Origin of the sequence: Lysinibacillus sp. NPDC059133 (assembly GCF_042755925.1) — a bacterium.
Lineage (GTDB): Bacteria > Bacillota > Bacilli > Bacillales_A > Planococcaceae > Lysinibacillus.
Window position 1 is genome coordinate 1 of sequence record NZ_JBHZDH010000035.1, and the last position, 53,848, is coordinate 53,848.

Annotated in this window: 48 protein-coding genes; 1 reads left to right on the top strand and 47 read right to left on the bottom strand. The window is 37.9% G+C overall.

What is annotated here, in order from left to right:
* Window positions 1-238: 238 nt before the first annotated feature.
* From ACFXN8_RS17165 to ACFXN8_RS17315, 31 genes are all read right to left on the bottom strand, one after another.
* Window positions 239-1,036 carry a TIGR00282 family metallophosphoesterase gene (locus ACFXN8_RS17165; protein ID WP_376069349.1) on the bottom strand — a complete coding sequence of 266 codons (798 nt, stop codon included), beginning with the start codon at window positions 1,034-1,036 and terminating at the stop codon, window positions 239-241.
* 176 nt (window positions 1,037-1,212) lie between these two features.
* Window positions 1,213-2,232 carry a glycosyltransferase family 2 protein gene (locus ACFXN8_RS17170; RefSeq protein WP_386846766.1) on the bottom strand — a complete coding sequence of 340 codons (1,020 nt, stop codon included), beginning with the start codon at window positions 2,230-2,232 and terminating at the stop codon, window positions 1,213-1,215.
* A gap of 18 nt (window positions 2,233-2,250) precedes the next feature.
* Window positions 2,251-3,789: a lipopolysaccharide biosynthesis protein gene (locus ACFXN8_RS17175; RefSeq protein WP_386846768.1), complete on the bottom strand. Its 1,539-nt coding sequence runs from the start codon at window positions 3,787-3,789 to the stop codon at window positions 2,251-2,253.
* 228 nt (window positions 3,790-4,017) lie between these two features.
* Window positions 4,018-4,938 (bottom strand): glycosyltransferase family protein, encoded by a 921-nt coding sequence (locus ACFXN8_RS17180; RefSeq protein ID WP_376069340.1) that lies wholly within the window; start codon window positions 4,936-4,938, stop codon window positions 4,018-4,020.
* Between the two features lie 121 nt (window positions 4,939-5,059).
* On the bottom strand, window positions 5,060-5,974 hold the full coding sequence (locus ACFXN8_RS17185; protein ID WP_386846771.1) for a glycosyltransferase family 2 protein: 915 nt from the start codon (window positions 5,972-5,974) through the stop codon (window positions 5,060-5,062).
* A 35-nt stretch (window positions 5,975-6,009) separates the two neighbouring features.
* Window positions 6,010-7,101, bottom strand: coding sequence for an EpsG family protein (locus ACFXN8_RS17190; protein WP_376069335.1), 1,092 nt, complete (start codon window positions 7,099-7,101; stop codon window positions 6,010-6,012).
* A 133-nt stretch (window positions 7,102-7,234) separates the two neighbouring features.
* On the bottom strand, window positions 7,235-7,918 hold the full coding sequence (locus ACFXN8_RS17195; RefSeq protein ID WP_376069332.1) for a CpsD/CapB family tyrosine-protein kinase: 684 nt from the start codon (window positions 7,916-7,918) through the stop codon (window positions 7,235-7,237).
* Window positions 7,918-8,631, bottom strand: a complete 714-nt coding sequence (locus ACFXN8_RS17200; protein WP_376069329.1) for a YveK family protein — start codon at window positions 8,629-8,631, stop codon at window positions 7,918-7,920. Before ACFXN8_RS17200 ends, ACFXN8_RS17195 begins: the two co-directional genes overlap by 1 nt.
* 289 nt (window positions 8,632-8,920) lie before the next feature.
* On the bottom strand, window positions 8,921-9,718 hold the full coding sequence (locus ACFXN8_RS17205; protein ID WP_376069326.1) for a tyrosine-protein phosphatase: 798 nt from the start codon (window positions 9,716-9,718) through the stop codon (window positions 8,921-8,923).
* Between the two features lie 106 nt (window positions 9,719-9,824).
* Window positions 9,825-11,384 (bottom strand): ribonuclease Y, encoded by a 1,560-nt coding sequence (gene rny / locus ACFXN8_RS17210; protein ID WP_376069323.1) that lies wholly within the window; start codon window positions 11,382-11,384, stop codon window positions 9,825-9,827.
* Between the two features lie 693 nt (window positions 11,385-12,077).
* Window positions 12,078-13,142, bottom strand: coding sequence for a recombinase RecA (gene recA / locus ACFXN8_RS17215; protein ID WP_386846775.1), 1,065 nt, complete (start codon window positions 13,140-13,142; stop codon window positions 12,078-12,080).
* A 406-nt stretch (window positions 13,143-13,548) separates the two neighbouring features.
* Window positions 13,549-14,805 (bottom strand): competence/damage-inducible protein A, encoded by a 1,257-nt coding sequence (locus tag ACFXN8_RS17220; protein ID WP_386846777.1) that lies wholly within the window; start codon window positions 14,803-14,805, stop codon window positions 13,549-13,551.
* A gap of 17 nt (window positions 14,806-14,822) precedes the next feature.
* On the bottom strand, window positions 14,823-15,401 hold the full coding sequence (gene pgsA / locus ACFXN8_RS17225; RefSeq protein ID WP_376069311.1) for a CDP-diacylglycerol--glycerol-3-phosphate 3-phosphatidyltransferase: 579 nt from the start codon (window positions 15,399-15,401) through the stop codon (window positions 14,823-14,825).
* Window positions 15,402-15,451: 50 nt separating this feature from the next.
* The gene (locus ACFXN8_RS17230; protein WP_386846780.1) at window positions 15,452-16,363 is read right to left on the bottom strand and encodes a helix-turn-helix domain-containing protein; all 912 of its coding nucleotides are present in this window, start codon (window positions 16,361-16,363) and stop codon (window positions 15,452-15,454) included.
* Window positions 16,364-16,402: 39 nt separating this feature from the next.
* Complete coding sequence (locus tag ACFXN8_RS17235) at window positions 16,403-17,185, bottom strand: DUF3388 domain-containing protein (protein ID WP_197141989.1); 783 nt, start codon at window positions 17,183-17,185, stop codon at window positions 16,403-16,405.
* A gap of 214 nt (window positions 17,186-17,399) precedes the next feature.
* Window positions 17,400-17,657 carry a DUF3243 domain-containing protein gene (locus ACFXN8_RS17240; RefSeq protein ID WP_376069306.1) on the bottom strand — a complete coding sequence of 86 codons (258 nt, stop codon included), beginning with the start codon at window positions 17,655-17,657 and terminating at the stop codon, window positions 17,400-17,402.
* 44 nt (window positions 17,658-17,701) lie between these two features.
* Complete coding sequence (gene ymfI / locus ACFXN8_RS17245) at window positions 17,702-18,430, bottom strand: elongation factor P 5-aminopentanone reductase (RefSeq protein ID WP_386846782.1); 729 nt, start codon at window positions 18,428-18,430, stop codon at window positions 17,702-17,704.
* A complete protein-coding gene (gene yfmH, locus ACFXN8_RS17250) occupies window positions 18,427-19,728 on the bottom strand; it encodes an EF-P 5-aminopentanol modification-associated protein YfmH (protein WP_386846784.1) in 1,302 nt (433 codons plus the stop codon). Before yfmH ends, ymfI begins: the two co-directional genes overlap by 4 nt.
* Complete coding sequence (yfmF, locus tag ACFXN8_RS17255; protein WP_386846786.1) at window positions 19,725-20,996, bottom strand: EF-P 5-aminopentanol modification-associated protein YfmF; 1,272 nt, start codon at window positions 20,994-20,996, stop codon at window positions 19,725-19,727. Before yfmF ends, yfmH begins: the two co-directional genes overlap by 4 nt.
* A gap of 257 nt (window positions 20,997-21,253) precedes the next feature.
* Entirely contained in the window at window positions 21,254-22,213 is a 960-nt protein-coding gene (locus ACFXN8_RS17260; protein ID WP_376069294.1) for an ABC transporter permease, read from the bottom strand.
* Between the two features lies 1 nt (window position 22,214).
* Complete coding sequence (locus ACFXN8_RS17265) at window positions 22,215-23,261, bottom strand: ABC transporter permease (RefSeq protein WP_376069292.1); 1,047 nt, start codon at window positions 23,259-23,261, stop codon at window positions 22,215-22,217.
* Window positions 23,261-24,808, bottom strand: coding sequence for an ABC transporter ATP-binding protein (locus ACFXN8_RS17270; RefSeq protein WP_376069289.1), 1,548 nt, complete (start codon window positions 24,806-24,808; stop codon window positions 23,261-23,263). Before ACFXN8_RS17270 ends, ACFXN8_RS17265 begins: the two co-directional genes overlap by 1 nt.
* A gap of 602 nt (window positions 24,809-25,410) precedes the next feature.
* Window positions 25,411-26,502, bottom strand: coding sequence for a BMP family lipoprotein (locus ACFXN8_RS17275; protein WP_386846790.1), 1,092 nt, complete (start codon window positions 26,500-26,502; stop codon window positions 25,411-25,413).
* A gap of 53 nt (window positions 26,503-26,555) precedes the next feature.
* Entirely contained in the window at window positions 26,556-27,284 is a 729-nt protein-coding gene (locus ACFXN8_RS17280) for a GntR family transcriptional regulator (protein ID WP_376069285.1), read from the bottom strand.
* A 186-nt stretch (window positions 27,285-27,470) separates the two neighbouring features.
* Entirely contained in the window at window positions 27,471-29,756 is a 2,286-nt protein-coding gene (locus ACFXN8_RS17285; RefSeq protein WP_386846792.1) for an FtsK/SpoIIIE family DNA translocase, read from the bottom strand.
* Window positions 29,757-30,091: 335 nt separating this feature from the next.
* On the bottom strand, window positions 30,092-31,759 hold the full coding sequence (locus tag ACFXN8_RS17290; protein WP_386846794.1) for a ribonuclease J: 1,668 nt from the start codon (window positions 31,757-31,759) through the stop codon (window positions 30,092-30,094).
* A 462-nt stretch (window positions 31,760-32,221) separates the two neighbouring features.
* Window positions 32,222-33,139 (bottom strand): 4-hydroxy-tetrahydrodipicolinate synthase, encoded by a 918-nt coding sequence (gene dapA, locus ACFXN8_RS17295; protein WP_386846796.1) that lies wholly within the window; start codon window positions 33,137-33,139, stop codon window positions 32,222-32,224.
* Window positions 33,140-33,152: 13 nt separating this feature from the next.
* Entirely contained in the window at window positions 33,153-34,190 is a 1,038-nt protein-coding gene (locus ACFXN8_RS17300; protein ID WP_376069274.1) for an aspartate-semialdehyde dehydrogenase, read from the bottom strand.
* A gap of 82 nt (window positions 34,191-34,272) precedes the next feature.
* Window positions 34,273-34,863 carry a dipicolinate synthase subunit B gene (locus ACFXN8_RS17305; RefSeq protein ID WP_376069271.1) on the bottom strand — a complete coding sequence of 197 codons (591 nt, stop codon included), beginning with the start codon at window positions 34,861-34,863 and terminating at the stop codon, window positions 34,273-34,275.
* Window positions 34,857-35,636, bottom strand: a complete 780-nt coding sequence (locus ACFXN8_RS17310; protein ID WP_386846799.1) for a dipicolinate synthase — start codon at window positions 35,634-35,636, stop codon at window positions 34,857-34,859. Before ACFXN8_RS17310 ends, ACFXN8_RS17305 begins: the two co-directional genes overlap by 7 nt.
* A 9-nt stretch (window positions 35,637-35,645) precedes the next feature.
* Entirely contained in the window at window positions 35,646-35,909 is a 264-nt protein-coding gene (locus tag ACFXN8_RS17315) for a YlmC/YmxH family sporulation protein (RefSeq protein ID WP_376069266.1), read from the bottom strand.
* A gap of 602 nt (window positions 35,910-36,511) precedes the next feature.
* Here ACFXN8_RS17315 and ACFXN8_RS17320 point away from each other — a divergent pair.
* The gene (locus ACFXN8_RS17320; protein ID WP_386846801.1) at window positions 36,512-36,652 is read left to right on the top strand and encodes a hypothetical protein; all 141 of its coding nucleotides are present in this window, start codon (window positions 36,512-36,514) and stop codon (window positions 36,650-36,652) included.
* 678 nt (window positions 36,653-37,330) lie between these two features.
* Here ACFXN8_RS17320 and ACFXN8_RS17325 read toward each other — a convergent pair.
* The 16 genes from ACFXN8_RS17325 to rimP form a co-directional block, all read right to left on the bottom strand.
* Window positions 37,331-37,825, bottom strand: coding sequence for a HugZ family pyridoxamine 5'-phosphate oxidase (locus ACFXN8_RS17325; protein WP_386846803.1), 495 nt, complete (start codon window positions 37,823-37,825; stop codon window positions 37,331-37,333).
* 11 nt (window positions 37,826-37,836) lie between these two features.
* Window positions 37,837-38,619: an ABC transporter ATP-binding protein gene (locus ACFXN8_RS17330; RefSeq protein ID WP_386846805.1), complete on the bottom strand. Its 783-nt coding sequence runs from the start codon at window positions 38,617-38,619 to the stop codon at window positions 37,837-37,839.
* A complete protein-coding gene (locus ACFXN8_RS17335; RefSeq protein ID WP_386846807.1) occupies window positions 38,619-39,611 on the bottom strand; it encodes a FecCD family ABC transporter permease in 993 nt (330 codons plus the stop codon). Before ACFXN8_RS17335 ends, ACFXN8_RS17330 begins: the two co-directional genes overlap by 1 nt.
* Before the next feature lie 15 nt (window positions 39,612-39,626).
* Window positions 39,627-40,622, bottom strand: coding sequence for an ABC transporter substrate-binding protein (locus ACFXN8_RS17340; RefSeq protein WP_386846809.1), 996 nt, complete (start codon window positions 40,620-40,622; stop codon window positions 39,627-39,629).
* Between the two features lie 233 nt (window positions 40,623-40,855).
* The gene (locus tag ACFXN8_RS17345; RefSeq protein WP_386846811.1) at window positions 40,856-42,079 is read right to left on the bottom strand and encodes a M16 family metallopeptidase; all 1,224 of its coding nucleotides are present in this window, start codon (window positions 42,077-42,079) and stop codon (window positions 40,856-40,858) included.
* 479 nt (window positions 42,080-42,558) lie between these two features.
* Window positions 42,559-44,673, bottom strand: a complete 2,115-nt coding sequence (pnp, locus tag ACFXN8_RS17350) for a polyribonucleotide nucleotidyltransferase (protein WP_386846813.1) — start codon at window positions 44,671-44,673, stop codon at window positions 42,559-42,561.
* 278 nt (window positions 44,674-44,951) lie between these two features.
* Window positions 44,952-45,221, bottom strand: coding sequence for a 30S ribosomal protein S15 (gene rpsO / locus ACFXN8_RS17355; protein ID WP_376069241.1), 270 nt, complete (start codon window positions 45,219-45,221; stop codon window positions 44,952-44,954).
* A gap of 368 nt (window positions 45,222-45,589) precedes the next feature.
* Window positions 45,590-46,546, bottom strand: a complete 957-nt coding sequence (gene ribF / locus ACFXN8_RS17360; RefSeq protein WP_376069236.1) for a riboflavin biosynthesis protein RibF — start codon at window positions 46,544-46,546, stop codon at window positions 45,590-45,592.
* A 13-nt stretch (window positions 46,547-46,559) separates the two neighbouring features.
* Window positions 46,560-47,471 (bottom strand): tRNA pseudouridine(55) synthase TruB, encoded by a 912-nt coding sequence (truB, locus tag ACFXN8_RS17365; RefSeq protein ID WP_386846816.1) that lies wholly within the window; start codon window positions 47,469-47,471, stop codon window positions 46,560-46,562.
* Between the two features lie 137 nt (window positions 47,472-47,608).
* On the bottom strand, window positions 47,609-47,950 hold the full coding sequence (gene rbfA, locus ACFXN8_RS17370) for a 30S ribosome-binding factor RbfA (RefSeq protein WP_376069230.1): 342 nt from the start codon (window positions 47,948-47,950) through the stop codon (window positions 47,609-47,611).
* A gap of 102 nt (window positions 47,951-48,052) precedes the next feature.
* Window positions 48,053-48,331, bottom strand: coding sequence for a DUF503 domain-containing protein (locus tag ACFXN8_RS17375; RefSeq protein ID WP_004225006.1), 279 nt, complete (start codon window positions 48,329-48,331; stop codon window positions 48,053-48,055).
* On the bottom strand, window positions 48,331-50,583 hold the full coding sequence (gene infB, locus ACFXN8_RS17380; RefSeq protein ID WP_386846819.1) for a translation initiation factor IF-2: 2,253 nt from the start codon (window positions 50,581-50,583) through the stop codon (window positions 48,331-48,333). The genes ACFXN8_RS17375 and infB overlap by 1 nt, the downstream gene beginning before the upstream one ends.
* A gap of 14 nt (window positions 50,584-50,597) precedes the next feature.
* Window positions 50,598-50,906 (bottom strand): YlxQ family RNA-binding protein, encoded by a 309-nt coding sequence (locus tag ACFXN8_RS17385; RefSeq protein WP_053483263.1) that lies wholly within the window; start codon window positions 50,904-50,906, stop codon window positions 50,598-50,600.
* Window positions 50,903-51,181, bottom strand: coding sequence for an RNase P modulator RnpM (gene rnpM / locus ACFXN8_RS17390; RefSeq protein WP_376069225.1), 279 nt, complete (start codon window positions 51,179-51,181; stop codon window positions 50,903-50,905). The genes ACFXN8_RS17385 and rnpM overlap by 4 nt, the downstream gene beginning before the upstream one ends.
* 186 nt (window positions 51,182-51,367) lie before the next feature.
* On the bottom strand, window positions 51,368-52,507 hold the full coding sequence (gene nusA / locus ACFXN8_RS17395; protein ID WP_376069222.1) for a transcription termination factor NusA: 1,140 nt from the start codon (window positions 52,505-52,507) through the stop codon (window positions 51,368-51,370).
* Between the two features lie 31 nt (window positions 52,508-52,538).
* Window positions 52,539-53,009 carry a ribosome maturation factor RimP gene (gene rimP, locus ACFXN8_RS17400; RefSeq protein WP_376069220.1) on the bottom strand — a complete coding sequence of 157 codons (471 nt, stop codon included), beginning with the start codon at window positions 53,007-53,009 and terminating at the stop codon, window positions 52,539-52,541.
* Window positions 53,010-53,848 lie beyond the last annotated feature (839 nt).

Genomic DNA, 53,848 nt, shown 5'->3' on the forward strand with positions numbered 1-53,848 from the left:
GTTGGCCCGAGACCCTGGAGCGAGCAACGCGAGTGAAGCGGCTCATCGGACGCCCCCAGGAAGCTTTGCTCTGTGCGAAAGCGAAGCGTCAGCAACAAAGCGCCCAGTCGGAGCGGAAATCAACCCCTCGTTTTGCCGAAGAGTCATATTTTATTATGATGCTTTAATTTCATTGAATTAACAAATTTTCAAAACAAAAAACTATTGTGCATTTTTTTATACACAATAGTTTCTCTTCTTATGCTTGGAACGGATAATCTTCGTTTATATAAATTCGCTCGCAATGTCGAGCCTTTCCTGTTTTATCATCAATGTCTACAAAGAAACCACTTAACACATCGCGTCCTTTTTTAGGCACTTCAAAACGAGATGGCATGTTTGTTTGGAATCTATAAATGACACTTTCCTTCGTCATCCCTAAAATTTCATCGTATGGACCTGTCATACCAACGTCCGTAATATAGGCTGTTCCATTTGGATAAATACGTGCATCGGCTGTTTGTACATGTGTATGTGTACCAACGACTGCCGAGGCCTTTCCATCTAAGTGCCACCCAAGGGCAATTTTTTCACTTGTCGCTTCTGCATGAAAATCCACGAATACAAGCGGTGACGTTTTATGTGCTTCTTCGATTAATTTCTCTGCCATCGCAAATGGATCCTCATGAGGAGGTAAAAACACTCGACCGTGTAAATTAATAACGGATAGTGTTACACCGTTTTTTGAAATTTGCACCATACCTTTACCTGGGGCATCACTTGAAAAGTTTGCAGGGCGTATTAAATAATCTGCATCATCTATAAAATCAAAAATATCTTTATTATCCCAAGTGTGATTGCCCATTGTAATAACATCTACACCCATTTGCAATAGGTCATTATAAATATTACGTGTAATTCCACGTCCTGCTGCTGCATTTTCACCGTTGGCAATAATAACGTCTGCGTTATATTTTTTCTTTAAGCGTGGTAAATATTTTTCCACTGCATCGCGACCAATGGAACCGACAATATCCCCTATAAATAGTACTTTCATTTTGCAAAACCACTCTTTCTTTAATTAGCACACTTTAGTTTACCACCTTCTCACAGGGATTCGCAATGAGCAGTAAAAGGTATTTGGCAACCACATCCAGCAATTAGAGTTTACAGCAGCACGTTTCACTATAGGCGGAAAGTACAATCAAGTACATATTTTGGTAATCATTAACTTTAAATCACTTTATTTCTTTTCAAGTTGAAATAAATAAGCACGGTGGAGCAATGCAAAGCTTTCACTCTTAATAAGAAAAGCAATAATTGCTTCTTTTTACTTTTTCCTAGAGGCTTTACCTTTATTACATTTGGATATTTTTGTAGAAAATCCTGTATCTCCATTTTAAGTACACTTGTTATGTGATGATAATTACTTGTAAGGCCATGTTTATTGTGCGTTACATTCATTAAACCTTCTAATTGGTAATTTAAAAAACTATTTTCTACTTGCTTAAATACATTCTCTTTTATTAGTATTTCTTGAAGTCGATTATAGAGTACTTCATATTTCTCCTGTAAATTTTGCACGCCTCCTCTAGTTAAAGAATGTTCATTTGCTATATTATAATAGTAAAGTTGCTGAGGAACATAACAAATATGGCCGTTTTGAACAACTGCTTTTGCAATGAACAACGTGTCCTCTGCAAAATTCATGTCTTCTTCAAATAGTAGCCCATTCTTCTGAATAAACGAGGTTTCATACAATTTACCGCAGGCATAACCAAAATGATTCTCATAAACCTCAGTAAATAACGCGTCAAAAAATGCCAAAGTGTCGTACAATTGATACTTCTGTGATGCATAGTTCAACTTAGATATCTCTTCCTGAGTTACAAAGGAAACATCACATTTTGAAATCGCACAGCCCGTGTCTAAACAAGCCTTGTAAAGCTTTTCTAGCATCGTAGGCTCAATCCAATCATCCGCATCAACAAAAGTTAGATAGTCTCCGGTTGCTTTATCAATCCCTAAATTTCTTGCGCAGCTTACCCCTCTGTTTGGCGTATTAAAAATAATAATTCGTTCATCTAACGCTCTATATTTATTTAAAATGGATAGGGTCTGATCCTGACTTCCATCATTTATCGCGATAATTTCGATTTCTCGGAGCTTCTGCTGACTGAGACTTTCCAAGCACTTTCCAATATATTTTTCTGCATTATATACTGGTAAAATGACACTAACTTTTACACCCACTCCTTTGCCCTCCTCAAACTATTCCTGCTCTATTCTCTTATTCAATATATTGCTATATAATTTTTTGACCATAAGTATACCTATTTTCCTTTGATTACCACTTAGACCAAACTGCACAATACTTATTCCTAAAAAAAGCCCATATAACAAAATAAAGCCTACTAATGAAACCCACGATATTTTTGGATTAAAAATATTTACGATTAATTTCATAGTAGCTGTTGCTAAAGAAACCCCAACTAATAACCTAATAATTCTTGCCCAAAATCCTTTAATATCTAGCTGCAATTTTTTATAATAGTAAACATTCATGATAATAACATTGCCAATTAATAAGGAGAAAGCTGTAATAATCGCAGCTCCCATTAACCCAAAAAACTGAATCGCTGGAATGGAAAGAACTAAATTAACGAGAGCAATACTAATTAAAAGTAATGTCCGAAACTTAAATAAATTTTTCGCCTTTAACACACTTAAACCTAAATTTTGAATAAGGTCGATTGTAAAAGGAAGCATGATAATTAGCACAATTTTATACACATCTAAAAACTCTTGCCCAACCCACATGGCAATAAATTCTCTTCCAAAAAGGAAAAAACCCCCAAGCACATAGCTAATAATCAAAAACTGAATTGAACCTACTTTTATAAACAATTGATTAATTTGGCTCACACTATCTTCTTCTGTGACCAAAATAGACATTCTAGGTAAAAAGAGGTTACTAATCGCTAAAGCAAGGGACATAAATATCATCACAATTTGCATAGCAATTGCATAAACCGCAACATCTGTCGTTCCTTTTATAATTCCTAATAGCATTTGATCCGTTTGCCAGTAAATCTTATCCACAATGACTGTGACAAAAATAAAAAAGGCAAAAACAAAAATTTCCTTCTTTAAAATCCCACTATTTCGTCTAAAGGTAAATGAAATATCAAGGATTTTCATACAAATAAAAGCTTCTATCATTAAAAACAAAACGTTGTAAAAAGCGACAATGCCGATCATTGCCACTGAATCTGCTCCATTTAATAAAAAGAACAACATCGTAAGCGGCTGCAGAATAGCTTGTGAAAGCGAGATGAATTTGATAAAGACAAATTTTTCATATGCTTGTAAAATCGATGTAAAAACACTTAATGGAAACTGCAGTGCCATGCTGATTGTCATGAAAATCAGCATCATTTTTGTCTTATTCAGTTGTTCAATTGTTAAACTACTGCCAAAAATCATATCCATTTGCGTATATAAAATGAACCCAATTCCAAGTGCTATGAAGCCAATGGCAATAAATAATTTCAAAAAGAATCCATTTAATGCGGCTTCCATTACTTTGTCACCAGTTGCACGATTTCTCGAAATATATCGAACAATCGCATTTCCAAAACCCAGATCCAAAATTGAAAAATACCCAACAAGTACCATCATTAATGCATAAAGTCCATATTCCTCTTGACCAAGCATTTGTATCATAATAGGCGTATACACAATAGAGACAAAAAAAGTCAGAAAAATTGATAGATATGAAAGAATAGCTCCGTTCCTTATTTCCTTCATATTTATCAACCTCCAACTTTTCTAATCATATGTCATTTACCTAATGAGTTGGCCTATATATTGAACTAAAGATTCGAGCGAGTAAGCAATATTGTGGACATTCGCGCCTAGCATGCAGCATGAACTAGAAGAATGAGACCGCACACATTTTGTGGGCTCATGCGGAACCTACGTCCAGTGCGAATGTGTACGCAACAGTATGGAGAATTCTTAAGTCAACTTATATATCTAAAAAGCTGTATGCCGCACCACACGATTCAAAAATCCTAAAAGATCGATTTTATGAAAAAGTTGATTCCATTCAAGATCCTGCACATCTGGCGTCTTAAATTGAAAACGGTCTAATTCGTTTGATGTAAAATTATCTAGATTCGCATTTAATTTATAAAAACAACCATCTCTTTGTTTTTCAAATTCACGTAGCCATAGATATTCACTCGTCACAATTTTCAAGCCAAGTGCACAGTATTCTAGTAACTTTGTAGAAGCCTGTACATTGAATGGATATATATCTGGCATATAGTTAAATCCAAATACTGCTTTGGATGCAATACTTGGAATTTCGGCATAAGGTATTACTCCAGTAAAAATGATATTTGCATTATTTTTATATTGTGCATATAAATCATTATCTGGCCTGCCTATTAATAGAATACTTTTATGCTTTAATGTTGAAGTAAAGGGCTGTAGAGCAAATGACAACCCCCTATTCCTCCCCATAGCTCCTACATAAACAAAGTCAAATTCTTTTTTTGAATTTTGTGTAAAAAATTGTTTGGCTATGCCCATATCTCGTATTAATACTGGCATTTTATCTGCTGTGTTCATATCACGTTTCACTTTTTCATTTAAAAATACTTTACCATCTGGCGTCATATTGTACTTTCGTTTCAAATAATTTTTGATTAATGGGAAATTGCCAGTAGATAATGAATTATATTCGTGAATGACTTTGACATTTTTAAAATTTCGCCTTACATCAATTCCAGGGAATTTCCATAGTACATCGAAGTCATTATCATTTATATCTACTAGTTCCTCATTTGTGATGATTTCAGCTACTATTTTTTCTTGGTTATTACAGTAAGCCTCATAGGCATGTATTTCAGGTAAATAGGATTTTTCACTATGCACAAACCCAATTTTCAAAGTATACAACTCCTCTAAATTATTCACAGTACTTCTTTTTGCATTCAACAAAATATACTCTTTAAAAGAAGCTACTATTCCGCAAATGTTTGCATAAATGGAAAACCGAGCCCTTGCCTTACTAAATGAACTTACTGTAAAAATATAACTTTAAGCTCCTTAAACCATTATTTAGTTGGATTGGTTTAATCAAATTTTCGACCTCTTGGCGCACCTGATCATACTTTCTTTTACTGATTATTTTTTTATTCAACCATAAACCATAAATGAGTAATGCAGGTAATCGATACCCATCAATGGCAGACAAAACAGCCTGTTTACGTGAAAGGGGAAGATCTACCTTTTCTAAAAAGACCTTATATTCACTTAACCAATCAATATCTTTATATAATTTATCTATATCAACAGTACTCAACGATTGTTTTACCCCAACACGGTAAAACGTTAGGTAGTCTTTTACACATTGAACTGCTGTATTGAAGGTTAAAACTTGTGCATAAAAGAGCATATCCTCTCCCCAGTCTAGATTTTCATTAAATTGTATATGGTGCTGTAAAATAAAATCCCTTTTAAACATCCAGCTATTCGTATTAGGGGTGCATTTATTATAGAAATACGCTTCTAAAATATCGCCCTTTAGAAACTTCATTGGCCCTTTTTTGTGCTTACCATTGTCATAGACTAAATTTTGCCCACAATAACAAACCTCATTATCCCTAATACTTGCAATCATTTTTTGTAAAAAGTGTGGATGATACAAGTCATCAGCATCTAAAAAACATATATATTTTCCAGTTGCCTGCTCTATGCCCTTATTTCGACTTTTAGAAACACCTTGGTTTGATTGGTGTAGATAACGAATTCGAGAGTCCTGGCGCTGTAGTTGTAGCATGAATTCCTCACCATTATCAGTAGAGCCATCATTAATAAGTAAAATTTCAAAATACGGATACGTTTGCTGTAGCACACTTTGAACAGACTCTATCACATATTTCCCTTTGTTATAGACCGGAATAACTACGGAAACCGTATCCATTAATTCCATCCTTTCATTCCTAATTCAATAAAAATTTATTCACTGAAAATCCAGTTTGTATGGCCCTCTGAGAAGATATTTTTATAAATAAAATTCCCTTCTTCAGCACTATAAATAACTACTTTATACATAACGACGAATAATATTGCATAGAAAAAAAAGTGTGCTATAAATCGCAATCGTGGTTCCTGAATATTTTTTAATAGTACAGCACTACAAATAATATTAAAAATTTGAAAATACATACCCAATCGATTGTACATATATGTAGAAATAGCCAATATTTGAATGATCATTCCGATCATATAAAAATTTATGGCTACATTGTACTTTGAAGGTAAACCTTCTCTAAAAGAGAGGAGTACTACGGATGTCACGACCGATACTAATATGCCAGGACTAAATAAACTACTACTTGTAGCTGTTAAATCTTCATCCCCCATTAAGATGGATTCGTACTTTGCGTTATAAAAGCTTGCATTCAACAATATTTCGAACAATTGCCCTGCAATCCCAGTTGCTACAATTATATATGCTAAGCAAATGGCGCCAATGTAAACACTATTTTTGATTTTTAAATGAGGTAACCAATACAACGGTAGTACTATAAGGATGGAAATATGAAAACCCGCAGCAATTATTAGCCAAAATAGGTATTTCCAAAACTTACGTTCTACAATGAAATAGGAGGCAAATAAAAATACTGCAACTGCTGCACCTTGCCTCATCCCGTTCATAAAGTAAAACATATAGGAGCTGCAAAAAATAACAAAACCTAGTACTAGTTGTTCATTTTTCAAACCCCATTTTCGAATACCTGCTAACACAAAACTATGAGTCCAAACAGCCATAAAAAATGTTACATAGTAAAATTGCCCACCACTAGTTTTTACCCAATAATTTAGCATTGCATAAATCCACTCGATAGATGGCTCGTCATACCATAAGTGAAACCATGTCTCATATGTTGCGTAATCAGTACCGACTTGATAACGGAAACCAACCAGACAAATAGAAAAGACAAATAAAATAATGATGGTGAAACGAATGAAATGTTCATATTTTCCACGTAGAAGCTCACTAGTTATCACAGCATATATTAAGAGGAATATAAGAATATAATACAAAAATAATCACCATCCGCTGCAAATAAAATCTCTATCATATGAGCCCAATAAAAGAATGCCCTTAGCTCCTAAACCTATTAATCGATCGGGTTGAAGAATATCTCATTGATTTAAACATTACTTATCATTTTTATTAATAATAGTATTCGGACTGCATTTCACAATTATTAAGCACAGCCCCTAAAAGCTTTGCCTGCGACGCTTTTAAAATACTGTGAGCCTTTTGGAGCTGCATCTTCTCAACAACACCAGAATTTACAATGAGTAAAGTTCCCTCGCACTTATTGGATAATATTTGTGCGTCTGTTACAGGTAATAGTGGCGGGGCATCAAAGAAAATTAAATCAAAATCTCTACTTACTTCTAGGATTAACGCTTTTAGCTGATTAGACGCCAATAACTCAGAAGGATTTGGTGGGGTTGGACCACTCGTCATTATATTAAGACCATCAATAGGTGTCTCCTGAATAACATCATAAATTGGCGACTGTCTAGTAAGTACGTTCGAAAGTCCGGTTACGTTTTCAGCATGAAACGTATGATGCAAAGTTGGTTTTCTCATATCTGCATCGATAATAAGTACTTTTTTTCCTTCTTGCGCAAATACAATTCCTATATTTGCTACAGTTGTCGATTTGCCTTCTGCTGGAATCGATGAAGTCACTAAAATAGTCTTTAAATCTGTATCCGACATTGAAAATGTAATATTTGTGCGGATTGTTCGAAATTGCTCGGAAATAATAGATTTAGAATCTGAGATTGTGACAAGCTTTCTTGCCATCGTGGAGAGCTTTTTCTTTTTTTTCGTAAAAAACATTAATGGCCCCTCCTTATTTTACGATTTCGAAAAGATAAATCGCCCTCTCTATTTAATGAAAATGAACTGACAATCCCAATAATAGGCACATTCAAAATCGATTCAATATCTTCTTCTGTTTTTACAGTCGAATCTAACAAATCCAATAAAAAAGAAAGCGCGAAACCTATTAATAAACTAATTCCCGCAGCCACTACGATAATGAACAATTTCTTTGGCTTTACCGGCTTCGGATGTTCAGGTAATTTAGCAGTGGATAAAATATTTACATTATCCACTTGCATTAAAACAGGAACCTGCTCGTTAAAGACATTTGCCACCTCATTTGCAATATCGACTGCCTTCTTAGCATCCTTGTCTAAAACCTGAATAGTCACTACTTGTGAATTCCGCTCACTCGAAACAATAATCCTCTTCATTAATTGTTCTGGAGTAGTTGATAATGACTGACGATCAATAACTTTTGTAAGAATGGCTGGGCTAGTAATAATTACGTTATACGTATTTATAAGCTGTAAGTCTGTAGCTACTTGTTGCGCTTTTGATTCCTTTTGATTGATTAAAATTTGTGTCTTTGCTTCGTAAATCGGTGTGATCATAAAACTACTCACTGTTGCGGCAATGCCCGCCCCAAAAATGGCTAGTAAAATAATAAGTAATCCTCTTTTTTTTATTATCTTCCATGAATTTTGCAGTGTTATAACTTCATTCACAACAATATCCCTCCAGCATAGACTTTTCACTTTATTTATTAGTCTATTCACAAATTAAAAAACATATAACTTTAAAAACAAAAAACCGCACTGACGTCCTATTACATCTAGCACAGCTCTACTGAAATGGTCTTATTTTTCAGCCTCTATTTGACCAAATTCTTCTACATTTCGGGTTCGTCACCAAAAGTTGTGATGGCTATTTCATCGTGACCCACTCCATTACGAGAGGACATGTTTGAACAGTCAACCACAAACTAGTATGAGCCATTGATTTGCTATTTCTACACTATCTTTTTAGAGAGAAAATACTTCGTTGTTTTAATTCCACAGGCTCCAGTAAAATTAAAGGTTGATTATTAATGATTCTTTTATTATTTTCCAATAAAATATCAACTGCATCTAATTCTTTTTTCTTTTCTAAATATCGAAGTCCTTTCTCAAAATGAAAGGGTCTTGTAGTCAAATTATGAACATCCGAGCCATATGTATGTACATAATTTGCTCGAACAAGCTCTAATGAAAATTTTTGAATTTTTTTTCCGAAATGTCCACTAAGACTTCCAGCTGTAATTTGAGCAAATGCACCATTACGTATAAGGACCTCTAGCCGACTCGGATTCTTAGCAATAGCACGATTCCGTTCTGGATGGGCAATAATAGGTGTATACCCTGCTATTAATAATTTTGTCATCAAGTCATTTGTATAAATAGGAATTATATTTGACGGTAATTCAATCAGCACATACTTTGAGTTTGCCAACACATGTAGCTGATTATCATTAAGTAGGTTGCCAATATGATTATTTAATCGAACTTCTTGTCCGGTATGTAATGTTAGCGGTATATCGTGGTGTTTGATTAATTCACGTAAGCTGTCTAGTTGTTTTACTACGGTTGCATAGTCTACATGAAACTGCGGTTTAAGGGCATGAGAAGTTGATATTATTTCCGTAATTCCCTCTTTTACAGCACGCTTTAACATTTGTAATGATTCTTCTTCAGTTCTCGGACCATCATCTACTCCATGTAAAATATGTGTATGCATATCAATCATTACGATCACAACTTTCTTTGAAATTATCATTAACCCCTTTCTTTTCTTTATGATAGAAAGCTTTCAATCATGACAATTTCACCTATAAAAAAGGCTTCTCTAGATTTTCATCTAGAGAAGCCTCTAACATTTACCATTATTTTGCGTATTCTACGGCACGTGTTTCACGAATAACCGTTACTTTAATATGGCCTGGATAATCAAGTTCTTCTTCAATTCGCTTACGGATATCTCTCGCTAAGCGATGTGAAGCTAAGTCATCAATTTTTTCAGGTTGTACAATTATACGGATTTCACGACCAGCCTGAATCGCAAAGGATTTTTCTACACCATCATAGCTTTCGGAAATTTCCTCTAACTTTTCAAGTCTACGGATATAGTTTTCAAGCGTCTCGCTTCGAGCACCTGGACGAGCTGCTGATAACGCATCAGCTGCAGCTACTAATACGGCAATAACAGATGTTGCTTCTGTATCACCATGGTGAGAAGCAATACTGTTTATAACGACCGGATGTTCTTTGTATTTTGTTGCTAATTCCACACCGATTTCGACGTGGCTACCTTCAACTTCATGGTCAATTGCCTTACCAATATCATGTAATAAGCCTGCACGGCGAGCTAATGCTACATCTTCACCAAGTTCTGCAGCAAGCAAGCCTGCTAAATATGCGACTTCAATTGAATGTTTTAGGACGTTTTGTCCATAGCTTGTACGATATTTCATGCGGCCTAAAATCTTCATTAAATCTGGATGTAAGTTATGAATGCCTATTTCAAATGTTGTTTGCTCACCTGTTTCGCGGATTTGTTCATCCACCTCACGACGAGCTTTTTCCACCATTTCCTCAATTCGAGCAGGGTGAATGCGGCCATCCTGTACAAGTTTTTCAAGTGCAAGTCGAGCCGTTTCACGACGAATCGGATCAAAGCCTGATAAAATAACTGCCTCTGGAGTATCATCAATAATTAAATCTATACCTGTTAACGTTTCCAAAGTTCGAATATTACGACCTTCACGACCTATAATACGACCTTTCATTTCATCATTTGGCAAGTTCACGACAGATACTGTTGTTTCTGCAACGTGGTCTGCTGCAAAACGCTGCAGTGCCAGTGATAAAATTTCACGTGCTTTTTTATCTGACTCTTCCTTCGCACGTGTCTCAGCTTCCTTCGTCATCACAGCAATATCAGTTGCTAGTTCTTTTTCTACTTCTCCTAAGATAATAGCTTTTGCTTCATCTCTAGTTAAAGCAGAAACTCTTTCTAGCTCTGTTTTTTGCGAGGCAACGAGCTCGTCCACTTTGCTTTCCATCTGTTCAATATGCTGTTGTCTTTCGCTTAGAGCTTGTTCTTTACGCTCTAAACTTGCTTCTCTCTTATTTAGAGCATCATCCTTGCGATCAAGATTCTCTTCTCTTTGCAATAAACGGTTCTCTTGTTTCTGAAGTTCTGAACGACGTTCACGAATGTCATTTTCTGCTTCAGTACGAAATTTGTGAGTTTCATCTTTGGCTTCAAGTAGTGCTTCTTTCTTCAATGCCTCCGCTTCTCGTTTTCCTTCTTCAACGATTGTTTCAGCGACATGTTTAGCACCAGTGATTTTTGAGTCATTCACTTTTTTCATGTAGATATAGCTAACAGCGGCACCAACGATGAGTCCAAGCAAAGCGGAGATGATAGTAATTCCATCCATATGAACACCTCCTCTTGCTATTTGGGTAATACAGTTTCAGTCGGCGCTTACATCCATTTCGCCTTGGCATAATAATTGGTCCCGGATTTTGAATGATGTTCAGGTCTGCACAGGGAGTCGACACAATGTCTGGCTCTCGGTAAAGTCACAGGAAGTGGCGTTTTTACCGTTGCAGATACGTTAGCCGTTTTCGCATGATCCGGAGTTCTAAGGCTAACATCTTATTATTCATTTCTTTCAAAATCCTTGACTGCCAGGGTTCTTCATCTTCATTTAATAGGTCTTCAAAGGCCTTATAAATGAAGTCAGAATGTACTGCCTATTTAAAGTCATAATTCAGAAATTATACATATTTAATTGTATAGCTAGCCTCAAGCTCTGTCAAGGATAGTCGGGCATCTGTTCGCCCTCCTAAGAAAAAAAGTCAGTCATATCCATTAGGAGAATTAATTACCTATTACTTTTTACACTAACGCTTATTTTAACTTTTTACATTTATGCTAGAAGCAGTACTTAGGAATTATTTTTACAAAACTATTGAAGCTTCCCCATTTCTCTTTATGGCCCACAACTTTTGGTGATGAGCTAAGTGAATGAATATCCTAATTAATATTATAAAACCACATTCCCCAGTATGTGTAAATAAAAAAATGCATTGTTCTCACTATAAAGAGTGGGAACAATGCATTTATATTATTTATCTTCAAGAAGAAGCTTTAATTCCTCATCCATATCTTCCTCTTCATCATGCGCAGCAATTGTGTAAGATGAAGATGCAATACCGTAAGAAGCACGGATTTTATTTGCGATGTCGTCAAGTACTGCTGGATTTTCTTTTAAATACTGTTTAGCATTTTCACGACCTTGACCTAGGCGCTCATCACCGTAAGCGTACCAAGAACCACTTTTTTGAACGATGTCTAGTTCAACACCTAAATCGACTGTTTCGCCCTCTTTTGAAATTCCTTCACCGTACATAATATCAACTTCAGCTGTACGGAATGGTGGTGCTACTTTGTTTTTCACAATTTTAATTTTTGTACGGTTACCCATAATGTCATTGCCTTGTTTAATAGCTTCTGCACGACGTACTTCTAAGCGAACGGAGCTATAGAATTTAAGTGCACGTCCACCAGGTGTTGTTTCTGGGTTTCCGAACATAACACCAATTTTTTCACGTATTTGGTTAATGAAAATAGCAATCGTTTTTGATTTATTAATAGCACCTGAAAGCTTACGTAAGGCCTGAGACATTAAACGCGCTTGTAAACCAACATGCGAATCACCCATATCTCCTTCGATTTCCGCTTTCGGAACTAATGCTGCTACTGAGTCAATAACGATGATATCGATAGCACCACTACGTACTAATGCTTCTGCGATTTCAAGCGCCTGTTCTCCTGTATCTGGTTGAGATAATAAAAGCTCATCAATATCGACGCCCAATTTTTGTGCATAGATTGGATCTAACGCATGCTCAGCATCGATAAACGCTGCTTGTCCACCATTTGCCTGCACCTCTGCAATGGCATGAAGAGCAACCGTTGTTTTACCTGATGATTCAGGACCGTATACTTCAATAATACGTCCACGTGGATAACCACCTACACCTAATGCAGCATCAAGTGCTAGCGAACCACTTGAAGATGTAGCGATTTCTAAATCGGTCTTTTCGCCAAGTTTCATGATAGAACCTTTGCCGAAATTCTTTTCAATTTGTTTTAACGCCTGTTCTAAGGCAGCTTTACGATCACTCATTCATTTTCCTCCTTCGAAAACTGTTCACTGTTTTTCTCTATCTCTACTATACTTGTTTTTAAGAGAAGACGCAAGAAAAAAGCGAACATTTATTCGTTTTTCTTCAAAATAAAAATTTGGGTAACTTTCCATTACCCAAATTTCTATTTTTAACTATATTATGGATCATCACCAAAACGTGTGGTTGATTTCCGTTCCGACTGGGCACTTTGTTGCTGTCGCTTCGCTTTCGCACAGTTAAAACATTGTTGCTGTCGCTTCGCTTTCGCACAGTTAAAACATTGTTGCTGTCGCTTCGCTTTCGCACAGCCTCCACTCCAATGAACTTATTTACATAGTAGACGTTTTAACAAAAGTCATCTACAACTTTTGGTGATGAACCTATATTATGCCGAGTCATAATTGATTAACGTTTTTTAAAGCCTCTTTCTTCTAAAAGCTGCATTAAATAATGACAAGTAAATTTCGCCGCGCGAAGTCGATTTGTATTACGCATGCCCGATAAATGAAGTAAATACGTGATCGGTGTCTCAACGCCAATTGCAATACCAATCCAAACCGTCCCCACTGGTTGATGATCATGGGCTGTAGGACCTGCCGCACCTGTTAATCCAATACCAATATCGGTATCAAACTTTTTACGTACAGCACTAGCCATAGCCGCTGCACACTCACTGCTTACAATCCCATGTGTAGTTAATAATTCTTTAGAAATACCGAGCTGCTTTATCTTAGCCTCTTCTGTATACGTAACAACGCCACCAACAAGGGCATCCCCTACACCTGGTATTTCTGCAAGCTCTGACTGAAATAATCCCGCTGTTAAACTTTCTGCCGCAGAAATTGTTAACTTATTATCTAGTAACATTTCTACTGTTTTAGAGGCAAGAGAATCATCATCTATACCATATTGATAGTTCCCAACAACCGCTTGGATCTCTGCTACTTTTGCGGCAATAAGGTGCTGCGCTTCTTGCTCCGTTTCTGCTTTGGCAGTTACACGCAATGTAACCTCACCATCAGAAGCAAGTGGAGCAACAGTTGGGTTTGTTTGCGAATCTAAAATATCTTGGATACGTACCTCAAGCTCCGCCTCTCCAATGCCATAAAAACGCATAACATGCGAAAGTATAACCCCTCCAGCATTTAACATCGCACCAAGTTTTGGTTTTGCTTCATACTGGAACATTGGCTCAAGCTCTTTTGGTGGCCCTGGAAGCAAAATATACGTACGCCCATCCTTTGTTACTATCATGCCAGGTGCCATGCCGTGATGATTTGCAAGCCCCTCACTACCTGCTAATATTAAAGCCTGTTTACGATTATTATCCGTCATTGGACGTCCTCGTTTTGCAAAAAATTGCTCAATATTGGCCAGTGCGATCTCATCAAATTCGAGTGTAACGCCAAGATGACGCGCAATCGTTTCCTTTGTTAAATCATCCTTTGTAGGTCCAAGCCCACCAGAGAAAATGAGTAAATCAGCACGAGCCTCTGCAATGGAAATAGCTTCTTCTAAACGTTGTGCATTATCTCCAACAACAGTGTGATAATACACATTTATCCCTAATTCGGACAACTGACTAGAAATAAATCTTGCATTTGTGTTCGAAATCTGACCAAGCAATAACTCTGAGCCAACTGCAAGAATTTCAGCATTCATGATCCTCAAGACCTCTCTTATTTAGAATCAAGTAAGACACGTCGATTTAGATAGAAATAATCCCATCCAGACCACAGTGTAAAGAACAATGCGATATATAGCATAATTGTATCAAATGGAATACCAATAAGTGTAAAGATTGTATTGTGTAATAGTGCTGCTCCGATGGCCATAATTTGAGCCCACGTTTTAATTTTACCAAGCTGGTTCGCTGCAACAACTTCTCCTTCACCTGCCAATATTAAACGAAGGCCAGTTACTGCAAACTCACGGCTAATAATAATAATAATGATCCATGCAGGCGCCATTGTAAGCTCTACCATTAAAATAAAAGCTGCTGAAACTAGTAATTTGTCAGCAAGTGGGTCTAAAAACTTACCAAATGTTGTCACAAGATTATACTTACGTGCGTAAAAACCATCTACCCAATCAGTCGCTGAAGCAAAAATAAAAATGAGTGCACCTACAAAATGATGAACAGGCATATCCGCACCGAATAGTGACATTGTCCCCCAGCCAAAATCAAACATCATAACAATAACAAAGAACGGAATAAGTAAGATTCGAGAGATGGTAATTTTATTTGGAATGTTCATTTTTCTAACACCTTTCATGATGAAAGAAAGTAGTCATCACTAGATGACTACTATTCTTTATTGAAATTGATGACGATGTTTTGCGTTACAGCTTGCTGTGCATACGTTAAAGACTCGTCATTAATGTATACCTTGGCTTGCGTTGAATTACCTAAGCGGATACGAGCGTAATTTTGAGATGTTGCGTCGAATTCTACTACTTCTCCTGCATTATATACACGAGTATCTGTTAGTATTTCTTGTTGCTGTTGATTGCGTATACCGATAAATGTAGGACCTGATACTTCAATACGTATTTTAAATGTTTCTGCACCTGTTAACGTATAAGAAGTTGTAGCACCATCCGCTTCAACAGTCCCCGCTGAAATCAATTGCTTACCCTCTTCAGTCTGATTTTCGTCAGTTGTTTCCTTTGCTGAGTCTTTTGAATCTGTCGACTCTTGTTTGTCTTTTGTTTGAGCTTTTTTATTTTCTTTTTCTTTATCTGTATCTATTGGTTTTACTTTTGTATCATATTGCATTTCTGGTGGATTTGTACTGTCTGTATCATTTGGCCCTGCACTATTTCTATTCTGCATAAGCACCCAAATGACCACAATAATGACAATGATAAATAAACCGACGATTATTTTCGGCATTGCCTCCATCATTTTAGTAGAGGGGCCTTTTGAAACTTTTCTTCTACTTGGGCTATTTGTCATCGATTGACTAACTTGATTGTTTGGAGTACCCGGTAGCTCACTTTTATACATTTCTAAAATTTCCTCTGCGTTCAAACCTACAGCGTCAGCATATTGTTTAATAAAAGCTCGTACATAAAACGAACCAGGCATGATCGAATAATTGCCCTCTTCAATACCTATTAAATATCGTTTTTGTATTTTTGTTATTTCTTGTAAATCGTCTAAACTGTAGCCTTTAGACAATCTCGCCTCTTTCAGTCGAGTCCCTAATTCTGCCACTCAAAACACCTACTTTAACATCAATTTAATAATTAAATCCTAAAATCCTCCAAATGAATTGGATTCGGACATCATATGGTTTTTTTCCATTATCTCATACGTAATTTCTTCATCTGGGTGATGACGTAATTCAATGATATAATCAAAATCCTCTATCCTATAATCTGAATGCTGAACAAACATGTCTGGATGCTCGACGACCTTTATGGAAGGCATATTCATCATTTCACGCACTAGTTGCAAATGCCGCTCATCAGATGAACGACGTGTTACAATGCCATCTAATATAAAAATATTATTGTCACTGAATTCATCACCAGCGAGTTTATTGCGAACAGTCTGCTTAATCATTGTAGATGATAAAAAAATCCATTTTTTATTGGCACATACACTAGCCGCTACAATCGATTCAGTTTTGCCTACACGAGGCATTCCACGTATTCCAATGAGCTTATGCCCTTCTTTTTTAAAGAGCTCCGCCATAAAGTCAACTAAAATACCAAGTTCATCTCGTACGAAGCGGAAGGTATTTTTTTCATCTGCATCTCGAGGAATATAATGACCGTGCCTAATGGCTAAACGATCACGGAGTTTAGGTTGTCGAAATTTGGTCACGTTAATATGTTCCATTGTCGAAACAATTGTACGAAAACGCTCAATTGTCTCATCGTTGTCTGTATGCACTAACATACCACGTCGATCCTCATCGACACCATTTATTGAAATAATATTGACACGAAGCATCCCTAAAAGTGAAGCAATATCTCCTAATAATCCAGGGCGATTCACCTGAATTTCATATTCAAAGTACCAATCGCTCAAACACACTCGTTCCCTTCCTATTAGTTAACGTAAAAAATCCCTTATAAGTTCCATCATAGCTGATTTTTTATGTAATGGAAAGTTAGAATACATGGAATTATGGCGTTATTTTTAAAAATTTACTATTTTTTTTTTGAACATACTAAATAGGCTTACATACGTTCCCTTTTCTATGTAAAAATTAAAAAAAGAGGAGATCGCTCTCCTCTTTGTTTTACTGTACAGGTTTATTTTGTACAAGTTTAACGACACAATTCGCCAGTGCATGTTTTTCCTCTTCAGAGGCAACGCCCCATAAATCCGACAGCACTCGTTCTTGTTCATTTTTAGGATCGACATTTGTCGCCAAATATTCCCCAATTTGTACAGCAGCCGATTGAATCATTTTCTTTGGCATGCCACTTGATTCGGCTTGCATAACATTTTGACCTAAAAACGATGTCCATTTTTGCCAGTTTTCTAAAATCGTCATATGTTCCTCCTCCTTTACACATGTAGTATGTGCAAAAAAGAACATTATATGTACCAGCCACCGTTTAATCGAATTACTTGTCCCGTTACATAATCTGCATTTCCAGAAAGGTAGAAGCGCACCATTTTAGCAACATCCTTTGTTTGTCCAGCTATACCTAGCGGAATATCCTCTAAAATATAGTCAAGCTCCTCTTCACTTAAATGACTGTTCATCGAGGTATTAATAAAACCAGGTGCAATGGCATTAACACGAATACGTGACAGTGCCGCTTCTTTCGCATAAGATTTCACAAAAGCATGTTGGGCGCCCTTCACGGCTGAGTAAAGAGCTTCACCAGCCGATCCAGCCTCCCCCCAAATCGAACCGATAAAAAGTACATAGCTGACATCGTGAGCACGAAGCTTTGATGACAGCAAAGCCGTCAGACGCATTGGATTTTGCACATGGACGCGCCATAATGCATCCATATCCTCCACAGTAGTATCTTCCAGTAGAGAATAATGCGCCTGACCACTTGCAAAGACAATCGCTTGCACATTAAAAATTTGCGATGCTAGCAATTGTGCACCGGATGCTTTCGAAAAATCTCCCTGTACAAGCATAAATTCCTGTGCAGGGAAGTTTTCTGAAAGAGAGTGGTATAAAGCCTGCGCCGCTTTTTCATTGTTTGAAAAGTGTATGTAGATGGACCAGCCGTCTTCTGCCAGACTCTGACAAATAGCACGACCAATCTCACCCGATGCACCTAACACGAGGGCAAACTTTTTCACTGTTCGCCCTTCTCTGTAGGTAAAATTTTAAAGACAGTTTGTTGAGATTCACCTTGAATTGAAGAAAATGCTTTTTTCAAATCTTCAATCGTTAGTTCTTCTAGTACAGGCACAACATCGAACAAGTTCATCTCATTAAACGAATAACGTGTAAATTGGTTGGCGATAAATTCAATAGAGTTTAGTGCACGTAGGAAGAACCCTATTTTTTTACGTTTCACTCGTTCTAAATCGGCATTTTCAAATTGTGCATCTCGATCATACCTTGCTAATTCTTCCTTTATAGCTTTCTCTAAAGCAGCCGGATCTGTAGAATCTGAGCCAATCATCGCAAAACCAAAGCCATTTTCTAGTGTAAAATCAAATGCATATGTTTCATCAATTAAGCCATCTTCATAGATGCGCTCATAAAATTCAGATGTACGTCCAAAAATAAGTTCAAGTGCAATTTGAACAGACAGCTCATGTTTTAACATATCACGGCCAGAAAGATTTGTTTCTTTTGCTTTTAAGCCGATATAAACCTTTGGCTTTTGTACATCCATATGCAACTCACGCTCTTTGACAGCAACCTCAATCGGCTCTTTATCAAAGAAGCGTTGAATTGGTGTTGGTTCAGGGAATTCTTTTTTACCTTGATTGTCACGAATAAACGTCATCATTTCATTTGGATCTACTGCGCCAATAACAAACAATAACATATTGGAAGGATGATAAAATGTATTGTAGCACGTATATAAGTGATCCGCAGTAATGCCATCAATCGTCTCGATTGTACCCGCGATATCAATTTTTACTGGGTGATTATGATACATATTTTCGATCGCACCAAAATATAGGCGCCAATCTGGCTGATCATCGTACATCGTAATTTCCTGACCAATAATACCCTTCTCCTTATTCACTGTTGCTTCTGTAAAGTAAGGTTCTTGCACAAAATTTAATAATGTTTCTGTGCTTTTATAAATATTGTCCGTCGAAGAAAATAAATACGCCGTCCGTGTAAATGAAGTAAAGGCATTGGCTGAAGCGCCGAATTCACTAAACTTTTGGAATACATCCCCATCTTCTTTTTCAAACATTTTATGCTCTAAAAAGTGAGCAATGCCATCTGGAACTGAAATACTTTCCGTGTTTCCAATTGGCACAAATGTACGATCAACAGAACCGTACTTAGTGGTGAACGTCACATATGTTTTGGAATAGCCTTTTTTTGGTAAAATATAGACATCTAAGCCATTCTCTAATTTTTCATAATACAATGTTTCATCTAATTGTTTGAATTCAATTGTTTTCATTGTGCGGCTTGCTCCTTTCCACATAAGAAATAGACCGCTTCTAGCTGTATTTGCTTCGCCATTTCAACAATATCTTCTTTCGTTACAGCTTTCCATTTATTTGCCCAAGTTTCAACAGAGAACTCCTCGGGTAAATCTTTATATTGGTCAAAAATTTCTATTTGTCCTCGAGCAGAATCCAATGACTCTCTTAGCTGATTCGTCAGCATGGCCTTTGTTTGCTCTAATTCCAAATCTGTAATGTTGCCTGCTTGCATAACAGCAATTTGTTCCTTAATTAGCGATAGTGCTTTTTCTTCATTCTTTGGTTCAATCCCAGACACAACAAAGACTAAGCCATAATGTGATGCATATGAGCTAGACGCATAGTAAGCTAAACTTTCCTTTTCACGAACATTCATAAATAATTTGGCATGAGGATAGCCACCGAATACGCCGTTAAAAATTTGCATTTTGGCGAAATCAGCGTCACCAAATCGTACTGGTGTACTAAAACCAATATGCATTTTTCCTTGCTTCATTTCTTGTTGTTCACGTACATAATCATTTTGTGGATGCTGTTGCGGCAGCACAGCAGGAATTTCTTCAGGTGTACGATCATTAAATGGTAGCGCTTTTTTCAATTGAGCCACCATTTCGTCCTCATTTATATCACCCGCGACATAAATGTCTATTTTATCGTTAGCAAGCATGGATTGATATGCTTCAAACAATGATGTAGGGGTAATTTTCTGAATGTCCTCGACAGTTCCGTTAGCAGAAATAGAGGCCGGTTCATTTGGACGTAAAATCTGTTGAATACGTTGCTGTGCGAATCGAGATTTATCGTCAAAAATAGACTCGATACGCTGAATGACCGTTTTCTTTTCACGCTCCACAATTGATTCCTTAAATACACCGTTTTCTAAATTCGGTTCAAAGATTGCTGTGTGCAATAAACCAAGTACCTCGTTTAAAACACTTGTATTTGCCAAATAATGATCGTTAACGGTTTCTACATTCATCAGTACTGTATGCTCATTACCACGTTTGGATGTATCAAAATATTGCACTGTGCCATACAAGTCATCCAAGAAACTACGGAATGCAGCTGTTGTCTTATATTTAGCATTGCTATGTTGCAATACATTTGTTAACACTGTGCGTTCAGACGCATTTGTAGCCGTTAATGCTCTTCTCCATTTAATTGAAAAATTTACGGTTTTAAATTGGGTCGTTTGTCGGATATGCAAATTAACACCTTTTGCAAAAGGGATTGTTTTAAACATATATAGAACCCTCCTTATCTTTCTTAATATAACAAAGTACTACACATACTATACATGTCTATTGTCTATAATTGCAAAAAGAATCCAAAGTATGTATATGAAAAGTGTGAAATTGCATTTGGTTAATTAATGAACCTGCTTATACTAGCAAATAAAGATCAGCCTCCAACCATTATTTTCCCAAACGTTTGAGATATGTACAAGGAAAAAGACTGAGCATTTTCGCCCAGTCTTTAGTGTAAATAATTGTCTGTTTTTTAGCGCTTCCCCTTAATATAAGGTTGACCACTAGCTTTTGGTGCATTTGCTTTACCGATGAATCCTGCTAATGCTAGGATTGTTAGTACGTACGGTAAAATTTGTAGGTATACAGCAGGAATGTCTTGAATGTAAGGAATTCCGCTTCCTGCAACACTTAACGTTTGTGCTACTCCAAAGAATAAAGCTGCACCTAATGCACCGATCGGATGCCATTTCCCAAAAATCATTGCAGCAATGGCCATAAAGCCTTGACCCGCAATTGTTGCATGTGAGAAATCGCCTGTAATTGATTGTGCGTACACTGCACCACCAAGACCACCTAATGCCCCAGAGATGACAACAGCAATATAGCGCATTCTGTTAACGTTTACTCCCATCGTATCTGCAGCCATTGGATGTTCACCGACAGCGCGTAATCGTAAACCGAATGGCGTTTTATAAATGATAAACCATGCTCCAATAGCTACTGCAAAAGCTAAAATTGATGTACTATAGACATCACGGAATAATAATGGACCAAAGAACGGAATATCCTCTAAATATGGGATAGCGAAACGATTTATTGAGTGGGCAATCATATCTGTTTGACCTTTACCGTAAATCATTTTCACTAAGAATACAGTTACCGCTAAACCTAATAAATTTATTGCAACCCCTGATACCGTTTGATCAGCACGGAAGGAAATTGAAGCAACAGCGTGGAGAAGTGAGAAGATTCCTCCAATAATGACAGCTGCCAGCATAGCCACCCAAATTGTTGCTGCACCAAATGTTGAAGCCAATTCTAAATTGACATAAATACCAACAAATGCACCAACAATCATTAAACCTTCTAGTCCGATGTTTACAACACCAGATCGTTCAGAGAATACACCACCGATTGCCGTAAAAATTAAAGGTGTTGCATAAAAAATTGCAGTAGGGACGATGAAATATAACATTTCTAAAAAGCTCATGTTATTGCCCCTCCTTTTTCTTGTTCAACTTTTGTAATGCTACTCGAATAATATAGCCTGATGCCACGAAGAAAATAATTAACGCGATAATTATAGACACGATTTCCTCTGGAATCCCTGCAGCATTCGGCATATTTAGCGCTCCGTATTTAAGTGAGCCGAATAATGAAGCCCCAAATACTACCCCTAGTGGTGTGTTGGCACCAAGTAAGGCCACGGCGATACCATCGAAACCTATACCAGTAAAGCCTGGTTTAATAGAGGCGTTTCCGAAAGTACCTAGTGCCTCCATAGCACCACCAAGACCAGCGAACATACCTGAAATCGTCATAGCTAAAATAATGTTTTTGTTAACGCTCATACCAGCATAGTCTGCAGCATGCTTGTTAAAGCCTACCGCTTTTAGCTCATATCCACGTGTTGTTTTTTCTAAAATGAACCACATAACTATTACCATTAACAGTGCAACAATGATGCCATAGTGAAGACTTGAATTGTCTGTAAGCTCTCTTAAAAACGGAGAACGTAATGAAGCTGATTCATGAACTCGTTCTGTTTTAAAGCTACCGTCAGACAATTTTTTAATCACTGCATTCGCAATATAAAGCGCAGTGTAGTTTAACATAATTGTCGCTATGACTTCGTGAACTTTAAATTTCGCTTTTAAGAAACCTGCAATAAAGGCCCAAAATGCACCTGCAGCTGCTGCCGCAAGTAATGCTAATGGTAAGTGAATAATTTTAGGTAGGTCAAATGCAGATCCTACCCAAGCTGCTGCTAGCCAACCTAAAATCAGCTGACCTTCAACACCGATGTTGAATAAACCTGTGCGGAAGGCAAATGCTACTGCAAGCCCGGCCAATAGGTACGGTGTTATTTGACGAATTGTGTTCCCAATTGAATATGAATCTCCAAAAATACCTGTCCAAAGAGCGCTATAACCTTGTACTGGGTCATAGCCGCTGACTACCATCACGATAGCACCAACAATTAAACCAATAATAATAGAGATGATAGGAACGAGTATATTAATGACACGATTTGACATTAGTCGTTCCCCTCCTTCGCATCATTCATGTTATTTTTACTACTTTGTCCTGCCATTAATAGACCAAGCTCTTGTTCTGTTGTTTCTTTTGGATTTAACTCATCAACAATTTGACCATCATAAATAACAGCGATACGGTCAGAAACATTCATGACTTCATCTAATTCAAATGAAATTAACAGTACTGCTTTTCCTTTGTCACGTTGCTCAATAAGGCGAGAGTGAATAAATTCAATTGCCCCTACGTCAAGACCACGTGTTGGTAAAGCAGCGATCAATAAATCTGGATTACGATCAATTTCACGACCGATAATTGCTTTTTGCTGGTTACCACCTGAAAGGGCACGAGCCGGTGTCATTTCACCATTACCAGTACGCACATCATATTCTTCGATAATTTGACGTGCTTTTTCAGATACTTTCTTGTAGTCCATAACAAAGCCCTTAGCAATTGGAGATTGGTAATATGTTTGTAGTGCGATATTATGACCAATCGGGAAATCTAATACTAAACCATGCTTATGGCGATCTTGCGGAATATGTCCAACGCCTTCCTCAGTAATTTTTCGAGGCTTCATATTTGTAATATCTTTGCCATTTAATTGAACAGTACCACTCTTTATTTTGCGTAGACCAGTTATGGCTTCGATTAACTCAGATTGTCCGTTACCGTCGATACCTGCAATACCAACAATTTCACCTTTGCGTACTTTTAAGTTCAGGCCTTTTACTTTATCGATATTACGGTAGTCTGTAACAACCAAATCATCGATTGAAAGTACTTCATCAGTTGGTTTTGCTTCTGTTTTTTCTGTTTTAAATTCGACTTGACGTCCTACCATCATTTCAGCTAATTGGTTAGGATTTGTTTCAGTAGTTGTAACGGTTCCAATTCCTTCACCTTTGCGAATAATTGTCACACGGTCAGAGACTTCCATAATTTCTTTTAATTTATGGGTAATTAAAATAATAGATTTGCCCTCTGCAATTAAGCGACGCATAATTTGAATAAGCTCTGTAATTTCCTGTGGTGTTAAAGATGCAGTTGGTTCATCAAAGATTAAAATTTCTGCACCGCGGTATAGTGTTTTTAAAATTTCAACACGCTGTTGCATCCCCACAGTAATATCCTCGATTTTGGCATATGGGTCAACATCTAAACCATATTTTTCAGAAAGTGCTTGTACTTTCTTCGCCGCATCTTTAATGTTAACAATCCCCATTTTCGTTGGTTCAGAACCTAAAATAATGTTCTCGGTCACTGTGAAGTTTTCCACTAACATAAAGTGTTGATGGACCATACCAATTCCTAAATCATTGGCCACGTTCGGGTTTGTAATTTTAACAGCCTTCCCACGAACTCGAATTTCGCCACCCTCTGGTTGATACAAACCAAAAAGGACGTTCATTAAAGTCGATTTACCTGCACCATTTTCACCTAGCAATGCATGGATTTCGCCTTTTTTCAGTTGGAGGGTGATGTTATTATTCGCCACGAAATTACCGAACTCTTTTCGGATTCCTAACATTTCAATCACGTATTCCAATTTTGTCACTCCCTTAATAGGCACTTTTATCAATTTCGCCTTGACGTAATCGTGGCTATCGCCACAGAAAACATTTGCCGCTGCCGCTTCGCTTTCGCGCAGTCAAACAATGCCGCTGTCGCTACAGATAAACAATACGCCCAGTTTTCGAAAACGTTATTTAGATTTCTTTGAGACAATCTTAATTTTATATAGAAATAATAAACTAATCTAAATACTAGCTATAGTCACTGTTAGCTCAACGTTTTTTTACATCGCACTACAATGCTTCAGCTAGAGGTTCCATCTTCTTTCAGTGGGCATTATGTACCCTGTTAACAAAAATCAACAAAAAAAAATCACTTATATCTTGTCGCACCAATAGAGGTAGATATCAAATATTTGATAAATTAATACAGGAAAGGTCATCGTTAGAAACCTTTCTTCTATTAACTTGTTACCATCATTACTATTCTTGCGATAAACTCCTATAAAATTTCTACCCCTATGGTAATGATCAATATAGTCAAACAGAACGTTGCGAATAATCAAAATATAACGATAGATTGAAAAATCATCATAAGGGTCTTCAAAAAAGTCCCTTATGATGATCAAAAGGTGAATTATTTTTTCACTTTTTCTGGAACTTTAATTTCACCTTTAGCAATTTTTTCTTTATATTCGTTAATGACCTTTTGTACATCTTCTGGGATTGCACCACGAGAATCTGCAAGCTTCACGCCGTCTTCAGCTAAACCATAAGTAAGCGTTTTGCCACCTGGGAAATCACCATTTTTCGCTTTATTAGAAATATCTACAACTGCTGTGTTAACACCTTTTAACATAGAAGTTAAAGTTACATTTGTTTTGTCGTCTACTTTACCTTCTTCGTATTGGTCAGCATCTACTCCGATTACCCAAATGTTTGCATTAGGATCTTTTTTCTTGCGTTCCTTTGCCTCAGAGAATACACCGTTACCAGTTGCACCAGCAGCGTGGAAGATTACATCTACACCTGAAGAGTACATGCTGTTTGCAGTAACTTTACCAAGGTCAGCTTTATCGAATGCAGCAGTATATTTTGATGTGATTTCGATTTCTGGATTTACAGCTTTTGCACCTTCAAAGAATCCAGCCTCGAAGCGGTTGATAACTGGAATATCTACGCCACCTACAAAGCCGATTTTACCTGATTTAGACATTTTCGCAGCAGCTACACCCGCTAAGAAAGCACCTTCTTGCTCTTTGAACAATACTGATACTACATTGTCCGCTTTTACTTCAGCGTCAATGATTGCGAATTTGCCATCTGGATTTTCTTCAGCAATTGCAGCCATAGAATCTTCCATCATGTAACCAATACCATAGATTAAGTTAAAATCACGACGTAATAATGCGTTTAAATTTGAATCATAGTCTGCATCTGATTTTGATTGTAAGTAGTCGAAGCCACCATCACCTTTTTTTAGGCCATGTTCTTTACCGTAAGCTTGAACACCTTCCCAAGCAGATTGGTTGAATGATTTATCATCAACGCCACCTACGTCAGTAACCATTGCTACTGAGAACGCATCTTTATTGTTTTCGCCTGTTGAAGCGTTTTCATTTTCTTTTTCTTTTGCAGGTTTGTCGTCGTCTTTCGTACCACATGCACCTAAGATTGCACTTGCAGCTAAAACTGATGATAATACTAAGCCAAATTTACGTTTTTTCATTTGATTAACCCCCCAAAGGTATTGTAATTAGCAGGAAAAATATTAGAAATGTTCTACACCCGTTTACGAACTACATGGAAGCTGAATTTATCAGCTCGGAAATAATTTTTTGAATACAGCACTACTTGATCATGATCATCGTAATGTAACTGCTTTAATACTAAAAGAGCTGTTTCACGTCCGCAATTTAAAATCGGTGAAGCTTGCTCATGGTACCCGATAGGATCAATATATGTAACAGCATAGGCTACATGAATTTTACCGGATTGTTCAAGTGCAGAGAAAAGTGAAACTTCTTTTTTTTCTACAAAGTCAGTTGGCAGGAAGCTTGCTGGTAATCTGTCTATGCAATAAACTACCGGCTCACCATCCGCTGTTCTGACACGTTCAATTGTGAGTATTTTATCTTCGCCATCACATTGGAAGCGTTTTAAATCTTCCTCAGAAGGTATGCTTTCCGTCGCCTTTAAAAAGCGAGAACCGGGTTCCATACCTGCTGCCTCGATCATGGAGGAAATGCTCGATAAATGCTCGATGCCCGATGTAAACAACGGCTTAGGGTTTACAAATGTGCCCACCCCATGTCGACGCACAATAACATTTTCCTCTTCCAACAGTCGTAGCGCTTCTCTAAGCGTTGCTCGACTGACTCCTAGTGATTTCGATAATTCAAACTCTGAAGGCAGTTTTTCATTTTCTTTAAAAACGCCTTTTTCAATGTCAGACTTTAAACGATCAATTACTTGAAGATAGAGATGACGATGATCAGCTTTAATAGTCACATATATCACCACCAAAATCAGAGATCAGACATCTGATGTACAACATTCCTACTAATCGTTCATAAATATAACATTTTTATAGACTGAAAGCAATTACACTTAGTGTAATTGCTTTCGAATTTTAAAATGAATTTGGGCCTACTCGATGTATACAGCATTGTTCAATCTTTTGACGTTATTTTGGCACTAATTATCGTATTGATGAATGAGCACTTGTCGAGGTTTACTTCCCTCTGAAGGCCCGACAATACCGCGTTGTTCCATTTGATCGACAATGCGAGCAGCTCTCGAATAACCGATACGGAAGCGACGTTGTAACATCGAAACAGAGGCCGTCTGCATACTGACAACTAACTGTACAGCTTCGTCAAATAATTCATCCGTTTCCTCTAAAATTGTCTCTTCTTCGGTCGGAATCATTTCCTCCTGATATTGCGCCTTTTGCTGTTCTATAACAAAGTTAACAACTGACTCAACTTCTTGATCTGATAAAAAGGCACCTTGCACACGTTTTGGTTTAGATGCACCTGCAGGTAAAAACAGCATGTCTCCTCGACCGAGTAAACGCTCTGCTCCACCCATATCTAATATCGTTCTAGAATCGATTGCCGACGACACCGCAAAGGCAATGCGCGAAGGAATATTTGCTTTAATAACACCTGTCAACACATCTACACTTGGTCGTTGGGTTGCAATGATTAAATGAATCCCTGCTGCACGTGCCATTTGTGCTAAACGTGTAATAGAATCCTCTACATCACTTGAGGCAACCATCATTAAGTCCGCTAACTCGTCTACAATTACCACAATATAAGGTAATTTTGGTTGTTTTTCACCCGTTTGTTCATTGACTTTTTGTACATGGCCATTGTAGCCTTCGATATTACGAGTGCCTGTATGAGAAAATAGATCATAACGACGTTCCATTTCTGACACAACTTTCTTTAAAGCCTGAGACGCTTTACGTGCATCTGTAACAACTGGTGCCAGTAGATGAGGAATTCCGTTATAAACATTTAACTCCACCATTTTTGGGTCAATCATCATCAGCTTTACCTCATGTGGTTTTGTACGCATTAGAATTGATACGACAATACCATTTATACACACACTTTTCCCACTACCCGTCGAACCCGCAACAAGTAAATGTGGCATTTTATTAAGCTCAGCAAGAACTGCTTGTCCAGTAATGTCACGACCTAATGCGACTTGCAATAATGCTTCTGGCTTTGCACCGTCCTTAGACTCTAACACTTCCCGTAGTGTAACAATAGCTACCTCACTATTTGGTACTTCAATGCCAATCGCTGACTTACCCGGAATAGGTGCTTCCATACGAATATCCTTCGCAGCGAGTGCTAAGGCAAGATCATCCTGTAGGTTTACAATTTTACTTACTTTCACACCTACATCAGGTAATATTTCGTATTTTGTTACAGCTGGGCCTAAATGAACCTGCGTTACTTTTGCCTTTACTCCAAAGCTTTGCAAAGTTTGCTCAAGCTTTTTCGCATTTGCCTGTATGACAGAATATTCACCACTTTGGTCATGCTGTGGCGGTAATTGTAATAGATTATAAGTTGGAAGTTGGTAATCTGCATTTTCCACAGCATCTGCGCCTTCTATATGGACATCATCGACAATCTCTCCATGTTCAATGCCTTCATTTTCGGCTGTAAATGCTTCTCGCTCATGAGACACATTCTGAGTAAAGGCAGAGATGATTGGTTCATGAGAAATCTCTTCTTCCTCTTGTACCTCAGGCTCCTGATCGACAGCCGCAATTTCATCCTTGCTTTCTACTTTTGAACGGCGATTATTAGGTTTTTTAGGCATATTCTTTTTCTTATCACGATGTTTCTTTTGCCATTTGCCAAAAAGGTCGGGCATTTTTTTCGCTAAATATGGAACAAGTGCCTTTCCTGTTACTAAAATTAATCCGATAAAGAAAACAACCCATGCAACGACCTTCGCACCCGTTGCCTCAAATAATACATGTAGAGCACTAAATAACAGTGCACCAACCATGCCTCCGCCAAGTGCATTACTTCGATGGATGACCCCCTCAGAGTTAATTAAAATCCGCCAAGATTCTCGCAAAACAGAGTCTGATAATAATCCACCAGATTTTGATAATTGTTCAAACAAAATACCGTGACTAAAAATTGTTAAACTCATAACAATTAGGAGCATCCCTAATATGAGACGATCATAAATGCTTATTTTTTTCCGCCCAATCATCAGTAACACTGCAACAAATATAAGCATAAACGGCACAGCAAAATGTAAATTTCCTAATAGAAACATTGTGATTGTTTGTAGAATACGGCCAATCATGCCATATTCAAAAATCATAATAACCGCAAATGCAATTAAGATAAGACCTAAAATTTCATACATAAGCGGATGCATTTCTTTTTTTTCTGTAGTCGCTTTTCCTTTCGTGACTTTTCTTTTTTTTCTAGTCGCCATCTATTTCACCTTCTTTTGCAATCCATTCTTTATATGTAGCAAATAATAACATGTAGAACTCGATTATTTCAAAAAAACTCACCACCATAACGTGTGGTTGATTTCCGTTCCGACTGGGCGCTTTCCTGGGGGCGTCCAGCCGTAACGAAGATCAACTCATTATACATGGCATATGTTTTAACAAATGACATCCACAACTTTTGGTGATGAGCCTACACATGGCATATATTACAACAAATGTCATCTCTACCTTTCTGGATTGAGCTAAAAAAGGATTTTCCACCGTTTACATTCGGTTAGAAAATCCTTTTTCATTCAACGATGATCGTTCATTTTTAGTATTCCATAATGATTGGGATAATCATTGGGCGGCGCTTCGTTTTTTGGAATAAATACGTATTCAGAGTATCTCGAATTTCTTGTTTAATATTTGTCCATTCAAATGTATCTTTACCAACGTATTTTTCAATAACATTTTTAGCAATATCAGAAGCTTCCATCATTAATTCTTCTGATTCGCGTACATATACGAAACCACGCGATAAAATTTCTGGACCAGATGCAATTTTCTTTTGAGCACGGTTTAATGTTACAACAACAATGAAAATACCATCCTGCGATAATAACTTACGATCGCGAAGTACTATGTTCCCTACATCACCAACACCGATACCGTCTATTAATACATTGCCAGCTTGTACACGGCCACTCATTCGCATTTTACCATTTTTATATTCTACAATATCCCCTTTATCGGCGATAAAAATTTGTGATTTTTGCATACCTAGCTGTTGTGCAAGCTTAGAGTGAGCAATAAGCATGCGGTACTCACCTTGCACAGGGATAAAGTACTTTGGTTGCATTAAGTTTAGCATTAATTTTAAATCTTCTTGGCTACCGTGACCCGATACATGTACATTTTTGCTAGATGTGAGAATTTCAGCACCTGCTTTTGCGATAGCGTTCATCGTATTAGCCATCTGTACTTCCATACCAGGAGACGGTGTAAACGTAATTAATACGGTATCGTCTTTTTTAATTTTAATGTCTCGGTGATGTTTGCGGACGATTTTTTCTAATGCATCAAGTGGCTCTCCTTTATTACCTGTAGCAATAATAATAATCTCATCATCTTGATACTTTTGCATTTCTGAGATAGGGATAATTGTATCTTCTTCTACCGTTAAGTAACCTAGCTGTGCACCTAAATCCACAGCTTTTTCTAAAGGTTTTCCTACAATGACTACTTTACGGAACGACTTTTGAGCTTGTGTCAATACTTGCTGTAGACGAATAAAATTCGATGCATAAACAGCAACTAAAATACGACCTGGTGCTGAATGGAATGTTTTTGATAATTGCTCTTCAATCACAATCTCAGATGTCGTATAACCTGGTCGCTCAGCTTCACTCGACTCAGATAGCAGCATAAATACGCCTTCTTCTCCTAACTGAGCCATTTTTGCTAAATCAGGCTTAAATTTACCTGTCGCTGATTGATCAAATTTAAACTCACCTGTATGAACAATTGCTCCTTCAGATGTATGGAACACTACCCCTAACGAATCGGGAATACTATGTGTTGTATGGAAGAATGTCACATACGTTGAGTTAAAATTCATACGACTACGGTTCGTAACCTCAAAGAATTTCACCTGATGTGGTGCAGGCAATTCTTTTAAATGTTCCTTTGCTAGTGCAATTGTTAATTTTGATCCGTACACTGGCGCTTTCACTTTTTGTAATACATAAGCAATTGAGCCAATTGCATCTTCATGACCATGTGTTAAGAAAATTCCTTTCACACGCTCTTTATTTTCTTCTAAATACGTAATATCTGGAATTACGATATCAATGCCCAGCATTTCGTCTTCAGGGAACATCAACCCGCTATCAACTACAAATAGCTCTTCGTCAATTTCTACTACGTACATTGCTTTCCCAATTTCGCCCACGCCACCAAGTGGGATGATACGAATTAATTCATTTTTCTTTTTTGTCAATTTATTTCCTCCTAAAAAATATCCCGAACAGCAACCACTTAAGATTTATTATACGGTTTGCAAAGCTTTTGCACAAATCAAAAATACATCTTTCATGATAGAAACAGAAATTTATTGCTAATTTTATTACTAATAGATGGAAAGTAGGATGAGGATGTAGCATCGTGAAAGGTTTAATTTTTGTCTTTTAGGAAGCGACGTAGCTTTTGGGGATGGGATATAAAGCCGTTTGTAAGCCATTCTATGTAAGGTTGTTAAAGCGCTTGAGAGGATTTCAATCTTACCTGAGCAGTTCTCTTTTTCTACCTGAGCGGATACTATCTTCCATGAGGGGCCTCCCTCCGGAGTAACGGTCTTATTCCTCTATATTTCTTACAAAAGAAAAAAGACCATAAACAAACTAAAAAATCTCAAGTTTGTCTACGGTCTGAGGTTTTACTATTAGTTAGCTTCAATTACAAATTAACTAAAGGTACTTACTTTTCTAAAGCTTCTCGCTTTTTCTTGATACGTATCCCAAATCCGATCAAAGTTTGCTTTTTCTTCATCTGTCATTTCCATCATTGGCAGACGAACATTAAGTGTATCAAAGCCCAATTTGGTCATCGCGTATTTTACAGGCGATGGGTTTGGCTGTGCGAACAGCGCACGTACAAGTGGTAGTAATGCTCGGTGAATTTTGGCTGCTAGCTCGTGATTTCCTTCTTCAAACGCTTTAATCATTAATTGCATATCATTTCCAACAACATGAGCAGCTACTGAAATAATTCCTGCTCCGCCGATTGTTAGTAGCGGAAGTGTTAAACCATCATCCCCACTATACACTAAGAAATGATCCTCTGAATCAACATTCTCAATAATATCGCCCATTTGATCTAAATTGCCACTCGCTTCTTTAATCCAAGCAATATTAGAAATTTTACTTAAAGCTACGGAAGTTTCATAGGCAACATTGACACCTGTACGTCCTGGCACGTTATAAAGCATGACAGGTAAACTTGTTTCTTTTGCAATCGTTTCAAAGTGCGCAAAAATACCGCGTTGATTTGGCTTATTATAATATGGTGCTACAAGCATGATACCATCTGCACCATTTTCTTCAGCCTTGTGCGTCATTGCTATAGAGTAAGCAGTTTCGTTATCACCTGTACCTGCAATAACCGGTACACGACCTGCTACTTTTTCTACTGTAAAGCGTACAACTTCAATTTTTTCTTCTGTGGACATTGTTGGGTTTTCAGAGGTTGTGCCGCATGCGACAATACAATCTGTACCATTATCAATCAAGTGATTAATAATACGTTCTAGTTCTGGATAATTAATCGTGCCATCTTCTTTAAACGGCGTAATCATCGCCGTTCCAATTCGACCTAAATTCATCCTTACACCCCTCTTATAGTAAGTTATCCTCTAGCATTGCTTCAGCAATTTGAATAGAGTTTAATGCAGCGCCTTTCAAAAGATTGTCAGAAACGATCCATAAGTGGAATCCTTTTTTATTGTCTAAATCTTGACGAATACGACCTACAAAAGTAGCATCTTCCCCTACTGCATAGATAGGCATTGGGTAAGTTTGTGTTGCGATATCATCTTGTAATACTACACCAGGCGCATTGCGTAATACTTCAAAAATCTCCTGTACCGTTGCTTCTTTTTCTACTTCAAGATAAACCGATTCGGAGTGTCCTGAAACGACTGGCACGCGAACACAAGTTGCAGCTACTTTTAGCTCTGGTGCATGCATAATTTTCTTCGTTTCATTAATCATTTTCATTTCTTCGTATGTAAAGCCATTGTCTGTAAATTTATCGATTTGTGGAATGACATTACGAGCGATTGGATAATGACGTTTGTCGCTACCAGAAGGTAAAATATTTGCTTCTACATCCTTACCTGCATCCCAATTTTCACTTTGTGCCTTTAATTCCTGAATAGCAGAAATACCTGCACCTGAAACAGCTTGATATGTTGATACAATAATTTTTGTTAAGCCAAATGCATGACGAATAGGTTCAAGTGCAGCCATCATTTGAATCGTAGAGCAGTTTGGATTCGCAATAATCCCTTTATGCTTAGCAAGGTCACCACGATTTACTTCAGGAACAACTAGTGGTACCTCTGGATCCATGCGGAAATGGCTCGTGTTATCGATAACTACTGCACCGCGTTTTGCCGCTTCTGGCGCCAGCACCGCTGATACCGAACCACCAGCTGAGAATAAAGCGACATTGACGCCTTCAAAAGCTTCAGGTGTCGCTTCTTCAATTGTATATGTCTTACCATTAAATTCGATTGGTTTCCCTGCTGAACGTGCCGAAGCTAAAAACTTAATATCCCCGATTGGAAAATTTCGTTTAATTAGCTGTTCCATCATTTTTGTGCCTACTGCCCCTGTTGCTCCAACTACCGCAACTGTTAACTGCTTTGTCATCTGTCATCTCTCCTTGAATGCAAGTTACATAATGTGTGCTATTGTATCACAAAAATACTGAAAATTGTGTGTAATTCATGAATTATTTAAAATATTGTACCAACAGTGGCTGTAATTGCTTTCTCTCCGTAATCGCTTCATGAACAGTCGCGACCATTTGATCAAAATCAGCAATCAAAGAATTGGGTTTTGAATGTGGTGAGTCCTGCCCGAATGGAATAAAATAAATGTCTTTAGCATTTAGCAGCCTCATTATATTCATACCATTTAAGCCAAGAGCATCATTTGTTGATATGCCTAGAACAACAGGCGAACCGTTACGCAATGTTGCCTTCGCAGCCATCAATACCGGACTATCCGTTGCTGCATTTGCAAATTTACTAATACTATTCCCTGTCATCGGCGCTATAACCATCGCATCCAATGGATTGGATGGTCCAAATGGTTCTGCCTCTTTAATAGAAGAAACAACCTTTTCTCCAGTTAATTCCTCTATTTTTGCAATCCACTCCTCCCCAGTACCAAAACGCGTAGCCGCATGTAAAACGGAGTGTGTAATTATTGGAATAACTGTTGCTCCTACATCTATAAAGTTTTGGATTTTAGGTACTACTTCCTCATACGTACAGTGAGAGGCTGTAATACCTAAACCAATTCGTTTCCCCGTTAGCAATCTTCTTCCTCCTCTATTGCCTTGCACAATATTGTCGCTGCATCATGTGCAAAGTATTTCCCAGGTAATGATGGCAATAGCACGTACGTTTGTAATTGTTCAGCGTCTATATCTAAACAGCCAGGCTCTGAAGCCAGATCATATAGTACAGCTGGGACATGTTCTTGGAAGGACTCAGTAATCCACTTAGCTGGAATCGTATTGATAAAAATTCCATCATTAATTGTCCATTTGCGGTCATCTAAATCCGTAGCTTTATAACCATATGCTTTTGCTTCACTCACTTGTACAACTGAACGCGCTACTATATGGACATTAGCGCCCATCTTGACGAGTAAAGAAGCGAGCATTTTGGCTGTGCGCCCAAATCCTGCGATCGTAAAGTTTTGTCCGTAAATACATTTTTGCTCGAGTCCGTAAAACGTGGCGATAAATCCCTCAGCCGTTAATCTTGCATTTTGCCATATAAATGATTCTTGTTGTAAATAGCAATTTGTTTCATTTTTCTCAAGCAATTGCTTCCAATGCATAGTTAAACGCCCTGTATAAAACTTAACTTGAGATATCCCATAAAGCTGTTCCACTTCAATTTTTAGTGGAAGAATAGGAAGAATAATTCTATTTGGTTGGAATTCTAATACAAGCTTATTTAACTCTTCATTCCAAACTGATGTTCTTTTATAAAATACCGTTCTCGATGGGCTTCTTAGCATGGTAGCTAATTCCTTTAACCTTAGATCCTCACCGATAACAAGCCATTTTTCATTTTCCAAAAGCTCACCTCACTGTAAAAAGTCTGACTGCACTGTCGTTGTTTTGTTAAATAAAATCCGATCTTCACCAATTAGTATAATTTCATGCCAAGGTATCATTTCACTAATTTTCACTTTCTTTTTTTGGAATGGCAATTTATCTTTAACAATCTCAAAACCATGAATCTTTCCTGTTTGCACATCTAATAGACATTCCGTATGTGCCAATATGCCAAAGTGTACGCCACCCTCAACTTGAATTAACTCTTTATCCACCATCTCTGATAATAGCATCCCTCATCTCCCTCCTTGAACCGTTACCCCAATATATGCTGAGTTTTCGCAATTCGTGACCCTTACCCAAAGTAGGAAATGTGCATTTACCCGCATATCTGTAAATAATGTATATATACGGATGTGTGAGGTGCGGAATTTGTGCATATCCATGTAAGCAACGCCAGTGATAAACCCATTTATGCAGCTTAAGGAAGCGATACTAGCCAATAAATTACAGGCAGGAGACGCACTACCATCTATTCGTGCACTTGCAAAGGATTTAACTTCTTTCAGCAAGTGTTTTGTGTAGCGAAAGCAAAGCGTCAGCTACAAGTGTTTTGTGTAGCGAAAGCAAAGCGTCAGCTACAAGTGTTTTGTGTAGCGAAAGCAAAGCGTCAGCTACAAATGTCTTTTGTAACGCAAGCGAAGCGTCAGTTACAGAAGTCATCACCTCTATAGGTGATGAGATGAATACGGTTTTAAGTCACTTTTCAGTGGGTGTCCAAACATCCACTGAAATAGAGCGAGGTGGATTTATCTACAGAACGAAATCAAGATTTTCTACGTCAGGAATTATTACGTCAATATCAGGAGCTACTTTCATTTTGGAGGAGGACAACATGCTCAACTTACTAAAAAAAGAATATGTGGAAATTTCGCTATTCAGCAAAGATGTTGTCGAACATAGATTATCGATAAAAAACGACATCGGTGTGGTTTTTGACGATTTACATATGTCTAAAAAGCTTAATGCGACGTAGCTCGACATATTTATGAAAAAGTATCAAAAATGTGGAATTCATGCTATTATTTCGAACGATTTGCTTCCTGAGGGGGAGAAGAGAAGAGAAAAGAATTACCCTGAGGAATGAGGATGAAGTTGTCCATCGCATTAGCATTGTCGTGGCCATCCAAAATGGTTAATTTTAAATGATCAACGAGTAGTCTAGATCCTATAATTCGTGATGTTAAACATTTATGTAGGATGCAACACATAACAAGCGGTTTAGAAAAGATTGCTGAATATATATTACATTCATTTATAATGAGGAAATTTTATTTAGTGAAGGTAAAGACGTACTGCTCTACGAGTACGGAATATTTAAAGACAATAAAGAGGAAGTAAGTGCAATACCAGAACATACCATTATAAGAAAACGCAATGGAAACTTTGTTATAGAAGCCTTAATTCTAAAAAATGAAGTACAGCCTTCAATAGAAGATGTCATGCTATTCAATGTGAAAGGTAGTATTTGAACATTGCTGGTCTTATCTTAAAAGATTTAATGTCGATTCAACGTCAAATAAAAACATAGACCTTCGTGCTGGAACAAAGCATTTGGGATGCAAATACTTTCCCAATTTCAAAAGGGGACATTATATTTAGCATGAGAGGTTTTTAAAGAATAGAAAAAATTAGGTTGCCGAAAAAGGGCAACCTATTTTTTATCAATTACTACATGGACTAACATATCATTCGCTATATCAATTGTAAATGCCTTACCGAAGCCTACCACGTAGCGCCCTTCCAATGGTGTGAGCTCAAATAGCGAGAAATCAAGTGTACGTAACAGCTCCATCATTTTAGCATTATGCAATTTATTGAAGGCTGCAAATACGTCCTCATATCCTTCATTCCCTAAATGTTTTGGTTTACATTGCCAACGTGCTCGTTCTGCTGCAAATGGATTTGGTGTTACTGCCTCATCTGCCACGCAAAGTACATCTACAAGTTGAGCTTGCTCCATGAGTTGAAAATGCTCTGCGATACGACTAATATAGACGTAAAATTTACCATTCACACGCACAAATGGAGTAGTGCTACTAAAAGGTTTCCCTTCACCATCCACTAGACTTAACACACAGCTTTTTTTTTCTTGAATAAATGTTTCATAGCCTTGCTTTACTTGCTCAATATCAATTTCTTTTTGCATCCTATTTCCTCCTACGCCTTGACAGTACTTTTTAATTGAATCCGTGGAGCACTATCCCATGATACATATTGGATTTCTGCATCCATTCGGTATATATGCTGAATCATCTGTTCGGTCATTACCTCTTCAGGTGTGCCAACTTGGGCGCGGTGACCATCTTTTACAACTACGATTTTATCACTATAGCTAGATGCTTGATTTAAATCATGGAGCACCATCACAACCGTCATACCCATTTCATAATTTAGCTCTCTCACTAATTCTAGAACTTCATGCTGGTGTGCGATATCTAAGTATGTCGTTGGTTCATCCAATAATAAAATTTGCGGTCGCTGCGCTAAAGCCATTGCTATCCAAGCTCGCTGTGCTTCACCTCCCGATAAAGCTGCAATAGGTTTTTCTCTGTAATGTGTGAGATGTGTTTTCTCTAGAGCCCAATCAATAATAGCCTCATCCTCTGCATTTAAGCGCTCAAACCACTTTTTATGTGGATATCGACCATATGCCACTAGGTTTTTAACAGATATATCAGTTGGAGCCTGATTTTTTTGACTCAACATGCACATTTTTCTTGCTATGTCTTTGGACGAGAGTCGACGTATATTTTCGCCATCAAAGATAATTGTTCCTTCATTATAAGGCTGCATACGTGCAATAGCCTTTAAAATAGTAGATTTTCCAGAACCATTGGGTCCGATAATGGATAGCACCTCACCTTTTGCAACTTCAAAAGAAAAATTATGGACAACTTCCTTTTGTTCATAGCGGACAGATAGCTGTTCAATTTTTAACATTAAAACGCCTTCTTTCGCATTAAATATAAGAAGTAAGGCCCACCAATGACAGACATTAGAATACCCGCTGGAATATCGAGTGGCGCAAACAATGTTCGTCCACCAGTATCAGCAATAAGTAACACAATAGCCCCCATTGCCATACTCATGGGTAGTAGATATTTATAATCTGTGCCTACAAGCATTCGAGCCATATGCGGTACGATTAAGCCAATAAAGCCAATCATTCCGACTGCAGCTACCGAGATAGCCGCTAAAAATACTGCTAAAATAGATAACATAATACGAATACGAGTTACATTTTCCCCTAAATTTACTGCCACTTGATCTCCTAAACGTATAATATTTGCCTTGCGTATTGCAAAGATGGACACGATCCAACCTATTATTGCGTGAAAATAAATCATTTGCAGTGATGCATTTCCCTTGGTTGCTAAACTACCATTCATCCATTGCACTGCTGATGGTAGTCGATCACTATAAAGAATCGATAAAAATCCAATAACTCCACCACACAGTGCATTCACTGCAACTCCTGACAAAATAATAGTAATCGGAGTAATGCCTGTTCGTCGCCAGGCAAGTGCATAAATTATAGTTGCAGCAATTAAACCACCAATAAAGGCTGCGGCTGGGATTAGATGAGTGAATTCTGGATTTGCTAATAGAATGATTAAAACAAATGCTGCTGCTCCACTCGTAACACCTGTCAATCCTGGATCAGCTAATGGATTTCCCATTACTGCCTGCAATAATGCACCAGAGATCGCAATATTAGCACCTATTATAAGCGCTAGTAAAACACGTGGAAGACGAATATCCCAAATAATTGTAGTATATATGCCATCACTATCACGACCATTGACAATTGTTGTTAAAATATCTGGGATTGTAATATGTACACTCCCTAGCCCTATCGCAACGATAGCTGCTAACATTGTTAGCACAAAGGTCATGATAATAATGATGTGACTTCTTCTTGTACTTATCATAGGTTTACCTCATTGTTATTTATAGAAATTATCTGCGATTGTCGTAAGTGCTGTCTCAACATTAGAAATGGATGTTACACCGAACGTACTATAATCAAGCATGTGAATCTTGTCATTTTTATAAGCTGAGAGTTGTTTCCACGCACTATTTTTCTCAATCTCTTGTTTGAATTTATCTTCGTTTGCTCCATGGTCGCCTGATGCTAATACGAAAATAATATCTGGATCAGCAACAACAATGTCCTCTAGATTCATTGCTGAATAAGTTGATTCTGCTTTTAACACTGATTTAGCGATATTATCCGCGCCTAAACGCTCAACTAAACTACCTAGATAAGACTTTTCATTCATAACCATAAAGGAATCAGATGTTCCGATAACAAGCATGACAGATGGAAGTTTCTTTCCTTGTGCTTTTGTTTCAAGTTCCTTTTCCTTTGTAACAATATTTTGTAGTACTTTATTCATTTCTTCTTCTTTTCCAAAATATGTACCAAGTACCTTGAAGCTCAATTTCAAGTCATCATATGAATCTGTCGGTAGATAGGCTGTTGGTAAATTCATTCCCTGAAGTGCTTGATCCAGTGAACTTTGTAGAGAAGAAGCCCCAATTATTAAGTCAGTTTGTAAACTTGAAATAATTTCTAAATCAGGTGCCATAGGTGACCCAATTCGTGTAATAGCATCGAAATCTGCTGGAATCGGATTTGTCGATGTTGGAACGCCTACAGGTGTAATATCAAAGAGATGTAGCATCTCTGTTAAAGGAACCGATGTAGTAACGATTTTTTCAGGAACTTTTGCTGGTAAACTAGCTAGTGCTTTTTGAAATGCCTCCTCATTTACACCATCTTCAAATTTCCCCTCTTGTACTTTTGTTGATTCTGATATTTCCTGTTGCTGTGATATCCTGTCTTTTTGTGTCTCCTTATTTTCCTCTTTTTCTTGTTGTGAGCATCCAAATAATGTAAGTGATAATGCTAGAAGCCCTATACCTAACCAATTTTTCATACTAATACTTGCCTCCAATTTAATTGATAATGATTTTCAATATCAATTATACTATCAAACTTTATTGATAATATCAACTTCTAATTGATAATGAGCATTTTCAACTAAAAAAGGAGAACCTCGAAAGCTATCGAGATCTCCTATTATGAAAAAACGATGTCAGTGATAAACATAAGATTTTTCAATTAAAAAAGGAGCACAAACTATAGCAATAGTTTTGTGCTCCTTGTATTTTAAGCTTCCGGGCCAATAATTGAAATAGCTGGCTCAGCTTTCAAGATTTTTGCTATTAAGCGATCAATCGAGTCTATTGATACGGCATCGATGGACGCTAATACTTCGTCTACAGAACGATGTCTGCGATGCACTAACTCACTTGTACCGTTGCGATTCATACGAGCGCCTGTCCCCTCTAGACCGAGTACAAAACTACCCTTCAGCTGCTCCTTCGCATTCATAAGTTCTTCCTCAGTCACGCCACCTGCTACGACATCAAGTAATGTCGCATCAATTGTATGTTGAAGCTGTGATAATTGCTGACGACTTGTACTACCATAAATCGTAAATGCGCCAACATCTGCATAACAGGATTGGTAAGAAAATATTGAATAGGCTAAACCACGTTCTTCGCGTACTTCTTGGAACAGACGAGAGCTCATATTACCACCAATAATATTATTAAGTGCAATAAAGCTATACATATCTGGATCTTTTACACCAATTGCTGGATAAGAAATGGCTAAATGCGCTTGCTCCGTATCGCGAGTTTTTGAAATCTCTCCTGGATAAAAATGAGGATTCATTAGCACAGGCTCAACCACAAGTGGAGATGGCTGATATTGGCCAAATAAATCTTCAATTGTTTGTATAAGCTTTGTAGAGATATTTCCCGCTATTGAAATAACAACTGATTCTGGACCATAATGTTTAGCCATATAGTTACGTATCATATCTGCTGTAAATGTTTTTAAAGTAGTCGCAGTTCCTAGTATTGGACGACCCAGTGCATCGTTTGGATACATGACTTCCCATAGCTTTTCATGAACATCGTCATCAGGTGCGTCTTCACTCATTAGTATTTCCTCTAGTACAACTTGTCTTTCCTTCTCTAACTCTTCCTCTGCAAACGTAGAATTAAAGAACATATCCGCTAATATTGCAACTGCAAGCTCAGCATGATGGTCTAAAACCTTTGCATAATAACAAGTGTTTTCCTTGGATGTAAAAGCATTTAACTCTCCACCAATACGGTCAAATTCTTCTGCAATTTGGCGAGCTGTTCGAGTTTTTGTCCCTTTAAAAAGCATATGTTCGATAAAATGCGTAATCCCATTTTCCTCAGATAGCTCATAACGAGATCCTGCATTAACAAAAATGCCTAGCGCAACGGATCTTACATGATCGATTTGCTCAGACACAATACGCACACCATTCTGACATGTATGTACTTGTACCAAAAAATCTCCCCCAATTTATCTCTGGTTCTATATCAAAGGCATAATGTGGGATCATCACCAAAACGTGTGGTTGATTTCCGTTCCGACTGGGCGCTTTGTAGCTGCCGCTTTGCTTTCGCTACAGAAAACATTTGCCGCTGACGCTTCGCTTTCGCGCAGAGCAGAGCTTCCTGGGGGCGTCCGATGAGCCGCTTCACTCGCGATGCTCGCTCCAGGGTCTCGGGCCAACACGATGTTGGTCACGAAGGCGTTATCACAGGATGTGATGGTTTTAGCCTTCGTTCCTCTATCGCTAATCCCCAACCATTCTCCACTCCAATCAACTTATTTACATAGTATACGTTTTACTAAAAGTCATCCACGACTTTTATGATGAACCATAATGTGAAGCTTCCCCCAAAATATCCCTTATTGAACCAAATTCCTTATACTTGATTTAAAAAAGGCTGCGCATTATACGCAGCCTTTTCTACAATTTATTATTTATCTTGCTCAGCGCGTTCTTTTTCCTCTTGGATCACTACTTTACGAGATAAATTCACACGACCTTGCTTGTCAATTTCAATAACTTTTACAAGTAATTGATCGCCAAGTTTTAAGACATCTTCAACTTGTTTTGTACGTTCCTCTTGAATTTCAGAGATGTGAAGTAAACCATCTTTACCTGGGAATATTTCACAGAACGCACCGAATTTTTCAATACGTTTAACTGTTGATAAGTAATACTCGCCAACTTTTGCTTCACGTACGATGTCTTCGATAATTTGTTTTGCACGAGCGTTCATTTCTTCATCTGCAGAAGAGATGTAAATTGTACCATCTTGCTCTGTATCAATTTTTACGCCAGTTTCTTCAATAATTTTGTTAATTTGTTTACCACCAGGTCCGATGACATCGCGAATTTTATCAGGATTAATCTTCACGATCACAATTTTCGGTGCAAATTTAGATAATTTTTCACGTGGGTCTGCAAGAGTAGCAAGCATTGATTCTAAAATGTGCATACGACCAATTTTAGCTTGTGTTAATGCTTCTTCTAAAATATTGCGTGATAAACCATCAATTTTAATGTCCATTTGAAGTGCTGTTACACCTTTAGCTGTACCTGCAACTTTAAAGTCCATATCTCCAAGGTGGTCTTCCATACCTTGAATATCAGTTAAAATAGAGTAGTGTTCTCCTTTTTTAATAAGACCCATTGCAATACCTGCTACAGGAGCCTTTAATGGAACACCAGCATCCATCATCGCTAACGTTGAAGCACAGATAGAAGCTTGAGATGTAGAACCGTTTGATTCAAGTACTTCCGATACACAACGGATTGTATATGGGAATACAGATTCATCTGGAATAACCGCATCAAGAGCACGTTCTCCTAATGCACCATGACCGATTTCACGACGACCTGGTCCACGAATTGGGCCAGTTTCCCCTACAGAGAATTGTGGGAAGTTATAGTGATGCATAAAGCGTTTTGATTCTTCTACACCTAAACCGTCGATAATTTGTACATCCCCAAGTGCACCTAATGTACAAATAGAAAGGGCCTGTGTTTGTCCACGCGTAAATAATGCTGAACCATGAGTACGTTGCAATAAGCCTGTTTCAGAAGAAAGTGGACGGATTTCGTCTAACTTACGACCATCTGGACGAACTTTATCTTCTGTGATCTGACGACGTACTTCGTCTTTAACCATTTTATCTAGAATTGTATGAACTTGCTTCATTGTTACTTCATCAGCTTCTTGCTCTTCATAAGAAGCAATAACACGATCTTTTACTGCTTTAATAGCCTCATCACGTGCATGTTTTTCAGCTGTTTGAATAGCATCATGCATGTCAGTCTCACAAGTTGCTTTTATATCTGCTTGAATCGCTTCATCAATTTCAAATAATGTTACAGGTAATTTTTCTTTTCCTACTTCTGCAACGATTTGCTCTTGGAGAGCAATAATTTTTTTGATTTCTTCATGACCGAACATAATAGCTTCTAGCATTATTTCTTCCGGTACTTCTAGTGCACCTGCTTCAACCATGTTGATAGCATCCTTGTTACCTGCTACAGATAAATGGACTGTTGATTGATTAGATTGTTCCACTGTTGGGTTCACGATAAATTTACCGTCGATATATCCAACTTGTACACCTGCAATCGGTCCGCCGAATGGAATATCTGAAATAGCTAACGCTAATGATGAACCAACCATTGCAGCCATTTCAGACGTGCAATCTGGATCGTTAGACATGACCATCGAAATCGCTTGTACTTCATTACGGAAACCGTCTGGGAACATCGGACGAATCGGACGGTCGATTAAACGGCTTGCTAGTATTGCTTTTTCAGACGGACGGCCTTCACGTTTAATAAAGCCACCAGGAATTTTACCTGCTGCGTATAAACGTTCTTCATAGTTTACTGTTAATGGGAAGAAATCAAGTGGTTTCGGTGATTTTGACATTGTTGCTGTTGAAAGTACTGATGTATCACCATAGCGTACTAATACGGCCCCATTTGCTTGTTTTGCTAACTGTCCAACTTCGATTACTAGTGGACGGCCAGCCCATTCATAGGAATAGACTTTCTTTTCGTTCATTCAATGAACCCCTCTCTATTATAAAAACACTTACTTCGTCTGTATGTACTAATAGTAAGTGTACCAAAAATGCTTGTTCTATGCTAAATATTTCATTAAATAATCATACATTTAAATTCAGTTATTGCCAATTTATTTAGGATTTATTTCTATACTTGATTGAAACGATGTTTTTTTGCTTGAAATTCATGTCATATATGCTTTTTTTCTCAATCCGTCTTCTTAATGTTTATAAACATAAAGAAAAAGCGGGATTAATCCCGCTTTTCGATCGACAATTAGCGACGTAAGCCTAAACGAGTGATTAGTTCACGGTAACGTTGTACGTCAGTTTCACGAAGATATTTTAATAGGTGACGACGACGACCTACCATTTTAAGAAGACCACGCTCAGAGTGGAAATCTTTTTTGTGTGTACGTAAGTGAGCATTTAGAGCGTTAATTTCCTCTGTTAATACTGCAACTTGTACTTCTGGAGAACCAGTGTCACTTTCGTGAGTACGGTACTCAGCAATTAGTTCGTTTTTACGTTCTTTTGAAATAGCCATTTGTATGGACCTCCTAAATAATTGTTAATCCCCATTAGCACAGTAAACGTTGGAGTCATCGATATACCGAGCTAAGGTTAAGCATATTATGCACTTATGAATGTTACCATAAATCAAAAGGTCTAGCAAGTGTTAACGTAAGCGCCTATTCATAGGCTAAAGCAGATTTAAGCTCATCTCCATAACGTGGGGTTGATTTCCGTTCCGACTGAGCGCTTTGTCGCTGACGCTTCGCTTTCGCGCAGATAAAACATTTGTCGCTGACGCTTCGCTTTCGCACAGAGCAAAGCTTCCTGGGGGCGTCCGATGAGCCGCTGATCCCCAAGGAGTCGCCCAGTCTCCACTCCAATCAACTCATGGTGTACGCTTTAACCTTTGGTAATAGTTGCAAAATATTTAATTGCTTCCTGTTTATCATTTTGGATTTGTGCTTTCAAAGCTTCGATCCCATCGAATTTTCGTTCACTTCTTATACGTTTATACCAAGCGACATGCACTTCTTCACCGTAGATATTTTTTTCGAAGTTTAATATATGGACTTCGATGGATAATTGCTTGTCATTTGGATCTTTAAATGTTGGTTTATAGCCTACATTACATACACCATCATACCAGTTATTTTGTACAAGTAATCGAACCGCATACACACCGCTTGCTGGAATATAAGTCCCCTCTAACGCTTGGACATTAGCAGTTGGGAAACCTATTGTGCGTCCTCTTTTATCACCATGTACAACGATACCCGTAATTTCAAATGGTCGTCCTAGGAGCAATCTTGCTGCTTCCATATCTCCCTCTTGCAATAGCTTTCGGATACGTGTAGAGCTAATTTTTTCGATATCGTCAGTTTTCTTTTCAACAACCGTTACGCCGTAATCTCCATTACTCAATGCACGCATATCTTCCATTTTACCTTTACCGAATGCACCAAAAGAATAGTCAAAGCCAGCTGTAACATGTTGAATATTCAACCCACGAATAAATGTATCAATAAATGCATCAGGTGAAAGCTTTGCAAAATCAGATGTGAAATGGACAACAAATGCTGTATCAACACCTTGTTCTTCAAAAAGTTGCAATTTTTGCTGTAATAACGTTATATAAAATACTTTTTCGTTACGTCCGCCAAGCACTAAAGAAGGATGTGGATCGAATGTCATAACAGCCGTTGGAATTTGACGTTTGTCTCCTTCTTCCTTCGCTGCCTTAATTACTTCCTGATGCCCTCTATGTACACCATCAAAAAAACCAAGTGCCAATGAATATGCTTGCATGCTTTCTCGTTGCTGTAGCTGGTGTGGGTATTTTAAATGAATGACCTCCATACAAAAAATCCTCCTACTCTATCGTCGGAAACATCTTATGTGGCTTCATAAACCCTTCCTTTGTAGGATGGGCTTGATAGACCGCAATTGCTTTCCCATTGATTCCAAAAACAATTTTATCATGTATCTTTAATAATGCATCTGCGGGAAGCACTTGTCCATTGAAAATTTCTTTTTCATTAGCAGAAGTTATTTCAATAAATGGATAATCTGTTAATGCATACTCAACTGGTAAAATGCATGTATCAATTTGTTCAGCTTCCATCAGTTCAGCAACTTGTGCCAACGTAAAGCAATTCTCTTGCGTAAATGTACCTGAGGCTGTACGTACGAGCTCTTTCATATGTGCTGGATAGCCAAGTGCCGCTCCGATTTGCACAGCTAGTGTTCGAATATACGTCCCTTTACTACACTCTATACGTACTGGGAATGTAATTTCTTCCCCTTCATATATTTCTACATCATCTAGTAGTTCTAATGCATAAATAGTAACTTGTCGTGTAGGTCTTTCGACAATTTCGCCTTTTCGGGCATATTCATAGAGACGTTTACCATTTACTTTGACAGCTGAAAACATCGGTGGCGTTTGTTGAATCACACCTGTTAGCGAAGCTAAAACTTCTTGTAATTGAGTACGTGTGAACTTTTTATTCATACTATTTTGCTCAACCGTCTCTCCTTCTGCATCTTCAGTTGTCGTTGTACGACCAATTGAAATAACGGCTTCATAGGTTTTTCCTGCATCCGTTAAATATTCTGCGATGCGTGTTGCTTGACCGATACAAATCGGGAGAACTCCCTCAACACCTGGATCAAGTGTGCCTGTATGTCCAACTTTTTTGGTGCGTAAAATTTTTCGTAATTTAAAGACGCAATCATGACTTGTCATGCCGCGTTCCTTCCAAAGCGGTAAAATACCGTTCATACATTTCCTCCTAAAATCAATTCATTTTTAGCCTATTTTAATTGTCCGTTACTTTTTAAATGCCTTGTTATTTTTCAAATCAATATAAAAAGCCTGCCTGCATGAACATGCATATGGCAGACTTTTTTAAGTTAAGCTTATTCTTCGTGTAAACCACGTAGCAATGTATCAATACGGTTCCCATATTCAATAGATGAATCGAATTCAAAAATTAGTTCTGGTGTACGACGTAAACGGATTCGTGAACCGATTTCTGAGCGAATGAAACCAGCAGCCTTTAATAAAGCTTTTAGTGTTTCCTCTTTTTCACGTTCATTGCCTAGAGTTGTAATATAAATTGTCGCTTGCTGTAAATCACCTGTCACCTCAACACCAGTAACAGTAACGAAACCAACACGCGGATCTTTTATTTTACGTCCAATAATATCACCAAGCTCTTTTTTCATTTGCTCAGCGACACGGTTTGAGCGTAGAGACATAGTTTGTCACCTCAATTTCGATGTACAGAAAGTTGTGTCCTCACTTGCACCTATATTTACATGCAAGGGTGGTAAACCATACAACACAACTTCTAATGTTACTTATAAATAGTCTCGCCACACATTTAGCTGTTCCCAAGATGGATTTGACTGTAAGTAGTGAAGCGCGTGATTAATCTCACGCTCGGCTGCTTCTTTTGAAGAAGAAACAGCAACAAGCGCTAATTTCGTGCGTTGCCATACATTTTGATGGTCAATTTCCGCAATGGATACATTAAATTTTTGTTTCGTGCGGGTAATCATACGCTGTAAGACAGCACGTTTTTCCTTCAACGAATGGGCAGTTTGAATAATAAATTCAACCTCTGCATAAACAATCATTAAGCACGTTTAACTTCTTCCATAATATAGGCTTCAATAATGTCGCCTTCTTTAATATCGTTGAAGTTTGTAATTGTAATACCACATTCGTAACCTCTGGCAACTTCTTTTACTTCATCTTTGAAACGTTTAAGTGTATCTAATTCACCTTCAAAAATTACTACGTTATCGCGAATCACACGTACGCCTGAATCACGAGTTACTTTACCTTCTGTTACGTATGAACCAGCAATTGTACCAACTTTTGATACTTTAATTGTTTGTCGAACTTCTGCTTGACCAATAATTTTTTCTTCGAATTCTGGATCAAGCATACCTTTCATTGCTTGTTCAATTTCTTCGATTACTTTATAGATAATGCGGTGTAGACGAATATCTACGCCCTCTTCTTCTGCTGCACGTTTTGCATTGACATCTGGACGAACGTTGAAGCCGATAACAATTGCATTTGAAGCCGCAGCAAGAGAAATATCTGATTCTGTAATCGCTCCAGCACCAGTGTGAATAATTTTCACGTTTACGCCTTCAACATCAATTTTCATTAATGATGCAGCCATAGCTTCTACAGTACCTTGAACGTCAGCCTTAACAATTAAGTTAAGCTCTTTCATTTCGCCTTGACTCATTTGTTCGAATAAGTTATCAAGCGTTACGCGTTGTTTTTCTGAACGTTGTGCTTGAATCGCTGACATTGCACGAGTTTCTCCAACTTGACGTGCTGTTTTTTCGTCTTCAAAGACAACGAAACGGTCGCCAGCTTGTGGTACATCATTTAAACCTGTGATTTCTACTGGCGTTGATGGTCCAGCTTCTTTCCCACGACGGCCTTTGTCATTCACCATAGCACGTACACGACCATAAGTATGGCCAACAACAATTGGGTCCCCAACTTTTAATGTTCCATCTTGTACTAAAAGCGTTGCTACAGAGCCTCGACCTTTATCTAGCTGTGCTTCAATTACTGTACCAAGTGCTAAGCGATTAGGGTTCGCTTTTAGTTCCCCAACTTCAGCGACAAGTAAAATCATTTCAAGTAATGTGTCAATGCCTTCGCCTTTTAATGCAGAGATTGGTACGAAAATAGTTTCGCCGCCCCAAGCTTCAGGAACTAGGCCATGCTCTGTTAACTCTTGCATCACACGGTCTGGATTAGCTGAAGGTTTATCCATCTTGTTAACTGCAACAATAATTGGTACTTCTGCTGCTTTTGCGTGGTTAATTGCTTCTACTGTTTGTGGCATAACGCCATCATCCGCAGCTACCACTAAAATCGTTAAGTCCGTTATTTTCGCACCGCGCGCGCGCATAGTTGTAAACGCAGCGTGTCCTGGTGTATCAAGGAAAGTAATTTTTTTGTCGCCTTCAGTTACTTGATACGCACCGATATGCTGAGTGATACCTCCAGCCTCTCCAGCGGTAACTTTAGTATTACGAATAGAGTCTAACAATGTAGTTTTACCATGGTCAACGTGTCCCATAATTGTCACTACAGGAGGACGTTCTGATAAGTTCTCCTCGTTAACTTCTTCTGTTTGTTCGAAGTGTGTTTCTAAATCCGTAATATCTACACGAATTTCTTCTTCAACTTCTACACCATAGTCTGCGCAAATTAATTCAATTGCATCCTTATCTAATTCTTGGTTAATTGTTGCCATTACACCAAGCATAAATAATTTTTTAATAACTTCTGATGGTTCACGGTGTAATTTTTTAGCTAATTCTGCTACAGAAAGTGATTCAACAAAAGTAATTTTTTCTGGTAATTCCTTTTGTTTCATTGGCTGACTTGGTTGGTGTGTTTTTGGATGGCGACGTTTTCCGCCATGGATTCCTGGTCTTGGACGTTGGTTGTAACCTCCGCCACCTCTGCGATTATTATTATTATTATTATTGTTATTATTTGTCATATTTCGATTTTGACTACCTTTTGTATTCTTAGATTTTTCGTTAGACGAATTTGAGTTTTGACGCGTTTGTTGCTGATTACTTGTTTTAGGCTTAGAAGTAGCAGATTGTTGCTTTTGCCCTTCTTGCTTTTTTACCGGTTGCTGTTGTTTTTGCGATACATTTTGAGTAGGTTGCTTCACATCTTTAATATTTTTAAATGTTTGGTTTAACTTTGTCACTATGTCTTTTTCTAACATTGACATATGATTTGTTACGCTCACATTTAATTTATTTAGTGCTTCAATAACCTCTTTACTCGTTTTATTCACTTGTTTCGCATATTCATGAACTCTGATTTTGGTCATCTGCTCACCCCCGATTATTTTTCGTTGAGTAGACTAGACAATTTGCTTGCAAAACCTTTATCGGTAATAGCTAAAGCCACTCGGGCCTCTTTACCTGTAGCATGTCCTAGATCATAACGATCACCAATTACATGATACTCAACGTTGTAGTACGTGCATTTATCTTGAATTTTTTTGCTAGAGTTTTTAGAAGCATCGTTTGCAAGCAGTACTAGCTTAGCATTACCATTGCGAACTTCCTTTACTACTAACTCTTCCCCTGAAATGACTTTACGGGCTCTTGCCGCTATTCCAAGCAAATTATGCACTGCTTGATTGATCATAGTATAGACTCCCTACGAATCAACAATATAAGTTCATCGTAGATTTCTTCAGGGATTTTCACATCAAGTTGATGCCCTAAAACATTTTTCTTTCGGGCGATTTCAATCGCTTCCTCCGATTTAGAGACATAGGCACCACGTCCAGGTTTTTTCCCGGAGACATCTACACTTACCTCGCCCTCTTTCGAACGAACGACACGAATCATTTCTTTCTTTTGTAGCATTTCTCCAGTAGCTACACATTTTCGAAGAGGTACTTTTTTATTAATAGCCATAAGAATCACCTTTCCTCTCTGAAGCTTGTCGTAAGAGGTGGACTAGCCATGCACTACATTGGTTATATACTTGCATTTTAATTTATTACCGTAATATTTTCCATTGTAGGCTCTGCCATTATTCAGTCGGCGCAGCCCAACGCCTACTGAATAATGGTAGTTAACCAGTCACACGGGCTTTCTTACTTATTCTTCGTCGTCTTGATATAAGTCAACTGCCACATCATCAAAATCACTTTCTTCATCCTCAGCAGGTATGAAAGTGCTTGTAGCAGATGGATAAATACCTAACTCACGAGCATCTGTTTCACTCTTAATATCAATTTTCCAGCCAGTTAGCTTGGCAGCTAAACGAGCATTTTGACCACGTTTACCAATTGCTAGTGATAATTGATAGTCTGGAACAACAACTGTAGTAGATTTTTCTTCTTCATTTACTTGAACATCTAAAACCTTTGATGGGCTGAGAGCATTTGCTACAAACACAACTGGATCTTCTGACCATTCAACGATATCGATTTTTTCGCCGTTCAATTCATTTACAATTGTTTGCACACGAGCGCCTTTTGCCCCTACACATGAACCTACTGGATCTACCTCTTCGTTATGTGCATAAACAGAGATCTTAGAACGGTCCCCTGCTTCACGAGCGATTGATTTAATTTCTACGATACCTTCGTAGATTTCAGGTACTTCCATTTCAAATAAGCGGCGTAATAAACCAGGATGTGTACGTGAAACAATTACTTGTGGTCCGCGTGTTGTACGTTCAACTTTTGTAATATAGACCTTAATGCGATCGTGTGGATGATATGTTTCACCTTGAATTTGTTCGTTTTGTGGTAATGCAGCCTCTACTTTTCCTAAACCTACGTAAATATTACGAGCATCTAGACGCTCAACTACACCAGTTACGATATCATCTTCACGGTCCACATATTGCTCGTAAATTAGGCCACGTTCTGCTTCGCGCACACGTTGTGTAACAACTTGTTTCGCTGTCTGTGCAGCAATACGACCAAAGTTTCGAGGTGTCACTTCCTGCTCCACGATATCTTCTAATTGATATGCAGGGTTGATTGCCTTGGCATCTTCTACAGAGATTTGTAAGCGTTCATCTTCTACTTCTTCAACAACATCTTTACGTGAAAAGACACGAATAGAGCCCTTATCTAAATTTAAGTCCACACGAACATTTTGTGCTTGATTGAAGTTGCGTTTGTAAGCTGTAACTAATGCCGCTTCTATTGCTTCAATTAACACATCTCTTGAAATTCCTTTTTGTTCTTCTAGCGCATTTAGCGCATCTAACAAATCACTACTCATTTTTGTTTTCACTCCTAAATATGCAATATGCTTAAAAATCGATGGCAAGTCGTGCCAATGCGATTTTTTCTTGTTCAATCGTTATTGTAATTTTACGCGTTTTAATGCGTACTTCCATCACTAATGTATGTTCATCATATGACGTTAAGTAGCCTTGGAATTCCTTCATGTCCTTGATGGACTCATAGGTTTTAACATAAATAAATTTGCCAATCGCTTTTTCAAAATCAGTATCTTTTTTTAATGGACGTTCTGCTCCAGGTGAAGAAACTTCTAAATAATAGTTTTGTGTAATTGGATCATTTTCATCCAATAGCAAACTTAGTCGTTCACTAACTTGAGCACATTGTTCAATGTCAATTCCACCCTCAGGTGTATCCACATAAACACGTAAAAACCAGTTACGTCCTTCTTTTACGAACTCGACATCTACAAGCTCAAGATTCAACTCTTCAACAATCGGTTTAGCGAGCTCTTCAATTAAAGATGGTACTTTGCTCATTGTTTCCTCCTGTATCTATCAAAATCTGGCGTAATAAAACAGAAATTCCACCAGTAGCTTTGGTGAAATTTAACGGTCTTACCTGCTGTTAGTCAAAATTTGTTTTGCTACGGTATAACAACAGAAAAGAGCGGGAAGGTCCCACTCTTTTGCTGGAAAAATATCAACAAATTATTACCATAAGGATAGCATAGTTTACAGCACAATGCAAATTTCCTTTTTCTAGACATCTAATCTATTATGAATCGGCATAATTACGTCCGGAATCGGCTTTGGGCTTAGGCCTGCAGATGTTTTTTGCGCGAAAGCGCAGCGACAGCAGCAGATGTTTTTTATGCGAAAGCGCAGTGCTAACGTAGCGACAGCAACAACATGAGGGCCGACACGATGTCGGTCATTTCGGTAATGCCACAGGACGTGGCGTTTTTACCGATACAGGTCAGTCTCACCACCGATAGAGGCGGGAGACTTCTGACGCTTCGCTTTCGCTACAGAAAACATTTCTTGAAAGAAGTTATAGATAGCCCTAATTGTGTCTGGAAATTGAGATTTGTGCTTTATTTTTATGCTCATCATCATAACGTGGGGTTGATTTCCGTTCCGACTGGGCGCTTTCCCAGAGTCGCCCAGGATTACCTTTAATCAACTATATACATGGTATACATTTTAACAAATTGTCATCCCCAACTTTATAAGCCTTAATTTGAACATAATGCAGAGAAGTTATTCCTGACTACTCCCACTGCTAAAGCAGTGGGGTTCTTATGTACTTAAGAGAAGCGTTACAAAGCTCTCCACAGATGGTGTTGCCATGTCCTGTGTACAACATCTTTGATTTA

What these genes read in the sequence shown, in the direction of transcription:
- ACFXN8_RS17375 (WP_004225006.1), bottom strand. Translation starts at nt 48,331, where the DNA reads ATGATTGTTTATGCAGAGGTTGAATTTATTATTCAAACTGCCCATTCG.
- recA (WP_386846775.1), bottom strand. Translation starts at nt 13,142, where the DNA reads ATGAGTGATCGTAAAGCTGCCTTAGAACAGGCGTTAAAACAAATTGAA.
- nusA (WP_376069222.1), bottom strand. Translation starts at nt 52,507, where the DNA reads ATGAGTAGTGATTTGTTAGATGCGCTAAATGCGCTAGAAGAACAAAAA.
- ACFXN8_RS17185 (WP_386846771.1), bottom strand. Translation starts at nt 5,974, where the DNA reads ATGGATACGGTTTCCGTAGTTATTCCGGTCTATAACAAAGGGAAATAT.
- dapA (WP_386846796.1), bottom strand. Translation starts at nt 33,139, where the DNA reads ATGAATTTAGGTCGAATTGGAACGGCGATGATTACGCCGTTTAAAGAA.
- ACFXN8_RS17265 (WP_376069292.1), bottom strand. Translation starts at nt 23,261, where the DNA reads ATGTCAAATCGTGTCATTAATATACTCGTTCCTATCATCTCTATTATT.
- ACFXN8_RS17330 (WP_386846805.1), bottom strand. Translation starts at nt 38,619, where the DNA reads ATGTTAAAAATTGAACAGCTATCTGTCCGCTATGAACAAAAGGAAGTT.
- ACFXN8_RS17300 (WP_376069274.1), bottom strand. Translation starts at nt 34,190, where the DNA reads ATGACAAAGCAGTTAACAGTTGCGGTAGTTGGAGCAACAGGGGCAGTA.
- ACFXN8_RS17240 (WP_376069306.1), bottom strand. Translation starts at nt 17,657, where the DNA reads ATGACGATTTTAGAAAACTGGCAAAAATGGACATCGTTTTTAGGTCAA.
- yfmH (WP_386846784.1), bottom strand. Translation starts at nt 19,728, where the DNA reads ATGAAAACAATTGAATTCAAACAATTAGATGAAACATTGTATTATGAA.
- ACFXN8_RS17315 (WP_376069266.1), bottom strand. Translation starts at nt 35,909, where the DNA reads ATGCTATTATCAGAGATGGTGGATAAAGAGTTAATTCAAGTTGAGGGT.
- ACFXN8_RS17325 (WP_386846803.1), bottom strand. Translation starts at nt 37,825, where the DNA reads ATGCAAAAAGAAATTGATATTGAGCAAGTAAAGCAAGGCTATGAAACA.
- rpsO (WP_376069241.1), bottom strand. Translation starts at nt 45,221, where the DNA reads ATGGCTATTTCAAAAGAACGTAAAAACGAACTAATTGCTGAGTACCGT.
- ACFXN8_RS17260 (WP_376069294.1), bottom strand. Translation starts at nt 22,213, where the DNA reads ATGAGCTTTTTAGAAATGTTATATTTCATCGTCCCTACTGCAATTTTT.
- truB (WP_386846816.1), bottom strand. Translation starts at nt 47,471, where the DNA reads ATGAACGGTATTTTACCGCTTTGGAAGGAACGCGGCATGACAAGTCAT.
- ACFXN8_RS17175 (WP_386846768.1), bottom strand. Translation starts at nt 3,789, where the DNA reads ATGAAGGAAATAAGGAACGGAGCTATTCTTTCATATCTATCAATTTTT.
- pnp (WP_386846813.1), bottom strand. Translation starts at nt 44,673, where the DNA reads ATGAACGAAAAGAAAGTCTATTCCTATGAATGGGCTGGCCGTCCACTA.
- ACFXN8_RS17335 (WP_386846807.1), bottom strand. Translation starts at nt 39,611, where the DNA reads ATGATAAGTACAAGAAGAAGTCACATCATTATTATCATGACCTTTGTG.
- rbfA (WP_376069230.1), bottom strand. Translation starts at nt 47,950, where the DNA reads ATGTCTCTACGCTCAAACCGTGTCGCTGAGCAAATGAAAAAAGAGCTT.
- rny (WP_376069323.1), bottom strand. Translation starts at nt 11,384, where the DNA reads ATGGATGGAATTACTATCATCTCCGCTTTGCTTGGACTCATCGTTGGT.
- ACFXN8_RS17340 (WP_386846809.1), bottom strand. Translation starts at nt 40,622, where the DNA reads ATGAAAAATTGGTTAGGTATAGGGCTTCTAGCATTATCACTTACATTA.
- ACFXN8_RS17205 (WP_376069326.1), bottom strand. Translation starts at nt 9,718, where the DNA reads ATGATAATTTCAAAGAAAGTTGTGATCGTAATGATTGATATGCATACA.
- ACFXN8_RS17285 (WP_386846792.1), bottom strand. Translation starts at nt 29,756, where the DNA reads ATGGCGACTAGAAAAAAAAGAAAAGTCACGAAAGGAAAAGCGACTACA.
- ACFXN8_RS17195 (WP_376069332.1), bottom strand. Translation starts at nt 7,918, where the DNA reads ATGTTTTTTACGAAAAAAAAGAAAAAGCTCTCCACGATGGCAAGAAAG.
- ACFXN8_RS17275 (WP_386846790.1), bottom strand. Translation starts at nt 26,502, where the DNA reads ATGAAAAAACGTAAATTTGGCTTAGTATTATCATCAGTTTTAGCTGCA.
- rnpM (WP_376069225.1), bottom strand. Translation starts at nt 51,181, where the DNA reads ATGGCTATTAATAAAAAAGTACCTCTTCGAAAATGTGTAGCTACTGGA.
- infB (WP_386846819.1), bottom strand. Translation starts at nt 50,583, where the DNA reads ATGACCAAAATCAGAGTTCATGAATATGCGAAACAAGTGAATAAAACG.
- ribF (WP_376069236.1), bottom strand. Translation starts at nt 46,546, where the DNA reads ATGGAGGTCATTCATTTAAAATACCCACACCAGCTACAGCAACGAGAA.
- pgsA (WP_376069311.1), bottom strand. Translation starts at nt 15,401, where the DNA reads ATGAACATTCCAAATAAAATTACCATCTCTCGAATCTTACTTATTCCG.
- ACFXN8_RS17165 (WP_376069349.1), bottom strand. Translation starts at nt 1,036, where the DNA reads ATGAAAGTACTATTTATAGGGGATATTGTCGGTTCCATTGGTCGCGAT.
- ACFXN8_RS17220 (WP_386846777.1), bottom strand. Translation starts at nt 14,805, where the DNA reads ATGAATGCTGAAATTCTTGCAGTTGGCTCAGAGTTATTGCTTGGTCAG.
- ACFXN8_RS17385 (WP_053483263.1), bottom strand. Translation starts at nt 50,906, where the DNA reads ATGATCAATCAAGCAGTGCATAATTTGCTTGGAATAGCGGCAAGAGCC.
- ACFXN8_RS17320 (WP_386846801.1), top strand. Translation starts at nt 36,512, where the DNA reads ATGCTCAACTTACTAAAAAAAGAATATGTGGAAATTTCGCTATTCAGC.
- rimP (WP_376069220.1), bottom strand. Translation starts at nt 53,009, where the DNA reads ATGAGCAAAGTACCATCTTTAATTGAAGAGCTCGCTAAACCGATTGTT.
- yfmF (WP_386846786.1), bottom strand. Translation starts at nt 20,996, where the DNA reads ATGTTTAAAACAATCCCTTTTGCAAAAGGTGTTAATTTGCATATCCGA.